A 57,671-nucleotide genomic window follows, 5' to 3' on the forward strand; every position below is an offset into this window, starting at 1 on the left:
GACTCGAGCGGAATGTCCCGCGTAATTTCATAGGCCATCAGCGTCGCCACTTCATCTACCAGTTCACGAAAATCCTTCGTGTTAGTCCGCATATCGCGGATAAAGGTCAGTTTGTGTTGAATCAAAGGGTGATCACATACCACCAGTTTTCCCATATTTCGTCGTCCCTCCGCTTTTATTGCTAAGTCTTTACTTGCTCTCTCGTTCCCATTCTTCGAACGTTCCACAAATCTTGTCTATTATATCATTCCAAGTTGGCATTTTCATCCTCGCCGGAACATGTTGCAAAGCCGTCAAAAAGATGCCTTCTCCCCCCCTTTATATATGAAGCAACAAATTGCCCCGCTCCCCGCCTCCCTCTAAACGCCTTGACAATCTGGATACCCGTTTATTATTATGGATACATCAAGTCCATAATTAACAAAGGAGGGAGCGGCCCTGCAATATTCCAAAAGCACCGATTACGCGCTGCACGCCCTCATTCACCTGGCAGGGGCGGATCGCCACCAGAACGTCGGCATCAAATCATTGTCCGCGACCCTGGGTGTTTCAGAGAGCTACCTCTCCAAAATCATGTCCAAACTGCGGCAAGACGGAATCGTCCGCGCGGTGCCGGGGGTGAACGGCGGATATGAGCTGGCTCGACCGGCAGATCAAATTACGTTCCTTGACGTGATCCAAGTCATCGAAGGCCGTCAGCACCTGTTCGAATGTTCGAATATGGAGTCGAAACAGCATCAACTGCTTACCGAAGAAGATCACAGTGACCGTTGCCAAGACGATCAGGATCAGGATACTGAGCGATGCGTATGCCTCGTCAAACAGGTCATGGACGGCGCCGAGCAGCAATTAAATCGTTACCTGCAAGAGCATACCATCCAGACGGTGGTGGAGGCAGCCGTCGCTGCCGGAAAATTCCCCGCATACAAGAAGTGATTCGATGTCGCTTCTTGCATTCCAATTATGGATATTACAGATCCACGGAGGTGTAGGTTAGATGAATGAAACTATTTATGATGCCGTGATTATCGGGGGCGGACCCGCTGGCTTAAATGCCGCCCTCATGTTAGGCAGAGCTCGAAAGAAGGCGGTGGTCATTGACGAAGGCCGCCCTCGCAACGCGGTAACTCGAGAGGCCCACGGATTTCTGACGCGTGACGGGATTCCCCCGGGGGAACTGCGGCAGATTGCAAAAGAACAAATCGCCCGCTATCCCGGCATTGCTTTTGTCGAAGAGGCTGCCCAATCGGTTGCCGGGACGGACGGTCATTTCCACGTCACAACCGCCGGAGGCTCCATTTTCCGCAGCAAGAAGCTGCTGTTTGCCGTCGGCATGAAGGATCAGCCGCTGAATGTCCCCGGCCTTTCGGACGTTTATGGCAAAAGTGCCTTCGTCTGTCCGTACTGCGACGGCTGGGAATTACGCGACGAGCCTTTGGTGATTATTTCAAAAGGGGCGGATGCCCTGCATTTCATCCCGCTGATCGCGGGCTGGACGAACCGCTTCACCTTATGCACGAATGGCCCCGACGGGCTGACCGAAGCGGATCGCGAGGAACTGCGGCAGCATGGCGTCCCACTCTTTGACGCACCCATCCGCAGCATTGAATCGGAACAAGGGATGGTGCGACAAGTTGTTCTCGAGGATGGGACTGCGATTTCGTGCAGGGGGATCTTTTTCCGGCCGGACCTGGTGCTCGGCTCCCCCCTCCCGCAAACCTTAGGCTGCCAGGTAAGTGAAGCCGGAACGATTCTCGTAGATGAGTTCGGGAGAACGACCGTGCCGGGTGTCTTTAGCGCCGGAGACGCCATAACAATGCGGCATCAGGCCATCGCCGCTGCCGCCTCGGGAGCCATGACGGCCGCGGCGCTGAACAACGAACTGAATATAGAAGCATGGCGGAATCAGGGATGAATCACGCTCAAGACAGCTTGAACCCAACCGCGCGCCCAGGTTCTCACGATCATCCGGCCGCAGGCACCCGAGCGGGCGAGGATCTGTTATCCTGGCTGCAGCCCAAGCCGGGGGAACGTATTCTTGACCTCGGCTGCGGAAACGGAGACCTAACCGCAGCCATCGCCGCTGCCGGTGCGATCCCTACGGGAATCGACGCATCGGAGGACACGATCCACCGGGCCAGGGAGAGACACCCCAGCCTGGATCTTCAAATCGCAGATGCGCGGCGGTACCGCAGCGACGTGCGTTTTGACGCTGTATTTTCCCATGCCGTCTTGCATTGGATTCCGGAGCCGCCCGCCGTTGCCGAAACGATTCATCAAGCCTTGCGAACAGGCGGACGCTTGGTGGCCGAATTTGCCGGGAAAGGCAATGTCGCCGCATTAACCGGGGCGATTGAGCAGGTGCTGAAAGCGCATGGATCTCCCTGGGAAGGGCGAAATCCGTGGTATCACCCCAGTATCGGCGAATACGCCGGCCTGCTGGAACGAACCGGCTTCCGCGTCACCTCTGCCCGGCATTTTGACCTTCCCACCCCGCTGAAGGGGGAAGAGGGCTTGCGGAAGTGGCTGGACAGCTTCGCCGGGTATTTCTTCCCTGAATTCGTCCAGTCCGACAGGGCGGCCTTGTATGACGAGGTAATAAGGCTCGCAGAACCCGCGTTATATAAGGAAGGGCAATGGATGCTGGATACCAGCCGACTGCGAGTGATGGCAATCAAACTTTAAGCAAGGCAATTCCAATACAGCTGGCCTGCAACGCCAAAAAAGCCGAGAGCATTCAGCCCCGGCTTTTTTTGGGATCAACGTCCAATGAGGAACGTCTGCGTCAATGGATTAATATTTCAGGTTCGGATACAGCGGATAACGGTCGGTCAGCGCGGATACCTGCTTGCGGCTTTGGTCCAGCAGCGCTTCGTCCTTCGGCGATTTCAGCACGACGGCGATAATGCGGCCGATTTCCTTCATCGCTTCCTCATCCATGCCACGCGAAGTAGCAGCCGGCGTACCGATCCGGATCCCGCTGGTGACGAACGGGCTGGTCGGGTCAAACGGAATCGCATTTTTGTTGACCGTGATGCCGATCGAATCCAGCACATGTTCAGCGTCCTTGCCCGTGATGTTCAGGTTGCGCGTGTCCACCAGCATCAGGTGGTTATCCGTTCCGCCCGACACGATGTTCAAGCCTTCGGAAATCAGCGTTTCCGCCAGGACCTTAGCGTTCTTCACGACATTTTCCGCATAGGTTTTAAAAGAAGGCTGAAGCGCTTCGCCCAAAGCTACCGCTTTGGAAGCGATGACGTGCATCAGCGGACCGCCTTGCGTGCCCGGGAATACCGCTTTGTCGATCGCAGCGGCCCATGGCTGTTTGCACAGAATCATCCCGCCGCGCGGACCGCGCAGCGTCTTGTGCGTTGTGGTCGTCACAAAATGAGCGTGCGGCACCGGGTTCGGATGCAGCCCTGCTGCCACGAGGCCGGCGATATGCGCCATGTCGACCATGAAGAGCGCACCCACGTCATTTGCAATGGAAGCCAGCTTCTCGAAATCGATAATCCGCGGATATGCACTTGCTCCAGCCACAATCAGGCGTGGGCGATGCTTGAACGCCGCTTTGCGCACCTCGTCGTAATCGATCAGGAACGTGTCTTCCTGTACGCCGTACGCCACGAAATTATAGAACAGACCGGAAGCGTTGACCGGGCTGCCGTGGGTCAAGTGGCCGCCGTGCGCCAGGTTCATCCCCAGCACGGTGTCGCCGGGTTTGAGGGCAGCCAGGTAAACGGCCAGGTTCGCTTGCGCACCGGAATGCGGCTGTACGTTGGCATGCTCGGCGCCGAATAATTCCTTTGCCCGATCGCGGGCGATGTTTTCCACGATATCTACGCGTTCGCAGCCGCCATAATATCGTTTGCCCGGGTAACCTTCGGCGTATTTGTTCGTGAGTACGGAGCCCATCGCCTCCATGACCGCTTCGCTGACGATGTTCTCGGAAGCGATCAGCTCAATGTTGTTGCGCTGACGCTTCAGCTCCAGATTCATGGCCTCCAGCACGGCTGGATCTTGGTTTCTCAAATTTTCCATCTTCCGTCATCCTCCTTATAATAAACTTCCCCTATGAATCGCAAAACGTGGAATCCGATTCCGGCGGAAGCACGTACACCGCCCGTTCCCCGCCGATCAGCTTCGGACGGGTTGTCGCCGCTGTCACACGGGCCTGCCCAACCTGGCGCAGCGACGGACGATACGGCACCGCCACCCGGCGCAAATGCATGCCGATCAGCGTTTCACCGATATCGATCCCGGCGTGGGCTTCAAGCATTTCGGCAAGGCACGGGTCCGACAAGCGGCGGTAGGCCGCCGCAGCCATCGATCCGCCGGCCCTCGGCACCGGCACCGCAGCCACCTCCGTCAACGAAAGACGCTCCAGCACCGCCCGTTCAATGACGAGCGCACGGTTCAGATGCTCGCAACATTGAAACGCTACGTCGAAGCCGTATTTGGCCCGAACCTGCTCCACCCCGGCCCACAGCTCGGCCGCGATGTCTTCGGCTCCGCCCGTGCCAATTCGTTTGCCTGCCACTTCGCTGGTACTGGCCCCGACGACCAGCAGCTTCCCTGGGCCCAGCTTGGCGGCAGCGGCCACTTCCTCCGCAATCGTCGCCACCTGAGTCCGAATCAATTCGAGCTCTTCCTGCTCCATCTGATGCCTGCTCCTTTCTCTGCAAACCAAGAACATACAGCCAAGTCTGTCCTTATTATAACAGAGAACCGCACACCGCAAACGGAATACCCTCCGCCTTGCCAATGACCACCCAACAAAAAAAGAGCATAACGCAACTTACGCGCGTCGTGCTCTTTGCCCAGGCGACCGGCCGTATTCTCCGATGCTCCATCGTGGTTTGATCCACTCTTGTCGCCAGTTACATCGGAACGAAACTTCTGCTCTTAGAATAAAACATCAGCGAAGCAAATGCAACAGGTTTAATGCCCTTCGCCGCGCTCCAGCTTGGCGATCAGCTTCTCCAGCGCCGCCCCGATCTCCGCCGCAGCCCGGTCATAGTCCGCCCGCGAACCGCCAAACGGATCGGAGATGTCGTAGACCGGCAACCGCCGCTGCAGCTCATCCAGCCGGCGCTGCTGCTCCGCAGACCATTCGCTGCCCAGCGCCCGGGCCAACTCCCGGTCCGCCGCGAGGCGCCAAAATTCCTCAAGATTGGCCAGAATCGCAGCGTCGTCTTCGACGTACTCTTTTAAGGTAAATATTTTATCGGCTGTCCCCGGAAACGAATGAATCACCTGGCGCTTGTGCCCTTGCGTCAACGTCAGAATCAAATCGGCCCAATCTGCCAATTCGGCATGTAAAGGGGTGGATTCAAAGGCGTCCGTAATCCCCCGGTCCCGCAGAACGGCTCCCGCATGGTGGGAGATGGAGTTGCCTTTCATGGCGGCCACACCGGCCGAACGAACCTCCACATCCAGCCCCCGGTCTCGTGCCAGCTTGCGCAGCATGCCTTCGGCCATCGGGCTGCGACAGGTATTTCCGGTACAAACAAACAAGATGCGCATGCCCTATCACCTCCAGGTTTAGCAGGAAAGCTTCTCCCGCGTATGGACCTTTATTTTATCACGAAAACAACCGCCGTATCAAAAGATAAACAACAGCCCAAACGCCAGCAGGATCGCCCCGCCGGCCGCTTCGCCGTAATCGCCTAACGATCGTCCCACGCCTTTCCCCATCGCCAACCCCACCAAGGACATCACGCCGCCAAAAAGTCCGAAAGCCAGCACCGCCAGCAGCCACTCCCCGCGGAACATGCCCAGCGATACACCCACGGAAAAAGAGTCGATGCTGACGCTTAACGAGAACAACAGCACGCCAAACCAGGTCCGGGGGTTGATCGACTGCATCCCGCTGCCCTTGATCGAGCTGAGGATCATATGCGCGCCAAGCAGGAACAGCAACCCGCCCGCAGCGTACCGCGCCAGACTCCCCAGCAAGGCGCCGACATATTGTCCCGCCGCTATCCCCAGCAGAGGCATTAACACGTGAAAGAGAGCGACCATCGTCCCGATGCGGAGCGCGTCCTTCCGCCGGACTCCTCTCATGCCGATACCGACGCCCAGCGACAAAGCGTCCATCCCCAAGGCTGCCGCCATCAGCAGGATCGTCACCATCTCTCCCAGCCGCTCATAAGCCTCCGTCATAACCGTTAGTCCCCTTTGTCCCGTCTTTTGTACAACCATATGCGGACAGGTTCCGGTTCATGACTTGGCGGAGCGGGAGAGGAGGCGTCTGCGGGCGGAGGTTAGCGGGAGATGAGGCGTCTAGTGACGGAGATTAGTTGGGGAAGAGTGTCTGGTGACAGAGATTAGCGGCAAAGTGGCAGCCGAATTAGCAGGCATTCGGTGGATAGGCGTGACTTATGGAATTTTCAGCAAATCGCTGAAAATTCGCGTTGGACAACGCCGGACATCGCCGATCATCCCCATTTTACGGTGGGGCTTGTGGGCTGTAGGGTGTGTGGTAACTGCAGTGCGTGCAGGGCTGAAGAGGGCAGGATGTGCGGCATGTATAGGGTGCGAGGAATGTGCGGGGTATGTAGGCTGTGGAGAGAGTGCGGGAGTGAGGATTGTGGAAAAGAGTACAGGGTATGCGCGGGAGTGCAAGGTGTTTAACATATATAGGGTGTGAGGCATGTGCAGAGTGACCTGTAGGATGGGTAGAGAGTGCGTGGTGTGCGGGGTGCCGGGGGTATGCGGGGTATGTAGGATGGGTAGAGAGTGCGCAGGGCGGGATGAGTAAAGAGTGCAAGGTGTGCGCGGGATTGCAAAGTGTGCAACATATGTAGGGTGCAAGGGATGTGGAGGGTGCATAGAATGCGAGGGATGTGCGGGAAATGTGAGATTACAACGGAACAGAGCGGCAGTAATGTCAGCTTAACGCTTCACGGGGCTAAGTCCCGCCTAAACTTTACTTGTCTTTGCAGCATATGTATGGTGGGAGCGTGTCCGTGCGGGATATGGCGGGCTTGCAAAAGGCGTCAACAGGACGGATCCCCTCAGTATTAGCAGGTACACAGCAGAATGTCACCTTGATCGCCGCCCACGCCGCACCAATCGCACCAATAGAGGTAAATTATGGCGTTATTTTCACTAGCTAGGCGCATTTCACAATAATAGCGGTAATTTGTGGCGCTATTTCGCTTATTTTGAGGCCATCAGCCCTAAATCAGGAGAAATAACGGTATAAAATACCGCTATTCAACCCAAATAGGGCTCGCCCCGAAAAATAGCGCCAAATTATACCGCTATTTTCAATGACCCAGCATCAAACGAGCGTCCAACACCCTCAAACGGATGAACTGGACGAACAGAACTAAGAGGACTAAGGGAACTTAGGAACTTAGGAACTTAGCAACTTAGCAACTTAGGAACTTAGCCAACTTACCGGATCAATAGCACCGTGAGGTCTAAGCGGACTGAGCGGACTGAGTGGGACTTAAAAGGAACAAGGGGGCTGAGAGAATTAAGAGGATTAAGCGTTGCGTTGCTCATCCCATTCAGCGGATTAGCAATTAATCCCATAGTTCCTCCCCGCCGCCAAACAAATCCAGCTGACGCGGCGGCAGCGCACGCGGCGATTGGCCGAGCAGGTCCATCATCTCCAAAGCGTTAACCGCTGCATCCCCGCCGGAGTTGTTGTTAAAGAGCATGCAGATCTCCTTCGTCCCTTTGTGAAGTAACTGGTCCAGCTTCTCGATCCACGACAGGAGCTCCTCACGCGAATAACGATACAACGTACGGATCTCCCGCCAGTTGGATGCGCCGGCTTGGCTCCAGCCCGCGGCGTTCCGGCCGTGCATGCGGACGATCGTCAACTCGACATCCGTTGGTTCCAGCACCGTGGGAACCGAACCTTGTCCCGCCTGGGGTTCGTCGCAGACGATATGAATCCAGCCCTCCTGGCGCATGAATTCCAGCGTGCGTTCCCGGTGGTCGGCGGTAAACCAGCTTTGGTGGCGAAACTCCAGCGCAAGCGGCAAGCCCCCCATCCACTGGCGGATCGCCCGCAGTTGCCGGACGTGATCCGGCGTGCAGTCGAACCAGGGCGGGAACTGGAACATGACGGCTTTAAGCCGGCCGGCATCCACCACCGGGCGGATCGAGTCCAGGTAAGCCTGGAACATGTCGCCCGGACCGCCAAACGGCGATTTCCCCCGGCTATGGCCGGTCATCCCTTGGTAAGCTTTGATGATAAACGTGAAATTGGGCGGCGTCTCCGCCAGCCAGCGGCGATACACCTCTTCCCCCAGCACAGCGTAAAAAGAGCTGTCGACCTCCACCACGTTAAAATACTTCGCGTACCAAGCAAGCTTGGCTTTGGCCGGCGTCCGGGCAGGGTATAAATCGTCATGATCGCCCCAGCCGGCCAGGCCGATGCGGATCATGACCTCACCCCCTGCCCTCATCCTGATCTCCGCCGGCCTCAATCACCCGATGACCGGCGGCTTTCAGCAGCCGGTTCATCACCGCCGAGCCGAGCCCCTCCTCAGGGCAGGCTTCGGCGAGGATGTAGGTGACGCCGCATTCGTCGAAGCGGCGGAGCGCGGCGTAGAGACGGTGCGCCGCCGTCTCCAGCTCGGCCTCGCGGCCGAGCGATAGCGCGCAGTCGGCGCGGTAGGACGGGAGGCGCTCGTCGAAGGCGAGCACCCCCGTCTTCTCCCCGCGCGCCGCNGCCGTCTCGTTCACTTCCGTGACGAGTCCGTCCAGCTGGCTCACCTCGGCGATGTGCACGATCAGCGGATTATCGGACGGACGGCCTTTGGCGGCGAAGATCGCCTCCACGGCCGCCGTATTCCGCGCATCCGCCCCCAACCCGTACACCGTCTCCGTCGGGAACGCCACCGTCCCGCCGGAGACCAAGACCGCGGCGGCTTCCTTCAGGGCCGCCGCCTCTTCCCCTGCGAACGAAGCTTCCGAAGCTTCGGACCGGGGTTCGACGCGCCACCAGCGAGTCCACTTTGACGCCACCTTCCCCAGCGCAGGCAGGTCTGAGGTGTCACGGGGTTTATTTTCAATAGATGCCTTCGATTCGTTTCGCTTCATTCTCGCTCATCCCAAACTGTTCAGTAGTCAATCTATTCTACTATTATACCCGAACCCATCCATGCGCATAGCCCGTCCCGGCGACGCAGGCCGCAAAAAAACCGCCCGGACCCCTCCGAACGGCAGCTTATCCTATGAATTTTTAAGCAAATAAACCTGTAATCCAGTTCCACAGTTTCACCAACATATCCCACAGGAAGAAGCGAACCTCCGCTTGCTCCGGCTCAACCTGAACCGCATCCCCTGAAGTCCCGGCAGCCGAAGCCTTCGCAACCGCAGCGGTAGCCGCACCCGCGTCATTGGCCAGCGCATCCCCGCTGCCAGCGTCGATGAAGCACAGCGGCGGAAACAATACGCACCACCAGTTCTTCCCGTTGCCTTCGCCCAGCGTTACACGCAGTGCCTCGTAATCGCCGGCCGGATAAACCGCACCGCCGTACATTTTCGTCGGAAACGGCACCGTGCCGAGCTCTACTTGGTAATCGTAGTTTTTCCCATATTTCTTGAGCGTCTGGCCGACTTGCTCCTCGATCGCAGGCAGATGGTCGCGGATCACCCGGCGAGCCTCGTCCAGGCTTTGCGGATTTTCCAACTCGGCGACCCAGCCGTTCATTTGCTCAACCACGGCATCGCGAACACGGCGTTTGACCAGCTGATCCGAAGTCCCATCCGAATTGGCCAGAATGCGCAGCCGGATGGATTCCTGCGGAATCACTCCTTGCGTTCCCGCCGCAGCGGCGGTGTCCACCATTTGTCCCTCCCAGGACATCAACAGCATCACAATAGAAAAGAAGAAAAGGGCGAGTTTCTTACGGGAATTCGTGCGTGGATTCATGATTTCTTGCTCCTAACCAAACCGGTATTTCAGCAGCTGATGTCTATCAGTATGTCCGGTTAAGAGACTTCTAAACCTCGGAATCTAGTAAATTTTCGCACACGGAAAAATAGAGTGAATCCGCCCGCGCGCGCCTCCCGTTCACCCCTGGCCTTCCGGCCGGCGTTTGGATCGCAGCAGGGAATAACGCGAGACCGCAGCCGCCGGCGCTACCGGATTGTCCTCTTCCTTCTCTTGCCCGTAGATCCGGATGCTCATCGCCACGCCGATGCTCGCCATATTAATCAGCAGCGACGTGCCGCCGTAGCTGATGAAAGGCAGCGTGATGCCTGTCAGCGGCATCAGGCCGATGAACATGCCGACATTTTCGAAGATCTGATACAGCAGCATGGCCACGATCCCCACGATTAAATACGGTCCGCTGGTCTCGCGGCTTTCGAGGGAGATCAGGATCAACCTGTGAATCAGCACAAAATACAACAGCAGCAGCGCCGAGCTTCCGATAAACCCAAACTCCTCGGCAATGACCACGAAGATGGAGTCCGAGTAGGTGAGCGGCACGCGTTCCGACTGGACCGTCTCCCCCTTCATGTAGCCCTCCCCGGTCATACCGCCGGAGGCGATCGCCAGCTTGGCGTTTTTCGTATGATAGATCGCTTTGTCCGTCGCCTTCTCCGGGATGAGCCACGGGTCAATCCGATCCGCCCAATGCTCCCGTCCGATTTCAACGAGGAAGTTGTACATCTGGTCGTGGTACGTCTTGTAGGCGGTAATGCCTCCGATCACCGAACCAACGAAGATCACGACGGCGATCAGCGCATGCCAATATTTGATGTTCCCGATCCACAGCATGCCCGCCAATATAACGAGATAGCTCAGCGCATTCCCCAAGTCGTTCTGCGCCATCACGGCGACGAACGGAATGAAGGTCAGCAGGCAGATCGGCACGACATCACGCCAGAAGGAGAGGCGGGGCTTGCGTTTGCGCAGCAGCATGAACCCGAGAAAGATAACCAGCAGCAGCTTGAAAAACTCCGCCGGCTGAAAGCTTTGATTAATGACCGGAATCGTCAGCCAACCGGTCGCGTTGTAATACGTATTGCCGATAAACATGACCACGACCAGCAGCCCGAAACCGCTCAGGTATAGATAGGGCGCGTACTTCACCAGCAGTCGGTAGTCGACAATCGAAACGCCGAAAAACACGGCGAACCCCAGCGCGTAATACGCCAGCATGCGAAGATGGTGTCCGTCATATTTGGTGCCCGACGTGGCGCTGTACAGCACCGCGATACTGATGACCATGAGCAGCAGCAGGATCACGACGATGGAGTAATCGATTTTCTTCAGTTTGCTCAGCATGAACATCCTCTTTTCTTTATCAAGAAACCCCGTACCTTTACTTTAAAAGAAACCCGCCCCAACTACAAATGAGCCCTTTGACCCAAATAACGGGTAAAGCGGCGAAAAGGTTTCCCTTTCGGGGTTATTTTCCCGGCAGCGCAAAAAAAAGACACCAACGCAAGCGTTGGTGCCCGAAAAGGGGAGTCGGGATAAGAAAGGAAAATGGGAGGGGGAGGTTAAACGGGGGTAATCAGCGTGATGAGGCCCGTAGCCGCCGTCAGCGCGAAAATACCGATGGTTTGAATGTTGCCAAGCTCAACGGAAAACGTGCTGCCTTGCGTCACGGTCTGGATAAAATCCGGCGCATTGTACCGGGTAATGCGGAGCTCGACGTTACCCAGCGTAGCCGCGACCGTAACGATCCCGGTTGGGCCCAGCGGATCGGCGGCCACGAAATAACCTTGGCCGACGCCGGCCGCTTGCGCATACGGAAACGTCAGTGTGAACGCCATGTGGAATCTCCTCCTTTCGGCTTGAGATACCACATTCTATGAAACTATCCTTCCAAAGTGAGCGGCTTTTGGTTAAGGAGATTCACCTATTTTCATAGAGTCGCGTTAAGGGGAGGGGTTATCGCCCGTGCGCGAGGCCCAGCACGTGGCGGTCAATCCCGGCGAGATCGGGGACGGTCACGATCTCGTCCCAATGGCCGGCGGCGCGCAGCAGCTCCGCGACGTCCGCGGCCTGGCCCTGGCCGAGCTCGAAGCCGATCAGGCGAGGCGGCCGCGGCAGCAGCGCGAGCTGCGCCATCATGGCCCGGTAGGGCGCAAGCCCGTCCGGGCCGCCGTCCAGCGCGCCGCGCGGCTCATAGTCCCGCACCTCCGGCTGCAGGTGCGGGATCTCCTCCGCCGGTATGTACGGCGGATTCGACACCACGATGTCCAGCGGCTCGCCGGCGAACGGTTCAAGCAGGTTCCCCTGCTTGAACGCCACCGCGAGGCCGAGCCGCCGGACATTGTCCTGCGCCACCGCCAGGGCGTCCGGCGAGATATCGCTCGCCGCGACGCGCCATGCTGGGCGCAGATGAGCCAGGGCTGCGGCGATCGCGCCGCTGCCCGTGCCGATGTCGGCGGCGTACGGCGCGCCGCCGGGCCACAGCGCATCGCCTTCCAGCGCGATGCGCTCCACGAGCAGCTCCGTTTCCGGCCGGGGGATCAGCACCGCCGGGTTGACCCGGAAGGTCAACCCGTAGAATTCCTGCTCCCCGGTGATGTACTGCGCTGGCTCGCCCGCCGCTTTGCGGCGGATCACCGCTTCCCAGGCGGCCTGCTTGTCCGCCGGGAACGGCTCGCGAAGCGCGGCCAGATACGCCGCGCCCTCAAGACCCAGCACGTGGCGGAGCAGCAGCTCCGCATTCGACTCGGGCTCCCGCACGCCCGCCGCCGCTAAAAAAGAAGAAGCCTCTTTACGGGCTTCCCATATCGTCATTGCACCGGACATCCGGTATCCTTCATTGTGCAACACGTTATTCTCCTTTTTCCATCAGTTCGGCTTGTTCGGCAATCGTCAGCGCCGATACGATCTCTTCGATCTCCCCGTTCATCACCTGATCCAGCTTGTGCAGGGTCAAGCCGATACGGTGGTCGGTTACCCGGCTTTGCGGGAAGTTATAGGTGCGGATCCGCTCGCTGCGATCCCCGGTGCCCACCTTGCTCTTCCGTTCGCCGGCGTATTTCGCTTCCTCTTCCTGACGTTTCATATCAAAGATCCGGGCGCGCAGCACCTGCAGCGCCTTCTCTTTGTTGGAGTTCTGCGATTTCCCATCTTGGCAGGTCGCCACGATGCCGGTCGGAATATGCGTTACCCGTACGGCGGATTTCGTCGTGTTGACCGATTGTCCGCCCGCCCCGCTGGAGCAGAACGTATCGACGCGAATATCCTTATCCAAAATTTCGATATCGACGTCCTCGACTTCCGGCAACACCGCTACTGTCGAAGTCGACGTGTGAATCCGTCCGCCGGACTCCGTCGCCGGAATGCGCTGCACGCGGTGCGCGCCGCTCTCGTATTTCAGCTTGCTGTAAGCGCCCCGGCCGTTAATCATAAAGATAACCTCTTTGAAACCGCCAAGGTCGCTTTCGTTCATATCCATTACGTCGACACGCCAGCCCTGAGCGTCCGCATACCGCGTATACATCCGGTACAAATCGGCGGCAAATAACGCCGCTTCATCCCCGCCGGCCGCACCGCGAATTTCCACAATTACGTTCTTATCGTCGTTCGGGTCTTTCGGCAACAGCAAAATGCGAATCTTCTCTTCCAATTCCTGCTGGCGCGCGCTCAGTTCCTCGATTTCCATCTTCACCATCTCGCGCATCTCATCATCCAGCTTCTCGGCCTGCATCGCTTTTGCCGCTTCCAGCTCTTCAACAACATTCTTATATTCGGTGTACGCCTCATAAGCCGGCTGTAAATCCGATTGTTCTTTGGAGTAATCCCGCAGTCGTTTCGAGTCGTTCGCGACGTCCGGATCGCAAAGCAGTTCGCTCAGCTTCTCGTAACGGTCAGCCAGGGATTGTAGTCGGTCCAACAAGGGATGTCACCTCTCTTCATTCAATCGCGTTCTCTTATAAAAAGCCGCTCATCCGCAGGCTTCGTAATACAGGGATAAACGACTTTTTATTATACCACAGAACGTTCGAAACGGCTAGCCTGCCCGCCCCTCTTCCGGGTTATCGGATTTTCATGTAAAATAATCTCACTCCCTCGCCAGTATCCTTTGCCAAAGGAGGCCTCGCCCATGGACATGCTGGATCTCAAGGTGTTTATTGCCGTAGCGGAAAGCGAAAGCATGAGCAAAGCCGCCGGGATCGTCGCTTTAACCCAACCCGCCGTCAGTTTCCGGATCGCCGGCCTGGAGGCGGAACTCGGCGCCCCTTTGTTTCACCGCACACGTTCAGGCGCGTTCCTGACGGAAGCCGGCCGCAAATTTTACTTCTACGCCCAATACGCCCTCAGCGCTCTGGAGGCCGGGCAGGAATCGATCCGCACGCTCACCGATCCGCATCCGCACGCGGAGGAAATACTCCGAATCGGCATCGTGGAGTCATTAACCCATGTCATGCTGCCGGCCGTTATTCAGTCCATCAAACAGCAAACGTCGGTGATCCAGTGGAAAATCAATACCGGTCAATCGCTCGATTTGGCCTTGCGAACGGCCTCCGGTGAACTCGATATCTCTTTCATCAACCAAACCTATTCCCCGCTCCCCCAATTGGGCACCGTAAAATTGTTCGAGGAGCCGCTCGTCTTTATCGGTCCGAAGCAATCCGAATTCCCCCGCTACCACAGCCTCATCACCTATCTGGAGGAAGTGCCTTTCATTTTGCTCAAGCGGTACATGCCGCTAAGGGAGCTGCTGGAACACGAGTTGTTTCGCCCGCTGCGAGTGTATCCCCGGCAGCTCATCGAGGTGGACAGCTCCCATCTGATCCGCCAGATGGTTGAGCAGGGTACCGGCTGCTCCTTTCTGCCCGTTTCTTCCCTTTGGCCAGCCGGCAGCGACGCCGAAATTGAGCGCATTTCGCTTCCGGAAATCCGTTTGCGGCAAAGCTTCTATTGCGTGTATCCCCAATCCGCGCTTGATCACATTCTCAAACTCCTTCCGGATTTGCAAGCCGGTATCCATGCGCAGGTCGTCCGCTTCCGTAATGGCGGAACCTCTTAATCTCCCTTCCCGTTCCTCGCAAGAATTTCTCAATCTATATTCGCGTTAGATTCATGATACTTTATCTTACATAAACACTTCTTATCACCCTCCTCGTGTGATGTATATTACTATAAATTTAACACAAAGGAGGTGACAAACCATGAACTCGTACAAAATGGAGCTTGAGAACGTCAGCAAAACGTATCAAGCCGCCGACGGTTCCCCCGTCCAGGCGCTTGGTCCAATCACCATGCGGATCCCCAATCACCGTTTCGTTAGCATCGTGGGTCCCAGCGGCTGCGGAAAATCAACGTTGTTCAACATCATCTCCGGGCTGCTGGGGAACTCGGAGGGGGCCATCTTTGTAAACGGCAACCGCGTGGACGGACTGACCGGCATCACCGGTTATATGCTGCAGAAGGATTTGCTGCTTCCCTGGCGGACCATCTTGGACAATGTCATTCTTGGTCTGGAAATTCAGGGAACCCCCAAGCGGGAGGCCAAAGCCAAGGCGCTGCCATTGCTTCACAAGTACGGTTTGAAGGGATTCGAGCATCACTACCCCGCCCAGCTCTCCGGAGGAATGCGGCAGCGGGCAGCGCTGCTGCGGACGATCATGTACGACCGCGACATCATCCTCTTGGACGAACCGTTTGGCGCACTGGACGCCCAGACCCGCGCCATGATGCAGGAATGGCTGCTGGATCTTTGGGACGATTTTCAGAAGACGATCCTGTTTGTCACCCATGACATGGAAGAGGCGATTTACCTCTCCGACGAGGTCTACATCATGACTTCCCGCCCGGGCACCATCAAGCGCCATCTGACCATTAACCTGCCGCGGCCCCGCAAACCGCAAATCATCACCACGCCGGAGTTTACGCAATTAAAGGAAGAAGCGCTGCGGACGTTATCCGAAGAAACGTTAAAGGCCTATCAGCAGGAAGCCGCCGTGTAAAATCCATCCCCAAAGAAAGGAGTGATGCATAATGTCAAGCGAAGCGGATGCAGTGAAAAGCGGTAGCTCTCTGGCCGGCCTCCGGTCTGCCGGTGCGCCCCGAACCCGGGCCAACGCCCTGAAGTACGAGATGGCTACGCCGAAGACGTGGCTGGTGAATACCGGACGTTTTGCCGTGTTTCTCGTTGTTTTGCTGCTATGGGAAGCCGGCGCCCGTACCGGGCTGATCAATGCCTTCTTCTGGAGCCAGCCGACGGATATCGCCCATACGTGGTGGATCGGCGTACAGACCGGCTCCGTCTGGCAGGATACGATGTATACGTTCCGCTCCACCGTTCTGGGATTTTTGCTTGGAACTGCCGGCGGCACGCTGCTGGGACTCTCCTTCTGGTGGTCCAAATATTATGCTCGCATCTTCGAACCGTTCATCATCATGTTTGAAGCGATGCCCAAGCTGGCCCTTGCCCCCATCATCGTGCTTGTGTTCGGGATCGGCATCGGCTCGAAAATCGCGATGGGGTTTGCCATCACCGTCGTCATCACCACGTTAACCACCTACAACGGCGTGCGCAGCGTCGACCGCGATCTCGTCCGGATGGTGTATTCGCTTGGCGCCTCCAGGCTGCAGGTGTTCGGCAAAGTCATCGTCCCCACGGCGATTCCGGCCATGATCTCCGCATTGCGAATTAATATCGGCCTCGCCCTCACAGGGGCGATCGTCGGCGAATACATCGGCTCCGAGCAAGGACTGGGACGCATGATCTTCTACGCCGGGCAAACCTATGAAATCAGTCTGATCTGGGCCAACATCTTTAATTTGTCGATCCTTTCCATGCTGCTGTACCTCCTGGTCGGTAAATTGGAGAAGGTATTGCTCAAGGGCTTCACTCATAAATAAAGAACTGCAAAAAACAAAGAGAACCAGGGATATCGGAGGGGGATCCAAAAATGATCAAAGCTGCGTTTGCCTCACGCCGCGTCATGTTCATCGCCGTTTTGCTTATCGCCGCGCTGTTCGCCGGCTGCAGCAGCAATGCCGCCCGGAAATCCGGAGTCGGAACGCCTGCCGCCTCCAGCGAAGCCAATGCCTCAGAGAGCCCGGACACGGGGACGGCCAAAGAGCTTGTGATCGCCGAACCGGTTCACAGCACCGGCTACCTGCCGCTGTACATCGCCATCCGCAAAGGGCTCTTCGACGGGCTGAACGTCAAGACCGTGACCCTTTCGGGCGGGAGCGCCCACACCAATGCCGTGCTGACCGATCAGGCCTTCGGTTTTATCGGCGGCCCCGAACATAACGCCTTCGCCAAAGCAAAAGGAGCGGAGCTGCGCGCCATCGTCAACATCGTGAACCGGGGCAACGTCTATCTTGTCGCCCGTTCCGACTTGGATCCCGGCACGGAGATCGCCGCCTTCATGAAGGGCAAGACGGTTGCCGTGTCCCAGTACGGCGGAACGCCGAACTCGATCATTCGTTATTTGGCCGGCGAGTGGGGCTTGGGGCTCGACAAGGACTTGAAGCTGAAAGAGGTCGATACCGGCGCAATCCCCGCGGTCTTGCAGCAAAAGCAAGGCGATGTCGCCGTCGTCACCGAACCGATGCTGACGCAAGGCATCGAAGAGGGCATTTGGGGAGAGCCGTTCTACAACGTCCCTCGGGAGCTTGGCCCCTACGCCTATTCGACCATCAATATCAAGCTCGACAACATCACCGGAGACCCTGACACCGTTCGCAAATTCGTGGAAGGCATCCATCAGGGCCTCGAGTTTATCCGCGACAACAAGGAGGAGAGCATGGAGATCGCCAAGCTGGAGTTCCCGTCCATGGCCGAGGAACTGCTCCAGGCGACCATCGACCGTTCTTACGAGGATGCCATGTGGGAGTTCTCGGGTCAAATCAGCGAAGAAGCCGTAAACACCGGGCTGGCTGTCGTACGTTCCGCCGGACTGCTGAAAGACGAATCCATCGGCTACGATGATATCGTTGATACGCAGTTCGTAAAATAAACCAAGACCTTAAGGAGGTTGTTTCAGGATGAGAATTTGGGACCGCTTTTTAACCGACCGCGATAAACAGGTATTCGGCAGCGCCGGATATGACGCCAAAGCCGGATTCGGCAAACGCCCGGCGATTCTGGTCATCGACGTCAGCTACGGCTTCTGCGGCCACAAGAAGGAGCCGATCCTCGACTCCGTCAAGCAATGGCGCAACAGCTGCGGCGAATCCGCCTGGGATGCCATCCCCTATATCCAGCAGTTGCTGCATGCCGCGAGGGAGCAGCGGGTTCCGATCTTCTACACAACCGGCGTCGATCGGCGTCCGGACGGATTTGACGCCGGCGGCTGGCGCAGAAAAAATACGCGTTCCGGGGAAATCGAAGGGGTCGCCGGCTACGGCAGCAACGAGATCGTCCGGGAGATCGGTCCGCAGCCCAGCGATATCGTGATCGAGAAGCTGAAGCCCTCGCCTTTCCACGGCACGCCACTGCTCGGCTTTCTGACCGATCTGGGGATCGACACCCTGCTGATTTGCGGCACAACCACCGGCGGTTGCGTTCGCGCCGGCGTCATCGACGCCTTCTCCTATAATTTCTACGTCGGGGTCGTCGAGGAATGCACGTTCGACCGCGGCGAAGCGTCCCACGCCATCAACCTTTTCGACATGAATGCCAAATATGCGGATGTCATCCGCACGGAAGAAGCCGTAAGCTACCTGTACCAAACCGATAAGGGCTTGCATGACGGCAAAATCGCATTCCCTGCCGTAAACTCCTGATGTCGTAGCATGATGTACCGCAACTTCATCTGGATCTCCTTATCTTGCGGGTTGTATTGGTTCGCCTTTTCCTTAACCCGGCCGATCATCGCTCTGTATGCCGCCTCGCTGGGGCTGCAGAGCGCTGCGATCGGCATGGTGCTGGCAGTTTACGCCCTGCTGCCCATGCTGGCCGCGATCCCCGGCGGCTACATCGCTGACCGGTTCGGCCGGACTACCGTTCTGCGCGCCGGTTCCGTCATGATGTTGTTCAGCGGCGTGTTGTATGGGATCTCCACCGGCCCCTGGACGCTGGCGTTCGCCCAACTGCTCGCCGGCCTCGGTCAAATGGCCGTATGGCTGGCGGTCCAGGTACTGGTTACCGAAGGGCCGGCCCAAGGGAACGAATCCCGCTTCGCGACCTTCTCTTTGTATATGGCGATTGGCCAAACGACCGCTCCCATTGTTTCAGGATACTTGGCGGATCGTTGGGGTTACCGGATGGTGTTTGCCGGATACCTGTTCACCGGCCTGCTGCTGATCTTTACCTCGTGGCGCTGCCGCGAAGATCCTGGCGTCCTTCCGAAAGCATCGAGAAATCCTGGCGAGGCGGCACCATCCGGGGCCGAATCTTCATCCACCGCTCGACCCTCCGCCGTCAGGGAGGAACGATGGTTCGAGCAATGTCTCAGGCTGCTGCAAAACCGCAAATTTGCGGTCATTCTGTTGGCCACCTTCATCTCCTTGTTTATCGTGGACGTTCGAACGGCCTATCTGCCCTTGCATCTGGAATCGCTGGGCATCTCCAACACCCGCGTCGGGCTGCTCGTTTCCATCGGCGCGGTGTCGGCGCTGTTCGTCCGCCCGATCTATCCGCGCCTGATGGCCAAGCTTGGCTTCGGGCGGACGTTGTTCCTGACCTTCGCAGTCTCGCTTCTGCTGCTGTTCATCGCGCCGTTGCTGACGAATTTTTATGCGATTGCGGCGCTGGTGTTCGTAACCGGCCTGGCGCTCGGCATCAATCAACCGATGACGCTGTCGATGATCGCCGGCTCCACAGCGCCGGAAGAACGGGGGCTTGGGGTGGGGCTGCGACTGATGTCCAACCGGGCAGCCCAGTTTATGGACCCGCTCTTGTTTAGCTTCTTCACCGCTTTTGCCAGTCTGCAGACATCCTTCGTGCTCGTAGGGCTCCTGCTCCTTGCCTGCTGCGCGTTTGCGCTTCACCTCTATCTGACGGCAGAGAAGGATCGGCTGCGATACGGCCCGAAATTAACCAAAAGCCGCGAAATTCAACAACATCGTTGAACTTCGCGGCTTTGCGGTTATCGGATGCGCCTGTTCGATCGGCATCCTTCAGGAGCCGGCAGAATCATCTGCGAGACTTGGGGCAGGATTTAGCGCTTCTGACCCGGGTGAATTACACGTTAAAGCGGAAGTGCATGACATCGCCGTCCTGAACGACGTATTCTTTGCCTTCCAGGCGCAGTTGACCGCGCTCGCGCGCCGAGTTCATCGAACCGGCGGCGACGAGGTCCTCGTAAGAGACGACCTCTGCACGGATGAATCCGCGTTCGAAATCCGTGTGAATCACGCCGGCCGCTTGCGGCGCTTTGGTCCCTTTGCGGATCGTCCAGGCGCGAACCTCCTGTACGCCGGCTGTGAAATACGTATACAAGCCAAGCAAACGGTAAGCCGCCTGAATCAAGCGATCCAGGCCGGAGGCGCTAAGACCGAGCTCCTCAAGGAACATCGCTTTGTCTTCGCCTTCCAGCTCCGCAATCTCCGCCTCGACCTTGGCGCTGATCGGCACCACTTCGGCGCCTTCGGCTGCGGCAAATTCTTTGACCTGCTGTACGAAAGGATTGCGGTCGGCTTCGGTCACGCCGTCTTCGCTGACATTGGCCGCATACAGGACCGGCTTCAACGTCAACAAGTGCAAATCGCGCACGATCAGCTTCTCCTCGTCCGACAGCTCGACGCTGCGCGCCGGTTGATCGTTATAGAGCGCCTCCTTGATCCGTTCCAGAACCTCGACTTCCTGGGCGTATTGTTTATTCCCGCCCTTCATGTTTTTCTTGGACCGCTCGATCCGTTTCTCCACGCTCTCCACGTCCGCCAGGATCAGTTCCAGATTAATCGTTTGGATGTCGCTGATCGGGTTGATTTTGCCGTCCACGTGCGTAATGTTCTCATCCTCAAAACAGCGAACAACGTGAACGATGGCATCCACTTCGCGGATATGCGCCAGGAACTTGTTGCCAAGGCCCTCGCCTTTGCTCGCCCCGCGCACCAGACCAGCGATATCGACAAATTCAAAGGCCGTCGGCACCGTACGGTTGGGCACTACCAGCTCGGTTAGCTTGTCGAGCCGCTCGTCCGGTACCTCCACCACGCCGACGTTCGGATCGATCGTACAAAACGGATAGTTGGCGGATTCAGCCCCCGCCTGGGTTATCGCGTTAAACAGTGTGGATTTCCCCACGTTCGGCAAACCCACAATGCCTGCTTTTAAAGCCATATGATTGACAACTCCTCATTCATGTAATTGCTCATCTTCCTTCAACCATAGTAACGATACGCCGGAAATATTTCAAGGATAACGATCTCGCGCCGCTTCCGGGTCCCCGAACTAACCGCGATCCTCCAGGGTTTTGCTCATCTGAAGGTCCGTTACGGTATAGCCCATTTTTTGATACAGCCGGTAAGCCCGCTGATTATGCCCGAACACATGGAGGCCGATCGTATTCAGCCCCAATTCTCGGACTTTCTCCTCAAGCGCGGTCATCGTCGCTTGCCCGTACCCCTTGCCTTGGAATTCGTCGTCGATCACGATATCGAGAATAAACGCAGCCGGGCCTTTCTCCTGTTCCATTACATTAAACCAGAGATGACCGACGGGGGTCTGTTGCTCGCTCTCCTTCACGCGGAACAGATAGGCCCCTTGGGTTTCCAGATCATCCGGGAGCAACCGTCGGAATGCTGCTTCGGAGAGCGCCTGCGCGTCCTCCGGCTTCCAGGCGCCGGCAGTCAGCTTCTCCTCTGCGTAATCGCGGACCGAACGGCTGCGAAACGCCTGATATTCCGCCTTCGTCATTGGAACCAATTGCACCATAGGTTTCCTCTCCTTGCCGGTCCTTCGCGGACCGCAGTGATTTTTCTCTACCCAAGCGGGTACCAAAAGCCTTGAAACAGCATGCGCTTCAGCCCGATTCCGGCCGCCAGCAGCACGACACACAGCAGCGCAATCCCCTTATCGCTGAGGGTCATCACCGTCCCCATATACCAGGTACGCCGCGGTTTCGTACCGAACCCGCGCAGATCCATGGCATCGGAGACCGATTCGATATGCTGCAGCGAGGATTGCAGCAGCGGCACGACCGCTTGCGTCAGATTCCGCGCCCGTTGAAGCAGCGTACCGTCGCCGCGGGAAATGCCCAGCCCCCGCATCTGGAGCGCATTGAGAATCGTGCGGAACTCCTTCGTCAAATCGGGGATATAACGAAAGGCAATGCTTACGGCATAAGCGAGCTTGTAAGGCACGCCCAGCTTGTTCAGACTAGCCGCAAAACGGCTGGGATGGGTCGTGAAAATAAATAACAGCGTAATCGGGAGCAGGGTTAAATATTTTAGTGACAACGTCAATACGTAAAAAAGCGTTTCAGCATTCACGGTGTCATAACCCAGCGGGATCAACGGCGTATCGCTTCCGGTCAGCGTCGTTCCGAAGCGGGGCGTGATGAGCAGAATAAATACGCTGTTGATGAGGGTAAAGACCGTCAGCGCCCAGAACAGCAAAGCCATTTTTCGAATCGGGATCCGGGCTTGCAGGAGCATCGCAATCCCGCCGGCCAGCATGACGGCAAACACGCGCAAATCCATAAACAGAAAGGTGACAACGGTCCAGGTCAGCAGCAGAATCAGTTTGACCGCCCCGTCCATGCGATGAAAAAAAGAGTCTCCGGCAACGTACAATCCTTTTGCCTGGCTCATGTGCGCTTCACCTTCTTTTCCGCGGCGATAAAGGCCTCGACGAACCGGGAAGGCGAAGCCAGTCCCCAAGCTTTGGCGAAACGAGCCAAGCTCGTCTCCCGCAAGTTCGCCCGAGCGGTAATCGCTCCATCGGCCAGGATCCGGGCCACCGCATCCTCCGCGATCAACCGCCCTTCCGCCATCACCGCCGCCCGGTCCGCGTATTCCAGCGCCAAATGCATGTCGTGCGTGATGAACAGGAAAGCCATGCCTTCCGCAGCCAGCCGGTCAATAAACTCCATAAATTCGGTATAATGCCGATAATCCTGGCCCGCCGTCGGCTCATCCAGGATCATCAGCTTCGGCTGCAACGCCAGGATGGCGGCGATGCTCAGCCGTTTCTTCTGCCCGAAGCTCAGCGCGGAAACCGGCCAGTTCCGGTACGGATACAGGCCGCAGATCTGCAGCGCTTCGTCCGTGCGCCGCTCCCGTTCAGGTTCAGGCACACCGCGCGCCGCCAAGCCGATGCGAATCTCGTCGCTCACCTTATGCTGGGTCAGCATGTGATGAGGATGTTGCATGACATAGCCGATCTCCTCGCCGCGGCGGCGGATCGACCACCCGTTGATCCGTTCACCGCGCAGGCAAATCTCGCCCGCACTGGGCTTCAGCAAGCCGGTGATCAATCCCGACAACGTCGATTTGCCGGCTCCATTGCTGCCAAGTAGGGCGACCGTTTCGCCCGCACGGACGGTCAGCGAGACGTCCGTTACCGCGTTCTTGCCCGGCTCGTAGGCGAAGGTCACGCCCCGCAGCTCAAGTAGCGGCTCGCCGAGGTTGTCCCGCGAGGCAGGCGGAACGGACGCCGCCCAGGCCTCCAGCCGCTCCCGCAGCTGCAATTCGCTCAGCTGCGGCTGTGTGGCGCGGTCCGAAGCGGAATTGGCGCTTTCCCGCTCGGCCCCTCCTTCAATGCTGCGGTTCGCTTCCGCAGCAGGAGCCTGGAGCTGCAGGGTCTCCGGCCCGGTTAAGCCGGTGAACTGCGACAGCGACAGCCCCGCATGGCGCAGCGCCTCCAGATACAGCGGCTGGCGCAGGCCGTACTGAGGGAGGATTCCCGCAGCCAGCAGCTCATCCGGCGTCCCGATGGCCGCAATCTCCCCTTCGTTCATAACTACGACACGGTCGATCTGCTCCAGGAGCACGTCTTCGACCCGGTGCTCGATGAGAATCACCGTCTTCCCCTGGTTCCGGTGGATCTCATCGATCAGACGCATCGTTTTGGCTCCGCTAGCCGGATCCAAATTCGCGAGCGGCTCGTCGAACAGCAAAATATCCGCTTGCGTCGACAATACCCCGGCCAGTGACACCTGCTGTTTTTGCCCGCCGGACAACTCGTGCGGCCCCTGCGCTTCATAGGCACGCATGCCGACCAGGTCCAGCGCGGAAGAGACAGCCGCTTTCATCCGGTCTTGCGGAGCGGCCTCATTTTCCAGTTGGAAAGCCACATCTTCGCCAACGGTCTGGCCGACGAACTGGGCGTCTGGATTTTGCAGAATCGTCCCGATCCGGCGGCTGCGTTCGAAGATCGTCATCTCCGAGGCGTCCCGTCCGTCCAGCAGCAGCTGGCCGGACATTTCACCCCCGTACGAAAAGGGAATTAGCCCATTGATACAATGGGCTAACGTCGATTTGCCGGAGCCGCTGGGGCCGGCGATCCATATTTTTTCCCCGCGTGCGATTTCCAAATGGATGTTCTTTAGCGTAGGTTCGCTTTGATTTCTGTAACGAAAACTGAAATGTCGGAAAGTGATGACGGCCTGCATGTTTTCAGTTAACTCCTATCTGTCCACGCTTAAATTCGAGTTGCTGCGGTTACGCTTCACGTAAGCCAGCACCGCCGGTAATCCCAGAATGAGAAACACAGCCAAGTTGGCCAGACCCGCCGAAATGACCTGAACCGCGATCTTGTCGTTGGGCTCCCCCATCACAAGGATATCGAAATACCCGGAGAACGCCAGCGAAACGAAAATTCCCACGATTCCATATACGATAAACCCGGTCACGTGTTTTTTCTTCATCCGCCCTTCCTGGGCATTGAAATCCTTGGCCAAATAAACCAGGCCCATAAAAGCTGCGGTGATACCCGAGCCAAGCGCCCAGCCCCACCACACGGTGCCGCTTGTAATCAAATCGTTGATGATATGCCCGATAAATCCGGCGATGAAACCAACAACCGGCCCGAACAGGGCACCGAAAATCGCCAGCAAGGCGATAGCCGGACGCAGCTGTGTATCCGGCGCGATCGGGATGCCGATCCAACTGGTCGCTCCGTACAGAGCCGCCCCGATCCCGATGGTCACCACCGTTCTCGTGCTCCACTTCCACAATGAAGGTTTCATATCCAAACTCCCTTTCTGCGCACATAATCCCCGCTCTAACGCGGGCCCTGCCGCCGTATATGTATCGACCGGCCGCCGTCTCCTTCTCGAATCCGGATGTCCAGGCTGCCGTCTACGCAAAGCCGGTGTTTCACCTTCAATATAATCGGGATTTTATCCGATTGCAACAAATTCTTACAAGATTAGTTGGAATTACAGGTACCGGGCAAGTAGCAGGTAGGCAGCAGGTAGCAGGTAGGCAGCTGTAGAAAGCAAGTAGCCGGCAGGTATGCAGCGGGCGGGAAGCAAGTAATAGGCAGCACGGTAGGTAGCAAGTTGACAGCAAGTAAGTAGCAAGTAAGTAGCAAGTAAGTAGCAAGTAAGTAGCATGTATGCAACTCGGGTATGCAGCAAGTAGGTATGTGTCTCCACCCGCTTTTCACCATTATCCCTCTGAGTCAGGTAAGAGGAAATCCCCCCTATCTTGGGATAGAAGCTAGGGGCTCCAGGCTCCATAAACCTAGGCACCCTACTCCTGAACAAAGGGGATAATCCTGCAAAGGGCCGAAAAATAGACTAACCCGCCGCTCCGTAGTGCCGTAGTGCCGTAGTGTCGTAGTGCCGTAGCGCCGTCCTGCCGTCCCACCGCCGTCCCGCCAGGAAGCCCCGGCTTCCTCAGCCCATCCATCCACTACTCGCGGCGCACCAGCCGCGGCGTGTCCCTCAGCGCCGGAACGCTCCCGGCGCCGATGCCGAACATGGCGGTGCGGAGCTCCAGCTCAACGCGCTCCAACAGCGCGTCCAGCCGCTCCTCCGAATGCACCGCCGGTTCGAGCAGTGCCCGGCCGAACCCGGCCAGATCCGCGCCAAGCGCCAGCGCTTTGGCGGCGTCCACGCCGGTGTTCAGGCCCCCGCTGCCGATTAGGGCGGCGTCCGGCACCGCCGCCCGCACTTCGCGGAGGCATTCGGCGGTGGGGATGCCCCAATCCGCGAATGCCTCCGCCGCTGCGCGGCGCACCGGGTCGCTGCCGCGGAACTTCTCGACCTGGCTCCACGAGGTGCCGCCGGCGCCCGCGACGTCGATGAAGGAGACGCCCGCTTCGCGAAGCCGTCTCGCCGTAGCGCCGTCGATGCCCCAGCCGACCTCCTTTACGCCAATCGGGATCGGCAGCTCGCGGCAGACCTCCTCGATCCGCCGAAGCAAGCCGCTGAAGTTGGTATCTCCTTCCGGCTGGAATACCTCCTGAAGGCTGTTCAGATGCAGCACGAGCATGTCCGCTCCGGCGATCTCCACCGCCCGCTTGCAATCCTCCGGGCCATAGCCGTAGTTGAGCTGTACCGCTCCCAGGTTCGCGATGATCGGGATCGATGGCGCGAAGCGCCGCACGGCGAACGTAGGCGCCAGCTCGTCCCGCTCGACGGCAGCCCGGACCGAGCCGACCCCCATCGACCAACCGCGCCGCTCCGCCGCTTCGGCCAGGCGCGTGTTGATCTCGCCGGCCAGCCGGCTTCCGCCGGTCATCGAGCTAATCAGCAGCGGCGTGCGCAGGGACGCGCCAAGAAACGCCGTCTTCAGGCTGATTTCGGCGAAATCCAGCTCCGGGAGGGCGTTGTGGCGAAAGCGGTATTTTTCGAATCCGTTGCGAATTCCCTCTGCATTCACTTGCTCCTCCAGACAGAGGCGGATATGCTCGGTTTTGCGTTCCGATGTCGGTTCCATGCCGTAGTCCTCCTTGACTGCGAAATACGCCGGTGTGCACGCACCGCCCTGCCCCCTGTCTCCCCCACCAAGCTACAGCAGCGGGGATAACAGACGGGCCGCGGATTCCGCCAGGCGCACCGGGATTTTCTTATTCATAAATTCATGCTTGTCGATCAGCTTTGCCGACAGCAGATCACGTTCGAAGTTGTTTACAACCTTGGCAACGCTGTCGCTTTGCACCAGGAGCGCATTTACTTCAAAATTCAAATGGAAGCTGCGCATATCCATATTAGCCGTTCCGACCGTGGCTACTTCCCCGTCTACGATCAGCAGCTTGGAATGCAGGAAACCTTTTTCATATTCGAAAATCTTCACCCCAACTTCCAGGAGCGAAGGAAAATACGAATGGGAGGCCAGAAACGGCAGCCATTTGTCCGGTTTGGCCGGGAACAGGATGCGCACGTCAATCCCCGATAATCCGGCTACGCGCAGCGCGGTCAGTATATCCTCGTCCGGGATAAAATACGGCGTCGCCAGCCATACCGATTTCTTCGCCGAGGTGATCATCGCAAAGAAGATATTTTTGAGCGTGCGGCTCTCGTTGTCCGGCCCGCTTGGCACAATCTGAACCGCACCGCTGCAGCCCTGCTCCAGTTCAGGGGAGAGGTAGGCGAGATCCATGATTTTCTCCCCGGTTACATACTGCCAGTCCTGCAGAAAAATAATCTGCAGCGACCGCACCGCCTCCCCTTTAACCAGCATATGCGTGTCGCGCCAGAAGCCGTAGGTCTTGCTGCGGCTCAAATATTCGTCACCTACGTTGAGGCCGCCGATAAAACCAGTATTGCCGTCGACGACAACAATTTTGCGGTGGTTGCGGTAATTTACCCGGCTCGACAGGGCGAGGAACCGCATCTGCCCGTAGATGCCAACCTTCACCCCCGCCTCCCGCAGCTCGGCGATAAACGACTTCGGCAGGCCGATGCTGCCGACCGCGTCGAACATAAACCTGACCTCAACACCGGCCCGCGCCTTCTCCATCAACGTCTTCTGGATTTCGCGCCCGATGTCGTCGGCACGATAGATATAGTATTCCATATGAATATGGTGCTCGGCCTTCTTAAGCTCGCGCAGCAGGTTGGTAAACGTCTCTTCCCCGTTGGTCAGCACCTGGGTGCGCGTTGCCATTGAATACGGCGTGCGCGCCAGCCGCTGGGACAGATGCAGCAGCCGCTGCTGGCCGGGGCTGAACTGCGACAAGTCGCGCGGCAGCAGATGCCCGCTGTGGTCGATCCGCTCATAGCTGAGGCGGTCCTGCTCCGCCTTCTTATCGAATTTGCGCCGTTTGAAATAGTTTTGTCCCAGCAGAAAGTAGAGCACGAGCCCAACGACCGGCAGCAAGGCAAGCACAATAATCCAGGCCACGGTACTGGACGGATTGCGGTTCTCCATAAAAATGGCGAGGCCGATTGTAATGACGGTCAGCGTTTGGAAAATACTAACGAGCGTACCCCCGAATTTACCGAAGACGCCAAATCCGAAATAATAGAAAGCAAATAAAATCGCGGCGATTAAAATGATTTGTAGTCCCCGTCTCATCGCTGTACCCCTTCTTTTTCTAATGATGCATGCTTATATTCTACATGAACGTTTGAATTCTTCCTACTGGGAGGGGGAAAATTGTACTGCGTGCCGAGGGATGGAGGTTCCAACGCTGATGAGCCACTCTATTCCAAGTAATACAGCGGATTACGGCCGCTAAACTTCCAACAACGGATACCAAAAAGGACCTCGTGCGCATGATTGCGGACAAGAGGTCCTATTTCCTATTACTTCGTATCGATTAGATCGCCGGCTGTTGACTGTCCCGCCAGGCGCGGAGCTGCTGTAAATCGGCGGCGAGGAATTCTTCCATCATTTCAGCGAGTCCGGTAAAGAGCGGGCTGCTTGTTGCTTGCATCAGCTCCTGGGCAAACGGCTGCGCCCACTTCAGCAAATGGGACTCCAGGAAGTGAATCTGTGCGTCCGCCAGCGCGAGACAGCTTTGCTGCAGGCTGGCCTTGGCCAGCATCCCTTCGGCCAGCACCGCCATAAATTCCAGCTCCAGTGCGATATGGTCGTCGCATTCCCCGTTCAACTTGTTGAACACGATCGCATTCTCCATGTATACTTTGCGAACCTCGGCGCTGCATGCCATAGCGGCGGTCCCTTCCCGGCGGCTGCGGAACGAGCTCTCGCAGGCAGGGATGAGCGCGTCTCGGCCTGAGAACAGACGCTCATATTCCTTCGCTTCCTGATGGCAAACGCTGCGAAAATCCGCCTCAGGGAGACTCTCCAGATAGGCCATCAGCCTCCGGCCACCTCTGCTGATCGCTGTCCTCGAACCCGATTCCACCTTGCGTCGCCACTGGGCGATCAAGGACATTCGCGGCGGACGGCCAAGAAAATCCATCAACAACTGATACACCATCCCGCGGGTTTCCAGCCACCGAACCTGCTCTTGTGTGTAGACCAAAGGTTTGAACAGCATCGCCATCCGAATTCATCTCCCTGTAGGTGTAGTTTGAAGCGTCAACTTCCCTTCCCGGAGCTCCAAACTTGAGATAATTGAAAAAAAAGATGACTTCCTTAAACATGTCGGAAATCATCTCGAAAACATATACCGACACATGATTAAGGGGGATCACGTATCGCTTACCTGAATTATAACTCAGTTGTAAGCGCTTCAATGTGATCTTTCTTACACCTTGCCTACTTTCATTGTATCATCGACCGCCACAGAATATACTTGAACAGTGTGTGTCAACGCATTGACGCCCCGTCTGAATATAGATAAAATTTGAAGCACCTGGAGAGAAAGGAGGCGTTCACATGGAGCAGTTGCTTGACCCTTTTGGGCGTAAGCACGACTACCTGCGCATTTCGGTCACCGACCGGTGCAACTTGCGCTGCGTCTACTGCATGCCCGCCGAGGGAATGGTCTTTCAACCGCAGGAGGAAATCATGAGCTACGAGGAAATTGCCGAGACGGTCTCGGCTCTTGCTCCAATGGGCCTCCGCAAAATCCGGCTTACCGGCGGGGAGCCGCTGGTGCGCAAGGATTTGGAACAACTTGTCGCTATGCTCTCGGCCATTCCGGGCATTGAAGATATCGCTTTAACCACCAACGGCATGTTTTTGGGGAAGAAGGCGGAACTGCTGAAGCAAGCAGGCTTGAAGCGGGTGAACATCAGCCTCGATTCGCTGCGTCAGGACCGCTTTGCCATGATCACCCGCGGCGGTGAGGTGGGGAAAGTGCTGGAAGGAATTCAGGCCGCCGTCGAGGTTGGCTTCGAGCCGATCAAGCTGAACGTGGTCCTGATGAAAGGCATCAACGAGGACGAAATTCGCGACTTTCTCGCTTTAACTTTGGATCGCCCGCTGCATGTGCGTTTTATTGAATATATGCCCATTGGGAGTGCCAGCGACTCCTGGCGCCAAACCTACCTGCCCTTAACGGCCGTCGAAGACGTATGCCGGGAATCGGGGTGGGAGGTGGCGGACGATGAAGGCCCGCGCGGCAATGGTCCTGCAGAAAGCCGCCGGATCGCCGGGGCAGCCGGGACGTTTGGGTTGATTCATCCAGTCAGCGATCATTTCTGCGACAATTGCAACCGGCTTCGCCTGACCGCCGACGGATATATCAAAGCTTGCTTGTATTGGTCGGACGAGCTGCATGTACGGCCCTTTGCCGCAGCCGGCGACCATGAAAGCATTCGCTCCTTATTCCTGAAGGCGCTGGGAGCCAAGCCGAAGAACCACGAAATGGCGTTGGCGCTGGAGCATAAACAGCAAAGCCATACACCGACAGCCCGCCGGATGTCGCAAATCGGCGGCTAATCCGTCAAGCGGCCCGACTCCAACCAGGTTCGGGCCTGCTCGTAATCCTCCGGCTTGTTCATATTAAACGCGCACCACTCCGAGGGGAGGCCCGATGCTAATGCGAGGGCCTCCCCTTCGATATATTCGGTGCGCAGCGTGTCCGTCCAAGCCGTCATCTTGAGGCGGCCTTCCCGCAGCCGGGCTTCCAGGCCGGGAAGCACGCTGCGCCGGTAGGCCGCCAGCAGCGGATGCGCCCGCCCCTCCGTGCGGGCGAGGATNTCGCGGCCCATCCGGCTGGATTTCCCCCCGGCCAAAATGATGGCGGTTGTATTCATCCGCTCGCCTCCGATGCATAAAATATGGTAAATAAAATAAAACTTGGTTTGTATCCCCTTTCACCTGTGTGTTACATTGGGATCATAGTCACAAGCTTCCTTTGTGACCACTTGGACCCGGACAGAAAGGAATGGCGCGTTTGCAGGACATAAGACGACATTCGTCCTTTTCGTTGTTGCCGCTAGGGCTGCTTAACTTTTTTATTTACGGAACCATGGTCATTTTTGCTGCCTTTTTTCAATTATATTTGCAGGACATCGGGATGGACAAGCTGGAGATTGGCAGTTTGATGGCCATTGGGCCGTTGATTTCCTTGCTGGCTCACCCGTTCTGGAGATACCTTGGAGATCAGAAGCAAAATCCACGCGCTGTTCTGTTAGTGATGATGTTGGGGTTGCTCATCATGGGACATCTTGTGTTTAAGGTCAACACCTTTTCGATGCTGTACCTGACGATGATTCTGCTCTACTTCTTCCTAAGTCCGCTGCTCTCGCACAGCAACACCTTGATTCTTGGCTATACGGCGGGAACAGAGAACCGATTCGGAACCTACCGCATTTGGGGCTCGATCGGGTGGACGCTCATCGCGCTGGCAGCCGGACCGATTATCGACTCGATTGGCCATAACGGGATTTCCCTGCTCTTTAGCGTCACATTGATGCTGGCGATCGGCGCCACCCTCTTGCTGCCCTCCATTCGGCAGTCGTCTCAGACGCCTTGGCTGAGAGGACGGGAGCTGAGCCGGGCGCTGCAGAACAAATACTTGCTTGCCTTCGTTGGGCTTAGCATGTTGGTCGCGGTCCCCAACGCAATGAACAGCATTTTTATGCCGCTATTCATGACCGACCTTGGCGGGTCGCGGCTCGCGGTCGGCGGCGCCGTCTTCCTATCCACAGCGTTTGAACTGTTGGCGTTTATTTTACTGGATCGTTATTTAAAGCGGAAAATGTCCTATTTACTCGCTTGTATCACCATCGTTAGCCTGCTGTTTGCCATCCGCTGGGATCTGATGTCGGAGGCGGCGCATCCGGTGCAAATCCTGCTCATCCAGCTCCTGCATTCCGTAACGTTTGGCGGGTTCTTCTACGTTGGTACCAAGCTGGTCGCCCTTCTGCTGCCTCGCCCGCTGAGATCGGCAGGACAAGCCGTGTATACGTTCGCCGCCAGCGGTCTTGCCGGAGTGATCGCCGGCTTTTGGGGCGGCTGGATGTTTCAGAACTTCGGTTCGGTGGTCATGTACCGGTCCGGAGTCGCTCTAACGTTGATTGGCGCGCTGGGCTTCGCTGTCATTTGGTATCAGGTCCGTCATCATGGATATACTCCAATGATCGGACATGAAGAGGAATGAGCCCCGCCGCGTTCTCGATAGGACGAAAGAAAACAATGCCTGATCCCGTAACGCCCTCGTTGTCTTCCGAGGTGACGCCGGTGGAGGGCATTGTTTTCTTTACTGCAGCTCCAGTGTAAAATATGAAATGCATTCCATAGCAAGATATTTCTTTGACCTTTTTTCGGGGAAGGAGCGGTTTGCCTTGCCGAACATCAAACAGATCGCGGAAGCTGCGGGGGTCTCGGTCACCACGGTATCCCGCGTATTGAACGGCCACCCGTACGTCAGCGCAGCCAAACGGGCCGCAGTGGAAGACGCCGTGAGCCGGCTTAACTATTCGCGGAATATGAACGCTGTCCATTTGATCAAGGGCATCACGCAAACGGTGGGCGTCGTTCTGCCGAACATCAACCACTATTATTTTGCCCGAATTATGGAGGGGATGGCCCAGGCAGCGTTGAAGCGCAATTACCAACTGATGTTGTGCCAAACCGACTATAACCCAAATGAGGAGCGCAAGGTGCTGGAGATGCTGCGCAATAAGCAAATGGACGGGCTGGTCATCTGTTCGCGGGCGCTTTCGCTCCGCGAGATTGAACCGTATGCCGCATATGGCCCAATCGCGTTATGCGAGCGGGTCAGCGGGCTCAATCTCTCCTCGGTTTATATCGATCATTACGCCAGCTTTCAAACCGCAATCCGCTATCTCTGGGAGCAAGGGCGGCGGCGTATCGCCTTTACGATCAGCCGGCGCAACAGCCCCAGCAGCCGCAGCCGCCTGCAAGCCTACTCCGATACCCTTGCAGCCTTGGGCGGACAAGCCCGGGAGGATTGGGTGCTGGACGGCTGCTTCGATTGGGAGGACGGCGCCGCGCTGGTGCAACGGCTGCTCGCGATGCCCGAGCGACCGGACGCTCTGCTCATTACCGGCGACCAGGTGGCCGCCGGATTTATCCTCACCGCGCGGCTTCAAGGGCTGGAGGTGCCGGACGACTTCGCCGTCATCGGCTTCGATAACCAGCCGATCGCCGGCTTGCTCGGCATCACCACCATCGACAACCGGTTGTCGGAGATCGGGGAGCGCGCTTTTTCCATCGTTCATGAACAGATTCACACTGGCGGAGGTGCCCCTGTCTCCGAGGAGCTGGGATTCCGTTTCATCGAGCGAAGCTCCGTGTGAAACAAAGAAAGGAGCCTGCAGAGATTCTGCAAGGCTCCTTGGATTTAGCAAGACTGGGGTTCCGGCGATTACGCCTTCGGCAGCTGGAACGAGCTTTTCAGCGAAACGATGCGGTTAAATACCGGTTGTCCCGGCTGCGAATACTTCGTATCCACGTTGAAATACCCGTGCCGGAAAAATTGGAATTTATCCTGCGGCTTCGCGTCCTTCATATTCGGCTCCACGTAGCCGTGGGCGATCGTCAGCGAGTTCGGATTGATGAGATCGAGGAACGTTTTCTCCTCGGCCACTTCCGAAGCCGTGTCGCTCGCCTCGACGGTTACATCGTCTTCCAGCCCCTCTACCGTTTCTTCCAACGACACGTTAGCCGTTTCCTCCGCTTCCTCTTCCAGGATCAGCGGCTCGTACAGCCGGAATTCGGCAGGCACCGCTTGAGTCGCTTCCACCCAGTGAATCGTGCCTTTGACTTTGCGGCCGGTAAAGCCGGAACCGCTCTTCGTCTCCGGATCGTACGTGCAGTGAATTTCCACGACATTGCCTTCCGCGTCCTTGATCACATCGTTGCATTTCACGAAGTAGGCGTTTTTCAAACGGACTTCGTTGCCCGGGAATAACCGGAAATATTTGCTTGGCGGATTCTCCATGAAATCGTCGCGCTCGATGTAGATTTCCCGCGAGAACGGAATTTGACGGCTGCCCATTTCCGGATTCTCACTGTTATTCTCCGCTTCCAGCCATTCGATCTGCCCTTCCGGATAGTTGGTGATCACAACCTTCAGCGGATCCAGCACGGCCATCGTGCGCGGAGCTTTCATTTTCAAATCCTCACGGATGAAGTGTTCGAGCATCTTCGGATCGATGCTGCCGAAGTTCTTCGAAATTCCCGTTTCGTAGATAAAAGCCTTGATTGCCTCCGGCGTATAACCACGGCGGCGCAGCCCGGAGATCGTCGGCATGCGCGGATCGTCCCAACCGTCAACGATGCCTTCTTCAACGAGCTTTTTCAGCTTCCGTTTGCTGGTCACCGTCTGCGTCAGATTCAAGCGTCCGAATTCATATTGGTGGGATACGTTCGGCATTTCCGTCTCGGCGATCGTCCAGTCGTAGAACGGCCGTTGATCCTCGAACTCCGTCGAGCACAGCGAATGGGTCACGCCCTCGATCGCGTCCTCCAGCGGATGGGCGAACGTGTACATTGGATAGATGCACCATTTGTCGCCGGTGTTGTGGTGGGACGCATGGACGATCCGGTAAATGACCGGGTCGCGCAGATTGATATTCGGCGAGGCCATGTCAATTTTGGCGCGCAGCACCTTCTCCCCGTCCTTGAATTCGCCGGCGCGCATCCGAGCGAACAGGTCGAGGTTCTCCTCGATTGAACGGTCGCGGTACGGGCTGTTTTTGCCCGGCTCGGTCAACGTCCCGCGCAGCTCGCGGATTTGGTCGGCGCTGAGATCATCGACGTAGGCTTTGCCCTTCTGGATCAGCCGCACCGCGCGGTTGTACATCTCCTCAAAATAATCCGACGCAAAATGCAGTTCTTCCCAATCAAAGCCCAGCCATTTCACATCTTCCTTAATCGAATTAACGTATTCTACATCTTCCTTAACCGGGTTGGTGTCATCGAACCGCAGGTTCGTCCGTCCGCCAAACTCGTCCGCCAGCGCGAAGTTGATCCAGATTGCTTTGGCGTGTCCGATATGTAGGTAACCGTTCGGCTCGGGCGGGAACCGCGTAATGACGGCCTTCACTTTACCGGATTTCAAATCTTCCGAAATAATGTTTTTAATAAAATTGGGAGGGGTTAAGTTGTTCTCCACGGGTATCAGCCTTTCCATTCGAGTTCTTCCCCGATTTTTCTTCTTCTAAATATACCGATATCTGCCGAATAGTTCAATGCCGGAACGTTCACTTGCTAAACCTTTCGCCACATTAAAATATCGTCGACAAACGCTCCGTTTATCCAAAACTCCTCCACCAGCCGGCCCTGCTCCATAAATCCGCAGCTTTGGTAGAACGCAATCGCCCCGGGGTTGCTGGCCAGCACCCGCAGCGACAGCTTGCGAACGCCGCGCTCGGCGGCCAGCTGCAAGAGGGCGTCCATCAACACGCGCCCCATGCCTTGTCGCTGGTACGCCGGATGGATGGCGATGTTCAGTTCAAGCACATGGGCGTTGCTCGGCAGCGGCGTCGGTGGTTTAAAGCCGATGTAGCCGCAGATGGCCTCGCCGATACCGGCCACGATTTGGCTGCCCGGGGGACAGCTCTGCAGGTACTTCTCCCGCGAATCCCACTCCATTTTTTCCGCCGGGGTATTGTCGTGTCCCCAGGTTAACTTATCAATTTCCATCAAAGCGGCCGCATCGCGCATCTCCGATAACCGCGTCCAAATGTTACGTTGACTCATGGGATCATCCCTTCGCAAGATTCATGGTTCAAGATTCGAGACTCCAGCTGCCCCACAGGCCGTCTCAGGCTGCCTCAGGTTGGCAAACCCGATGGCTGCGGGCGGTCGTCCCGGTTCATCGCGGCATGCACCAGGAAGGAGGCGACGGACAGCACCGCGATGCCTACGGCCAGCCAGGCGACCGGAACCAGCCCGTTCCAGTCGAACAGCAGGCCCATGGCATACGGGCCCACCACACGCCCCGCTGCGCCCATCCCGCCGACCAAGCCGAGATAAAACGGCGCCGCCTTGCCCGTCCGGTCGGAGATAAACGACGGGATCGCCGGCGAGATCAGCATCTCCCCGAAGGTAGTCAGCACCATCGCCACAACCATGCTCGGATACGTATGGAAGCTCAGGATCGTGACGTAACCCAGCATATAGAAGAGGGCGCTAGCCGTCATTTGCGCTTGCGGAGAGCCGGCGAACGTACGCCTTACCCACAAAATAAACGGTTGCCCCACAAAAATCAACAACCCGTTCAGCGTCCACAAAATACTGTAATTCCACTCCGGCATCCCCTGGGAAATCGTATACGGGGATACGCCGTTATTCCAAATGCAATTGCCGAGCCAGAGAAAAAACGATCCCACGCCCATAAACAGGTAAACGGGATACCAGCGCAGCAACCTCCAAGCACTTTGCCCATCCACCGCTTTTTTGCGCTTCTGTACCTGCAGCTCGCCTTGGCTTTTTTGAACCCTGTTCAAATAAAACCAAAAAAACAACGCAAACGCAGCCGAAGTCAGTCCATTCAATATGAAACTCAGGTCATACGAAATCTGCGCCAAAAACCCGCTGATCGCCGTCCCCAAAGCCACGCCGATATTGTTGGCCACATAGATAACATTAAACAGCTCCCCGCGCCGCTCAGCGAAACGAAAGCCAATAAAAGCCTGGATCGCCGGCATCGACGTCGCATTAAAGAAACCGACAAGCAGCATCAGCAGCATAAAGAGATGCCAGTTCCCGCTCCCGTAGGGCAGCAGCAGCAAAAATAACGCGTTCAGAGCCAGTCCACCCACGATCAGCCGTTTGACGCCCAAACGGTGATACAACGCCCCGCCCAGCAGTTGACCGGCGATCCCGCCGACAGACATGACCAGAATGACCAGACCGGCATCCGTCACCGTCCGCCCCAGCACCTTAAACACGAACATCGTGACCAAAGGCCACATTAACGAGCCGCCGGCCGAGCTGATCAAGCTTGCCACCAAAAACACTTTCACTTCCCGCGGATAGGACTGCAGCCATCTCATTATTTTTCCCCCTCTGCTGCAAGACAATCGCATATGTACAAAAAAGGAGAGCCAACAGGGGCTCTCCCACTACCGCTTCCGTACGGTAAATTTCGCATGTACAACGCCCAGATTACAATAGTATCGCCTAAAAGTGCAGCTCAGGCAAGTACATCTATCGCCGCTTTACATCAACAACGGTCGAAAAGAATACCGCTCCGCCGCCCATATCAGCCAACCGGGCGGGCGTTAAGGCATTCGCGCGCGTGCGCTTCCCGTCCTCCTGCTGCCACCAGAGCCCTTGGCTGACGACCGTGCCCGGCAGCATTTTGTCGGTGACGGACGCCTTGACGTCGTAACGACCGCGATCGTTCCACACGGTGACTTCGTCGCCGTCCGCAATCCCGCGCGCGGCAGCGTCATCGGGGTGAATCTGCAGCAGCGGGCCTTTTTCCAGCGCTGTCAGCTTCTCCACGTTGCCAAACGTGGAATTGAGGAAGCTGTGGTTCGGCGGCGACACGAACATCAACGGGTAGGGCGTATCCTGGCCGGGACGGCGTTCACCGTCATAGCCTTCCACCAGCGGCACATAAGTCGGCAGCGGCGGCAGTCCGGCCCGTTCCAGCGTAGCGGAATATAGCTCGATCTTCCGCGACGGCGTTGGCAGACGGTCGAGCCAGGTTTGCTGCGGCTCCATGTTCAGCTTCACCGCCCGCTGCTCCTTCAGCTTCTCCAGCGTGACCCCTTCGAGATAAGGGTTGTGCCGGAATTCCAGCGCCTGCCGGATCATGTCTTCTTCCGTGTCGCGGAAAGCCTCTTCCTCGAAGCCCATCGCCTCCGCCAGCAGCTTGAATGTTTCGACATTGCTTTTGCTTTCGCCGCGAGGCGCGATGACCGGCTCCTGGAGCTGAATATAATGATGCCAATAGGAACTGTATAAGTCCGTATTTTCAAAAGTGGACGTCGCCGGCAGCACGAGATCGGCGTACTTCGCCGTGTCCGTCAGGAACAGATCATGAACGACGGTAAACAGGTCCTCCCGCAGGAGCCCCTGCTCCACCTTGCTCGTATCCGGAGCCACAACGGCGGGATTCGAGCAGTAGACGTATAACGCATGGATCGGCGGATCCAGCGTGAGCAGCACCTCGCCCAGCTGGTTCATGCTCACCGTGCGTGCGTCCGGATTCGGCCGCAGATCGGGCCGTTCCAGCGCGGTTGCGTTCATCTTCCCGTAAGCGCCGTTGGACTTGAACGCGCCGCCGCCCGGCACGAGCCATTGCCCGGTGATCGCCGGCAGACAGCAGATCGTGCGGACTGTCATGCCGCCGTTATCATGATGCTGCAGCCCGTTGCCGATATGGATGTAGGCGGGCGAGGTTTCGCCGTACAGGACCGCCAGCTTCTCAATGGTTTCAGCCGGCACGCCGGTGATCGCCGCCACACGCTGCGGTGTGTACTGCTTCACATGCTCGCGGAGCTCGGCATGACCTACCGTATAGCGTTCGAGGAACGCTTCGTTAACGAGCCCTCGCTCAAACAGCACGTGCATCATCCCGAGCGCCAGCGCCGCGTCCGTGCCGGGATACAGCGGGATGAACCAGTCCGCCCGCTGTCCCGTCCGGTTGCGGTGCACGTCGATGACGACGAGCTGCGCGCCTTGTTTGCGGGCTTTTTCAATCAGCGCGATCTGGTGCATGTTCGTGCTGACGAGATTGCCTCCCCACACCATGATCAGCTTTGCCTTGACCGTCTCTTCCGGACTCGTCCCGCCGCCGAATCCCATCGTATATCTCCACCCTGCGGTGCCCGCGGAGTTGCAAATGCCTTGCTGCAGCCGCGTTGCGCCCAAGCGGTTGAAGAACCGCCGGTCCATGCCGTCGACGCTCAAGATCCCCATATTACCGTAAAAGCTATACGGCAAGATCGACTCCGACCCATGTTCGCGAATCAGCGCTTTATAACGTCCGGCAATCTCTTGAATCGCCTCGTCCCAACTGATGCGCTCGAATTTACCCTCCCCCTTGGCGCCGACACGCTTCAAGGGATACAGCACCCGTTCGGGATGGTAGACTCGTTCCGCCATATTACGAACCTTGTTGCAAATCGCACCTTGCGTAATCGGATGATCGGGATTGCCGGTCACTTTAACGATCTTCCCGTCCTCTTTATGGAGCAGCAAGCTGCATGTATCGGGACAATCCAGCGGGCATACCGCAGGAAACACCCCGTTTGGTTCATGAATCATGTTCCACCCCTCCTCCTGTATGTAGCTTATTGTAAGAAAAAAAGATCCCCGGCGTAAACCCCCGACGGTAACTTCCTCAAGCCCTAGCAGGCGAAGGTGGAGCGCGCGGTGCTGAGCAACGCCTAACGATGGATGCCTAGCGATGCCAGCGGTCGATTGGCAATGCTTGACCGTGATGTGTTCGGCAGTGACGTTCTGTAGCGGTATTCTGCGATGGCATTCATCGCATCATGCTGTGCCGGCATTCTGCAGCGATGTTCTGCGGCGGCATTCTATGCTTGAGCCCCCTTTTCACGATTATCCCCTTCGTTCAGGAGGCTAGCGCTGGAGTTATTTTTTTAATAGTTCAATGTGGAAAAATTAGGCTTGTACAGAACATTTGTTTGGTATATAATGGAGAAAAGGGAACACACATTCTTATCTTGGGAGGCGACTGGCATGGAGACCACTGCGGAAATGATTCATCACCCCATAGGCCAACGTTATACGAGCGAGCAGGATTGCATGAATGCGCTGATCGCTATGAAGTGGCCAACGGGCTTCGTCTGCCCGCGATGTGCTCACACCCGGTGCAGCCATTTGAGTTCTCGCCGTGTTCCTTTGTTCGAGTGCGCAAGCTGCGGGCATCAGACTTCACCTATGGTCGGGACGATGTTTGAAGGCACGCATCTGCCTTTGATGAAGTGGTTTCAAGCGCTGGAGTTATTTTTGCTCCCGGACGGGATCTCAGCGACGCGGTTGAGCAAAGAAATTCAGGTGACTTACAAGACCGCTTGGTTGATGCTGCACAAAATACGCCATTCTGTCGGGGAATTCGATGCGAAGGAACTATTAAGCGGGGAAGTTAAGGTGAACTGCGATCAGTATGGGGCCAATCCAGCCCGGCCCCAGTTTCCGAATCCGTATGCAACAGCAGTCGTAGCCGGCTGCACAGTGACGGAGTCAGGTGAGCTTGAACATATCAAACTCCGCCTTCTTCCACATAAACGAGGCAACGGGGAGAGGGGGAACCAACGAGATCTCGTGACATTCATTAACAGGAATGTGGAAGTCCGTACGTCGATGGTGCAGTCGTTCCCTCTGGCTTTTCGACTGTATTTGCCCTTGCGCAAAGTGGTAAGAGAGGCTTGGGGATCGCTGACGAGAACATATGTGAGCTTAGGTCTGAAGTATCTGCAAGCGTATCTGAACGAGTACACGGTACGACGGAAGTTGAGCGTCCGACCGGGTACAGACCTTGCGATGCGGCAGGAATTGCTGCGCATATGCATGGCCATTCCGGCAATCCCTTATCGCCAGCTAATCGCTCGCCAACCGAATCCGCAACTCCCAGTTGCTGCCTGATCGAGTGTCCGAAGAGTAAGACACCCATGGGTTAGGACTGCGTAGGTACGGGGAAACATAAGTGACAGTGACACATTATATTACAGAAGTGCGCGGGTAAGCGAGTGAAGAATTACATTGGTGAGAAAGTTACATGAGAAGTTGTATTGAGAAGTTACATAGAAGAGTTTTATTGGGAAGTTTCGTAGGAGTCACATAGAAGAGTCACATTGAGAAGTCCGCATTGAGAGTAGCATTGGGGAATTTCATTGAGAAGTTACATAGGGATTCACTTTGAGAAGTTACATTCAGAAGTCACATTGAAAGTTGCACAGAGAGTTGTATTGGGAAATTTCATTGAGACGTTACATTGAGAAGTTACATTGAGAAGCTACATTGGGTAGTTACATTGGGTAGTTACATTGGGTAGTTACATTGAGATTCACATTGAAAAGTCATATTGAGAAGTACATTGAAGAGTCGCATTAGGAAGTTTCATTGAGAAGTTTCATTGAGAAGTTTCATTGAGAAGTCACATAGCGAGTCACATCGAAGGGGCAGATCGAGGAGTTACAATTAGTGGAGATACGTAACCGAGAGTTTACGTAGGTGAGGAGTTAAGTTGGCGAGAAGTTAAGTGGTGAGAAGTTAAGATGGTGAGGAGAAGTGGTGAGAAGTTAAGTGGTGAGGAGCTAAGTGGTGAGAAGTTGGCGGGTGAGGGGCAGGATCAGTCAACCAACTGATCAAAAGGGATAATCGTGCAAAGAGCCTGGAAGACACATACGCATCGCCAGGCTCTTTCCCCTCATCCCTAAATTCTCTCTTTAGATGGCTTTTCCGGCCGAAGCGGATGAAGCCGCAGCCGACTCGGAAGCCGGAGCTGGAGCCGCCGCGGTCGCCGCATGCTCATGCCCCTGCCCTTTGTCCTTCAAATAAGCGGTCCAATAGGCTGCGGCCACGAAGATAGCACCGCCGGTCAAATTCCCCAGCCATACCGGCACGAAGTTCTTCAGATACTCTCCCCAGGAGTAATATCCCTCAAAAATCGCCGCCGGAATTAGAAACATATTGGCGACCACGTGCTGGAACCCGATGGCAACGAAGGCCATCGTCGGGAACCAAATGCCGAGAATTTTACCGCTCATATTGTCCGCACCGTAAGAGAGCCACACCGCCAAAGCAACCAGCCAATTACAGCCGATACCAGACACGAACGCTTGCAGGAAGCTGTCGTCCAGCTTGTGGCCGGCCATATCAACCAATTTATCGAGATAGGGTCCGCTGGCCGTCAAACCAACCACATGCCCGAAAAAGTAAGCCACAAACAAAGCGCCCACAAAGTTGCTCAAGGTAATAAGGACCAGGTTCTTGCACATGTCCCCGGTGGAAATTCGCCCTGCCATTCGTGCCAGCGGCACGGCCATCATATTTCCGGTCAAGAGCTCCCCGCCGGCCAACAGTACGAGTATCAACCCGATCGGGAACACGGCGGCCCCAATGAAATTGGCGATACTACCCCATTCCGCCGGAGCACTGCTGATGACACGAATGTCAAGCAGAAAGCCAAGGGCAATAAACGCCCCGCCCAGAAATCCGAGGATGAGTACGGTCAGCAATGGATTATGCGCTTTTTTGATGCCATTCTCCACGGTGACATCGGCAATTTGCGCTGGTTTATAGTAAGCCATGATCCAGTCTCCTTTTAAGTTCGCTTGACTTGTTGAGTGTTGTTCTTCCTATCTTTTTTGCTTATGATTCGTGTCTATTGTAGCGTTTTGATTCAACCCGGATAAGTAACATAGATCACGATAACGTTTTCAATGAGTGAAACTTTTCACATCGAAATTCATACTAAAAGCCGGTCAGCAAGGCACTTCCCTCGTTGACCGGCTGATAAATTGTTTTTTTACGCTATATCGTTGCGGTTAAACTTGTACGGTCTCCCGCTTCGGCACCTCCGGTAACGCCCCCAAACCTGCGCTGTTCAGGAAATTCCACGGCTTGTTGTAATGGGGCTGGAAGAAGAAATCAACGAAGGCGAGCTCTTCCATCTTCATTCCGTTTTGGATACATACCGAAATCGTGTTGATCGACTGGGTCAGGTCCACCTTCGACATGATTTGTGCGCCCAGGATCCGGCGAGTGTTCTTCTCATAGACTACCTTCAGCATCACCGATTCGTGAGTCGGCATAAATTCCGGCCGATAGTTGTCGTTGATCAGTACGGCTTCAGCTTCCAGCCCGGCATCTTTCGCCGCCGCTTCCGTCAACCCGGTCCCTGCAATATGATCCTCATAAATTTTTATTCCCGATGTGCCTTGGGTCCCCATGTATTTGACGGTTGGGGCTACCAGGTTACGTGCTACCAGCGTACCCATGCGAACCGCATTCGTAGCCAGCGGGATATACGCATGCTTGCCTGTTGGGTTATAGAATACTGCGCAGCTGTCGCCAGCCGCGTAGACGTCCGGCTTGCTGGTACGCATATATTCATCCACGATAATGGCACCGTTCCCCAGCATGTCGACCTGCCCTTGCAACAGTTCCGTATTGGGGCGGAACCCGATGCACATAATCACGAGGTCCGCGGCATAGGTTCCTTTGTCGGTGACCACTCTAGCCACTTTGCCGTCTTTGCCTTCAAAGCGGGTAACTTTTTGGCCCAAGGCCAGCTCGATCCCCTGCTCCGTTAACGATTGTTCGATCTTATCCGTGTATTCCGGATCAAGGTATTTGCTCAAAATGCGGTCCTCCGCATCAATCAATGTGACTTGCTTGCCGTTTAATTCAAAGGCTTCAACGAGTTCAACACCGATATATCCAGCCCCAACCACGACGATATGCTCGGCTTGCTTCGCTTTTTCGATGATTGTATTGGAGTGGTTGAAGTTTTTCGATAACAAGATATTCTCTAGGTCGCTGCCCTCAAACTTAGGTACGATTGGCCACGACCCGGTAGTAACGATCAGCTTGTCAAACGTATCCACAAACATTTCACCGGTCTCCAGGTTCCGCGCTTGAAGTGTTTTGGCATCCGTATCGACCGATACTACCTCGTGCCGCATTTTCGTATTCACCCCAAGATCGGCTAACTGCTGCGGCGAGGAATAAAACAGTCCCTGCGGATCCTTAACCATTCCCCCAACGTATAATGCGATGCCACACGACAAGAAGGAAATGTTGTCATTTCGTTCATAAACCGTAATTTCCGCGTCCGGGTATAATTGGGCCGTATTAACGATTGCCGCCGTTCCTGCATGGGTACATCCAATAACTGCTACTTTCATGATTTCTTCCTCCTCCAAGGTCATTCCTTGTTTATCATTTGTTTATCAAAATCTCTGCAATTGTGAAAATAGTCACTTATTAAATCACAATCTTGTGAAATGTTTCACCTCATGCCCTTATTATAGTGTGACTTTTTTCACATTGCAAGTGGTAATTGCATTTTTTTAAAAAATCATAATTTTAGATATCAAATTTTTCTCGCGTTCGCAGCTAACCGTCAGGCTATATCAGGTTTCCCGTCGATGATGGATGTTAAGCTGGAAGGTTCAGGAGACTCATCTTAAAGAAAAAAGCACTTGGTTCATCCCGATTCCTGCTTTCGGGACTGCCAAGTGCAATTATGTAATCACCGATTTCGTATTTACTCCGCTTGGACCGCAGTGAGCTGCGCTCGGATCTCGGCGTATTTCGCCTCCCGCTCCGACTTGGAGAGCTTCGGACATCCATAACAGTATCCATGTCCCGTCTCCGTCCGGTAAGCCAAGCAGCAGGTCGGTTTCATCTGCGATTTCTCGCCTGGTCGATAAGGATCATCCAGCCAAATTTTCTTGATTTGATAAGGATTACGCTTCAAGCCAAACTCCTCTGGAGCCATTTGGTTGACAAGCTCGCAGTCCTCCAGAAGCTGAGAGCGTGCGGATTCATCCTCCAGATGTCCGGCGATGGAGCGGACGTAAAACTGAACGCCCAGCGGTAATTGCGCCCACAACTGGTTCACCGGAAGTCCCGAGACCGCGGAGATTCTCTCCATGACCGGGCGCAGCACTTCCCCATAGAAACGGCCAAGTTCTTTTCTCCGCGAAGAAGAACCATCCCCGACCGGCCAAGGCTGTTCCCGCTTATCGTTCAGCACAAAATAAACCCAAGGAAACCCGTTCACCATCACGAGTTGGATCGTTAGATTTTCAAGCGAAAAATGCAGCTTCCCCGGCGTCACGGACACCATATACTGCAGGGCTGCACACACCACCCGCCAACTTGTGGCGAAATAGGACGCTGACACCTGAAGGTCAAGCCCCTTGATCTTCTCCTGATAAAACTCCAAAAAAGAAATCAGCTGCGCCTGATCCAACAGCATAACGGCCGGCATTGTAAACAACGCATCCGTCCGCTTCTGCGTGACGATTCCCAATTGCTGCTCCAGCAGCTGATAATCAATGCTCATGTTAGGTTCCTCCGCTACAGGAACGAGACCACTTTGGGTGAAGCCTCTTCCGAGCCATCCTTTTTGCCTTTGCGTACCTTGCCTTCGGATGCAGCCCGGTACAGCTCATACGGAAGGCACAGCGGCACGCCGCTCCGCGGATCGGTTACAATGTCCGCCTCGATACCGAACACATCGCGCAGCACAGGGGAGGTCACGACCTCTTCCGGCGTGCCGGAAGCAACCGCCTGGCCTTGCTTGATCGCGATCATATAATGCGCATAACGAGCGGCATGGTTTAGATCATGAACAACCATCACGATAGTCCGTTTTGAAGTGTCGTTAAGCTCCTCTAGCAGTTGAAGCACCTCTAACTGGTGCGCCATGTCCAGAAACGTTGTGGGTTCGTCTAGAAACAGGATATCCGTCTCCTGAGCCAGCGCCATCGCAATCCAGGCCCGTTGTCGTTGACCGCCGGACAGCTGCTCGAGGGCGCGATCGCTGAACTCGCTCATGCGGGTCGCTTCAATCGCCCACTCCACGATGCTCCGATCTTCGGCTTTCAGACCGCCGAACCCTTTTTGATGCGGAAAACGCCCGTAGGACACGAGCTCATAAACCGTCAGCCCCTCCGGGGCGGTCGGGTTTTGCGGTAAAATGGCCAGTTGTTTGGCCACCTCCCGCGTTGACTGCTTGTGGATCGACTTGCCGTTCAGCAGCACGCTGCCGGACTTCGGCTGAAGGATCCGGGCCATCGTTTTCAGAACCGTTGATTTCCCGGAACCGTTCGCTCCGACTAACGCTGTGATTTTCCCCTCGGGAATCGAAATATTCAAGTCTTCAACAATCAGACGATCCTCGTAAGCAATGTCCAGATGCGAAGTTTTTAAGGAGGCCATGGCACTCTTCCTTTCCGTGTCCAACTGAATAAGCCCGTCAAATGTATGGTCTAAAAAAGCGTCCGGATAACGGCTTCATCTTAATTTCATTTAAATTTCATCATCTTAAAGATACTGATAATCATTATCATATGTCAACTGTTAATTTAAGTTGGTTCGTTCGCCTGTCGGAACAATGAAAAAAAGGCGCCCGCGGGCGCCCTTCCTTCCTAAAGCTCAAGACGATGGTCATCTTAAGAAACCTTACTGGCCTGAAACCGGCACAGCATCGTAGTATTCTTCCAGCGTGATGTTCCGCTCGCCGATATCGGCAGAGATTTCTTTCCCTACATAACGCAAGTGCCATGGTTCATATTTATAACCGGTAATCTCTTCTTTGCCTTCCGGATAACGAATGATAAATCCGTATTCGGTCGCATGGTCGGCCAGCCAGGCCGCTTCCTTCGTATCCCCGAAGCAGCTCTCCGCCGCGCATTTGCCGTCGCTGCCCGAGACGTCAATAGCCAGCCCTGTCTCATGCTCGCTATGACCCGGTACCGCACTGTAGGTCTTGGCCACTTCCTCGCCGTCCTTCTCTACGTAACGGTTAAACAGCGCGGTCTGCGTACGATGCGAACGGTATGCCGACACTCCGGCCAGATAGATGCCGTCTTTCTCCGCCCCTTCGAACAGCTCCTCAAGAGCCGCAGCGGCTTCTTTGCGCATCATGCGTTTCTCAATCTTCTCCTTGAATGTGAACCGAACGTCCGGATACACCAAATCCTTCGGCTCATACTCATCCGGCAGTGCAAATTGCTTGTTGATCAGCACTGCCACGCTCTGCGGGTCGGCCATGGCCGCTTGGTCTCCTCCGCTGCTGCGATCCGAGCCATCCGGGTTCTGCGCCGGATTAGCGGAGTTCCCGTCCCCAGCATCGCTGTCGTTTGCTCCGTTGTTGCCTTCCGTCGCCTGATTGTCTTTGGCGCCTCCATCGTCTACGGCGTTATTCCCCGAATTAGCGTTCGAATCGGCAACGTTCGTGCCGTCCTGACCCGACGTCTGCGGTGCGTCTGCCGCTTGATTCCCGCAGCCCGCAAAAACAACTGCTGCCATCATCAGTGCCACCGCCGCGGTTACCGCGCCTTTCTTGCTGTACATCCTGGTTCCTCCCCTGTGGCGGGTGCCCTGCTATGAACGTACAAGAGGCACCTCTGTATGTTGTAGCTTAATCCTGTCCTTCTAGACGCACCTNCGCAGCGCCTCCATATCCTTCGGCGCGGCGAACGTGATGGCCACGCCTTTCTCCCCGGCGCGGCCAGTCCGCCCGATGCGATGGATGTAGCTGTCCACATCGTGCGGAATGTCGTAGTTGAAGACGTGGGTGACGCCTTCCACGTCAATCCCGCGCGCCGCGACGTCCGTCGCGACGAGGAGCTCCAGCTTCGCGTCGCGGAACGCTCGCATGACCTGCTCGCGCTTCGCCTGCGACAGGTCGCCATGCAGCTCGTCCGACTGGAAGCCCGCGGCCTGCAGCGCCTCGTTCAGCGTGCTCGCCCGGCGCTTCGTGCGGCAGAAGATCACGGCCAAATACGGGCGCTGGCTGCGGATCGTCTCGATCAACGCGCTCTGCTTGGTCCGGTCCGTGCACTCCACGAGGATTTGCCGGATGCTGTCCAGCGTGACGCGAGAGGTCTCCGCAATCCGGATATCGCGCGGCTTGTCCATGTATGTCTTGGCCAAGCGCTTCACATTGTCCGGCATCGTCGCCGAGAACAACATCGTCTGGCGGCTGCGCGGAACGAGCGAGATGATCTCCTCCACCTCCGCCAAGAAGCCCATATGCAGCATCTGGTCCGCCTCATCCAGCACCAGCATGCGGACCGCGCCCAGCGTCAGGGAACCCCGACGCAGGTGATCCAGCAGCCGGCCCGGCGTGCCGATAACCAGTTGGGCACCGTTCTTCAGCTTGCGCAATTGCCGCTCCACGTCCTGGCCGCCGTAGGCGGCCAACACGGATAATCCTTCGCGGGCTTCCGCCAGCTTGCGGGCCTCCGCGGTAATTTGAATCGCCAGCTCCCGCGTTGGGGTAATAATCAACGCCTGCGCCTCGGGGCGATCCGGCCGGATTCGCTCCAGGATCGGCAGCAGGAACGCCAGCGTCTTCCCCGTGCCGGTCTGCGCCTGCACGATGGCGTCCTCGCCCGATTGCAGCACGGGAATCGCCGCCTCCTGCACCGGCGTCGGATTCACGATCCCTTGTCCCTGCAGCTTGCGGAGCAGAACAGGCGATACATTTAAACTTTCAAAAGTCGTCAACAGGTTTCACCTCATCTTCTTCAGCTTCCTTATTGTAACACATCCTTAGAACCTTCCCGACCGGAAGATGGAGAACAGCAACCATAGGAACATCAGCGTAGCGACGATGAAGCCGATCTCAATCGCCGGAATGTCCCAGAGCAGGGTCGGCATCCGGGAGAGGGAAGAGCCAATGATGAGTCCCACCATAATGATGCTGAAGGCCAGCAGCACAATGCTGAAGGATAAACGATTGCTGATTTGATCCAGCTTGCGGAGGAACTGCTCCATCTCCGGCACGTTCATATCCATTTTCAGCTTGCCGCGCGCCAGCGTACTCGACAGCTTGCGTACCTGCTGCGGCAGATCAATCAGGGAATCCGTCAGCTCGGCAGCTTCGTCGATCAGTTTCTTGCCAAGCCTGCGCGCGGCGTATTTCTCGCGCAGTAGCTTGCGCCCGAAGGGCTCGGCCAGATCAAGGATGCGCAGGTCGGAGTCCAGCGCAAGCGCTACCCCCTCGACGGTCAGCAGCGCCTTGCCAAGCAGCAGAAGGTCGGCAGGCAGCACCACCTGATGCTTCTGGGCCGTGGCGAACAGATCCTGCAAAGCCTGCCCGATCTGGATCTCCGCAAACGGGAGGTCGTAATAACGCTCACGGAGCCGTTCCAGATCCATGCGCAACCCGGCTGTATCGGCCTCCTCGCCAACGAGACCCATGCGCAGGATCGCCCGCACCATCCCTTCGGTGCTTCGCCGCATTAAGGCGATCACCAGGGAAGACAAGTGATCCTTCATCTCGCCGCTAAGGCGCCCAACCATCCCGAAGTCGATGAAGGCCAGCTCGCCGGTGCGAGTCACCAGCAAATTGCCGGGATGGGGATCGGCATGGAAGAAGCCGCCTTCGAAAATTTGCCGCAGCAGCGCGTTTACCAGCCGCTCTGCCAGTTCCTTGCGGTCGATTCCCATCGCTTCGATCGCCAACAGGCGGTTCAGGTGCTCGCCCTCCACGAAATCCATGGTCAGCACGCGGGAGGTCGTTAAAGGCCAGTGCACCTCGGGAATGTAAATCCCCTCTCCGTCCTTAAATTGCCGGCGAATCTTCTCCATGTTCCGGCCTTCGAAGCTGTAATCCAGCTCCGCACGGATCGACCGGGCAAATTCCTCAACCATCTGCGGAATCTGATACCGGGATACCCAGGACCACCGCTTATTCGCCAGCGTTGTCAAATGCTGCAGAATGTCGAGATCCAGCTCAATGGTCGGCGCGATGCCGGGCCGCTGAACCTTAATGGCGACCGGCTCTCCCGTGATGAGCCGGGCTCGGTGCACCTGGCCAATCGAAGCGGCGGCGAGAGGCGTCTCCTCGAAGCTCTGGAACAGCTCCGCCAACGGCTGGCGCAACTCCGTCTCCAGGATGCCGCGCGCCTCCTCGGCCGGAAACGGCGGCACCTGGTCCTGCAGCTTAACGAGCTCTTGGATGATCGCCTCCGGCAACAAATCCGAGCGCGTGCTGGCCAGCTGGCCGACCTTGACGAACGTCGGCCCCAGCTCCTCCAGAACGAGCCGGATCCGCTCGGCCAAGGTACGGGATTCCGGCTCAGACTTTCGCAGCCCCCGCAGCGGCAATCGAATCAGCCGGGTCAGACCGATCTCCTCGGCCAAATAGCCAAAGCCATGGCGCCCAAGCGCCATGGCGATTTCACGATAACGGCCGGTATGTCTGACAAAGCCGCTCATCGCTTACGGCTGCTGCATCTCGGCGAGCTTAATCTCCAGCTCTGCGACCCGCCGCGTCAATTCCTCCACCTCTTTGGCGGAGGCCAGGCCCATGCCTTGCAGCGCAGACCGGACTTGCTCGTTCACCAGCTCCTTGAACTTGCTCTGTTCTTCAGCACCGCGGTCGATCAGCTTCTCCACCAGTTGCTTCGACTCGGAAGGAGCCAGCTCGCCGCGTTTCACCAAATCCTCAACGATACTTTCCACTTTCTCCTTGCTCGTGATCGTCAAACCCCATCCCAGGGAAATCGCTTTTTTCAGTAAATCGCTCATTGCCCATCATCCTTTCCATTCGAGGTTTCGTATGGCTTCTACTTCATCTTTACCCATTCAGGCGCGTTGTCCATCGCCGCCGGGCTGAACGGCATAAAGCGGTTCCGCTTCCCCCGCATAATAGCGGGCCAGCTCCACCATCATGCTGCCCATGCGCTCCTCCTTGGGCGCCAGCACCCGAGGAACGCCGGCTTCGTATAAACCGGCTGCCGTTACCTTGCCGACGGCTACCGCCAGTACGGGCCCCGCCAGCGACTCCATCAAAGCCGCCAGCCGCCCCTGACGCGCGGCGTGCTCCATCAGAAACCGCACCTGCGGTCCGCTGGTGAATGTCACCGCATCAACCTCCCCGGCCAGGAGGTCGCCGAGGAGACGCTCCAGATCCGCTTCCGGCGGAGCAATATGCCGGTACGGCAGAAGCTGCCGGCAGTTCGCCCCCTGCTCCTCCAGCCAGGCCACCAGACGCGGGGCCGGATCCCCGTGCAGTTGCAACAACACGCTGGCTCCGCGCAATTCATGCTCCGCCAGCCCGCGAATGAGCCCCTCCGTGCTGCCGTCGTCATCGCGCACGATCGGCGTCAACTCCCGCTTTTTCAAAGCATTCGCCGTCTTGTAGCCGCGCGCGGCGATCTTTCCCGCCCGGAGGTGATCCCAGAGCGGCTGGGCGACCCCCATGTCCCCGGCCATGTCGAACAACGCTTCCAGACCCATCCCGGTCGTGAAAATGGACCAGTCCGGCGGATGCGCCACCCAATCGACAATCCCGTTCCGCAAGGCTTGATCGTCCAGCAGCACGGTACCCTGCGCCGGACGGTACAGCGGAATGCCTCCCATATTCTCCACCAGCTTGCCCAGCTCCTCGGCCCGACGTGGGCCCGTCAGCGCAACTCTTTTCCCTTCCAGTCTCCGTGCCATCGTATCCCTCCCAGGATTAACCTATTTTCACTATCTTCAGCTTATACGAGGGAGAGGGCGAAGTAAAATGTCTATTGTGATCCACCCTTTCGGCCGGGTTATCCCGCCTTTGGCTCCGGTCGGCTCCGGCGCGGCCACAGCAGCGCGAAGCACAGAATCGGAAAGACAAGGTTAAAGACGATGGCGATCGCCGGCCAGACGAAGTTGAAGTCATACTGCTGCAGGGTATTTTTGAAGAACCAGCTGGAACAGGCGAAGCAGAAAGCCCCTACGGGGGCCGTCATCAAACGGCCGGACAGCTTGGGCACGACCATTTGCAGCGTATAGCTTAGGGCGTAGAGATCAAAGGCGATCTTCCCTAACGCCGTCGGATACCAAAGGGCCATCAGCAACAGGTCGAAGCGGTCGATGAAGTCGGTGATCTGGATGTGACGAATCATCTCGTAGCCCGGATGAATCAGCTTGCCGGTCAACGGGACACCGAGAACCATTTGGGTCACGAGCAGCAATACGATCAGCACGCCTGTGCCTACCGCCAAACTGACATAACCCGCCGACGCTTTATAGTATTTTCCGGAGATCACAAGCGGGAGCATAAGGATTTCAGCTTGATAAGGGAAGATGCACCAGACGCCTTTCAGAATGCCCAGCCAATCCAGTGAGAAATAAGGGACCAGATAGCGGGGGTTCAAATCTCTGGCCAGGACCAGGAGGATGAACGCCACTGCGGCCATGAAAATAGGGATGTAAATCTCGCTCAGCCCCAAAAAGGCCCGGATCCCTCCTTGGCAGATATAAACGGCCGTTGCGGTAATCATCAGCCCGAGAATCGGGATCGGTGTCCGGTTGAGCAGCACTGTATTCGTAAAGTCGGCAACGCCGCGAATGTCTCTTGCACTGACAAACAGCAGAAACAGAGCATACAGCGCTAACAGCACCCGTCCCATTGCGGGGGAACGAACCGTCAGGGCCTGCAGCAAATTGCGGTCAGAGAATCGCTTCAACGTCAACGATACGAGCCACAACACCAAGAGACTGACCAGTCCGCCGATGATGTAAGAAATGAACGCATGCTGGTGTGCGGTCTGGCTGACCAGGGAAAAGGTCTCCATACACGAAATCGACCCGATGCACAAAATGCCCAGCAGAAAAATTTGCCGTTTGGTAATTTTCACAAGCCTTCACTCCTCAAGGTTTCATGCGGTTGGATTAGGTTCTGGAGAATCGGACGAGCGGTTCGAGCAGCCTGCCTAACCAATCCGCGGGATGAAAGGAGTCGGATACCCCGAAATTATAGAGCAGGATGAGGAAGGAGGCCGCCATTACCGTATAGAACGCAAAGCGGTTTACTGCTCCTCCCCCCCGAAGCGCTTCCCTGTCTCGCCAAATGCTTAGAGCGATCAGCAGCAACAGGGTAAGATGGGTACTATTCATTTTCGAGACGTTCCTCCTTGATCCCCAACGAATTGATGACTTCCCCGTTGCTTTCCAGCCTAATCTCCGAGTGAACACGCACCTCAACTTCCGGCAGCTTCTCATGCCAGCGGTCATGAATTTTCTTCCACTCGGCAGGATACTTGTTATTAAAAGCGACGCCTAAACCGAAAATATCGGCCCGATGCTTCCGTACCGCTTCTTGAACAACCTCCTGAATCGCCTCGGTAATATACTCATTGCAGCGCTTCTCCAAATCGGCCATCATCGTGAATTGAAGATTCTGGTGGGTCGTATCCTCCAGAACCAATCCCCGCGCCTTCACCTCAATATCAAATGAGATGTCCGAGCCTTGGAGATGAGGGCGAAGCTTCGCTCGGTTCTGGGTTAATACGACGGTAACGGATTCCTCCGGATACTTCTCATCCAGCTTGAGCGTCACTTTAGGATTCAGCGCTTGTCCCATGGCCATCAAAGCCATCTGACCTTGTTCCGAATTCAGATAACCTACCAGCCGGTTGTTGCGAAATACCCCTAGACCGCTGAGCTTGACCAGGCTTTGCCCTTCCCCAACCCTCTTTGGAGCACTCTCCTTGGTTTCCATGACCGGGATAGCCAAGTCTATGCCTTCGGTCAGCAACGTGTTGACCAGGCTTTGGACGCACACCGGGTCCTTCATCGCCGACTTGGTCAACTCCCGGATCATCTCCGAAGGCGATTGCTCAATAGGAGCATCGACTCCCAGCAGTTTATACCCCGGGCCGCGGCTCAGGACGATATATGTCGTTAATCGATTCTGCGGATACCGCCCAAAGATGTCAAGAAACTGGCCGATACCCGCTTTAGCGAAATCCTCCCCGAGAATCGTTACCCGCCGGTGGGAGAAGTTGAGCGTCCGCGATAGCGTGCTTTGCATCAATTGATTGGCCTGATAGGGCGTAGGCGCTGTCTCAGAAAGCATCAGGTAGGTCTTGTTGCCGGATGTCCCGCCGCCCCCGCCTTCGCTGCCTGCGCCGCCCAGGGAGCTGGGCAATGCGATCTGTACGGTCGCGCGAATTTTTCCCTGTTCCAAATCCGTCGCAGTTGCCAGAACGAAAGCGACATCGTTCACTTCGAGCCGATCCCAGCAGCCGGTCAGGACAAGCGGAGGAAGCAGCAGGGCCGGGAGAAACCTCAGCCGGAGCACAGCTTTATGAAAGCTCCCTTTACCACCCCTCATTGGAATCACTCCCCAAAGGCCTGGATTTCCCGATCCGCCGGGCATTGCCTCCGTTCGCATCGGAAGGCCGCTTCTTCATTTTCCACATGGGTACCCGGCTGAAAATGTCCTTTGTATCTTCCGGTTTGTAAGGAGCAATGCCGCTCATATACGGAACGCCAAACGATTTAAGCTGCGTCAGATGAACGATGATCCAAATCGCTCCGATGACGATGCCGAATAGGCCAAATGCACTGGCGAGCAGCATGATCGGAAAGCGCAGCATGCGTACCGTCACGGCAAGACTAAACCGGGGAACCGTAAAAGAGGCGATCCCGGTCAACGAAACGACGATAACCATCGGCGCCGAGACGATGCCGGCCTGCACTGCAGCTTGTCCAATGACCAGGGCGCCCAGAATGCTGACCGCTTGCCCTACGGTTTTGGGCAGCCGGATCCCCGCTTCCCGCAGCGCTTCAAAGGAGATCTCCATGATGAAGGCCTCCACCAGAGCCGGGAAAGGAATCGCCTCCCTGGAGGCCGCAATGCTCAGGATCAACGTGGAAGGCAGCATATCCTGGTGAAATGTAGTGACCGCGATATACAGGCTGGGAAGAAACAAGGCCAAGAACAAGAAGAAGATCCGGATCCAGCGGATCATGTTGCTGATGAAGAACCGCTCGTAATAATCCTCGCTGGCCTGCAGCATCTGCCATAACGTTACCGGAGCTATCAGCACAAACGGCGTACCATCGACAAAGATGGCGACCCTTCCCTCCAGCAGTTGGGCGGCTACCGAATCGGGACGTTCGGAATATTGCATCTGCGGAAATGGGGAAGACGGATTATCCTCAATCCATTCCTCGATGTATCCCGTCTCCAGAATCCCGTCCATATCAATACTTGACAGCCGATCCTTCACGTCGGTGATCAGTTGCTCTTCAGCCAAGCCTTCGATATAAGCCAGCGCCACATCCGTCTTGGTGACCTTTCCGATCACCATATCGATCAGCTTTAGCTTCTCCGTTTTGATCTTGAACCGGATCAAGGCGGTATTGATCCGCAGGGACTCTGTAAACCCTTCGCGCGGGCCGCGGATCACCGCCTCGGTCTGCGGCTCCTGAACGCTCCGCCGCGAGCCGCCTTTGACGCTGAACAGCAGCACCTCATCCATGTTCTCTATGAAGATGGCGACGTTCGCCGTCAGAACTCCGTTAATCACAGTCGGCCAATCCTTGGCGGCCTGTGATTGACTCAGAGAAACCCGGGTGAACGACAGCGGGTAGATTTCCCCCTCCGCCTGCGGATGCTGGGCCATCCCTTCGATTAGGGGACGAAGAATATGCTGCTGAACGTCCTCAACCTTGGTGATCCCTTCGATATAGACCAGCAATCCACGGGTATGCTCGGTCAATTGGAGTTCGCGGTAAACGACGTCGGAGCAATCCTGGAATACGTCTTTCACTTGCTTGATATTCTCCGCCAAATCTCGGCTGATTTGGTTCTCTTGCTTGCGTTCCTTGGTCTTCATGGGATCACACTCCTTGCCCATTGCCGATTCAACGTTAACATGATGTAGAATGTACCATTTGGGGAAATCTATGTAGACAAAAAAAAGCCCCCGGCTGTCAGCCGGAGAGCTTTGCAGGAAATGAATTATTTCCGGTCCACCTTGAACTTGTCCATCATCGCCTTTAATTGCTCCGCCATTTGAGTCAACTGGGCCGCGGAGGAAGCGATAGCCTCGACGGAAGCGAGCTGATCTTCGGCAACCGCGGTAATCGTCTGCGACTTGCTGGCAAGCTCCTCGGATACCTGCCGGCTTCCCTGAATGGAATCCTTGGCGATTTCCGTCCCGGCGACCATCCCTTGGGCGCCGCCGACGATGCCTTCCATCTTCTCGGCGGCGCTGCGAACCGCTTTGCGAATTCGCGAGAAGGAACGGCCGGAGGTATCGACGGCGAGGATTCCCTCTTGAACGCCTTGCTTCGCATCCTCCATCGAAAGAACCGCCCGTTCGACCTCAGCCTGGACGCTGCCGATCAATTCCTCAATCTGCTTCGCGGATTGCTCGGAGCCCTCCGCCAGCTTGCGCACCTCCGAAGCTACCACCGCAAACCCCCGGCCTTCCTCGCCGGCCCGCGCGGCTTCGATCGAGGCGTTCAACGCCAGCAGGTTGGTCTGCTGAGCGATGCCCGTAATCACCTCGACGATGCCCCCAATATTTGCCGTATGCTCGCCTAAGGTTTGGATAACCTCTCCCAGTTCATCCACCGTTTGCTGGATACGTTCCATTTTCTCCACAACGCTCAGGACGGAGGAATTGCCTTCTTCTGCAGCTGCCGTCGTCTTCTCCATCGTTGCACTGACGGACAGAATTTGTTCCGACATGAGGCTCGCCTGTCGGGACATCTCTCCCATCCCCAGAGCCTCGGTGTCAAGCTCCGACAGCTGCCGCTCGCTGCTGGCTGCAATCTCCTGGATGGATGAACTGACCTGCTCGATCCATTTCGTGGTTTGACTCGCACCGGCCGACAACTGTTCGGACGAGGTTACGACCTGATTCGTCGTCTCCCGAACGCCGAGGATCATCCCCCGCAGCTGATCCACCATCCCTTGAATTTGTTGGGCCAAGCCGCCAATCTCATCCGTCCGGTTCAAGTAGTTTACGCGTTGGGTCAAATCCCCTTCGCCGATTTGTTTGGCGGTTTGCGTTAAACGATCCAGCGGGAGGGCGATCAAGCGAATCAACAGCCAGGCTGCCAACACGGCCAATCCGACGGAGATCCCTGCAATCAGAACTCCGGTTGATCCGATTTCACCGTTCAACACCACGTTTAGAAGACTTGGGATAATAGCCACGAAGAGGGTTGTTAGCCATAAGGACAGCCTTACGCGTTTTTTCATAGCGGATCCTTCCTTCACTAGATTAATAGCTTATACCCAAATTATACTAGTTCCTCCGACACTTGAATATAGATGCAAAAAAACCGTTTGTCCTATAAACAAACGGTTCGTCTAAGATGAGATGCGGTTAGTCGGCCAATCGATAACCGACCCCGCGGACGGTGGTGATGTAAGTTGGATTCGCCGCGTTGTCGCCCAGCTTCTTGCGCAGACTCTTGATATGGACATCAACAACGTTGCTCCCGCCAAGAAACGATGTTCCCCACACCTTCGCCAGCAGTTCTTCACGGGATAACACCGTGCCTTCCTGCTCCAGCAATTGGATCAGCAGCTCATATTCCGTTTTGGTCAGCTCAATTGGGGTGCCGCTCCGGTAAACGGCCATCTTCTTGCGGTCGATCCACAGGTCCTTGAAGATCGCCGGTGAGGTGCCGGCAAGCAGCCGCGACGACAACGGCCGGGGGCCGCTATTGCGGATGATTCGCTGGGCATGGTAGACGATCTCCATCGGTCGTGCCGGCCAAACCAGGAACTCTTGATTCATGAATCCCGGGTCCAATTGACCCAGAATCGATTCCTTAACGAGCAGCAGCGAAGGGGTTCCGCCGGTCTCCTGTCCCATCAGGGATCGGATGGCCGCCGTCTCTCCGTTCTCCCGGTAGGAGGTCAGATCGAAGATCAACAGGTCGGCAGCCAACGCATTGCGAATGCCCTGCTCCCAGTGGTGGAACACCAGGACATCGAAGCAATTCTCTGACAACTCCCGCACCAATTCATGAACATCACTGGGGAACGGACTAATCAAAATGACGCGCTGGGTAACCGGGCAAGCCACCCGTCCCAGTTCTACTCCTTCTTGTTCAAGCTCGGCAACCTCAACGCCGG

The 57,671-nt window shown here is 56.5% G+C and carries 52 protein-coding genes and 1 riboswitch (2 of these 53 running past the window's edge); of the genes, 13 read left to right on the top strand and 39 right to left on the bottom strand.

Annotated features, from left to right (window positions below; genetic code table 11):
* Positions 1-155, bottom strand: the 5' end (the start) of a protein-coding gene (gene upp, locus BN3795_RS06270; protein ID WP_068783848.1) for a uracil phosphoribosyltransferase. It extends 475 nt beyond the left edge of the window; only the first 155 of its 630 coding nucleotides appear in the window; its start codon is at positions 153-155; the stop codon falls past the left edge of the window.
* Between the two features lie 283 nt (positions 156-438).
* Between upp and BN3795_RS06275 the strand changes: the two genes are divergently transcribed.
* The 3 genes from BN3795_RS06275 (at position 439) to BN3795_RS06285 (ending at position 2,685) form a co-directional block, all read left to right on the top strand.
* On the top strand, positions 439-936 hold the full coding sequence (locus tag BN3795_RS06275) for an RrF2 family transcriptional regulator (protein WP_068783849.1): 498 nt from the start codon (positions 439-441) through the stop codon (positions 934-936).
* A 61-nt stretch (positions 937-997) separates the two neighbouring features.
* Positions 998-1,915, top strand: a complete 918-nt coding sequence (locus tag BN3795_RS06280) for an NAD(P)/FAD-dependent oxidoreductase (protein WP_068783850.1) — start codon at positions 998-1,000, stop codon at positions 1,913-1,915.
* On the top strand, positions 1,912-2,685 hold the full coding sequence (locus tag BN3795_RS06285) for a class I SAM-dependent methyltransferase (protein WP_068783851.1): 774 nt from the start codon (positions 1,912-1,914) through the stop codon (positions 2,683-2,685). The genes BN3795_RS06280 and BN3795_RS06285 overlap by 4 nt, the downstream gene beginning before the upstream one ends.
* A 108-nt stretch (positions 2,686-2,793) precedes the next feature.
* Here the strand turns inward: BN3795_RS06285 and glyA are convergent, their stop codons facing one another.
* From glyA to prfA, 11 genes are all read right to left on the bottom strand, one after another.
* Positions 2,794-4,041: a serine hydroxymethyltransferase gene (glyA, locus tag BN3795_RS06290; RefSeq protein WP_068783852.1), complete on the bottom strand. Its 1,248-nt coding sequence runs from the start codon at positions 4,039-4,041 to the stop codon at positions 2,794-2,796.
* 31 nt (positions 4,042-4,072) lie between these two features.
* Positions 4,073-4,660 carry a TIGR01440 family protein gene (locus BN3795_RS06295; protein WP_068783853.1) on the bottom strand — a complete coding sequence of 196 codons (588 nt, stop codon included), beginning with the start codon at positions 4,658-4,660 and terminating at the stop codon, positions 4,073-4,075.
* A 151-nt stretch (positions 4,661-4,811) separates the two neighbouring features.
* Positions 4,812-4,894: riboswitch (ZMP/ZTP riboswitch) on the bottom strand.
* 47 nt (positions 4,895-4,941) lie between these two features.
* Positions 4,942-5,526, bottom strand: coding sequence for a low molecular weight protein arginine phosphatase (locus tag BN3795_RS06300; protein WP_068783854.1), 585 nt, complete (start codon positions 5,524-5,526; stop codon positions 4,942-4,944).
* Between the two features lie 78 nt (positions 5,527-5,604).
* Positions 5,605-6,165, bottom strand: a complete 561-nt coding sequence (locus BN3795_RS06305; RefSeq protein WP_068783855.1) for a manganese efflux pump MntP — start codon at positions 6,163-6,165, stop codon at positions 5,605-5,607.
* Between the two features lie 1,370 nt (positions 6,166-7,535).
* Entirely contained in the window at positions 7,536-8,408 is an 873-nt protein-coding gene (locus tag BN3795_RS06310) for a DUF72 domain-containing protein (RefSeq protein WP_068783856.1), read from the bottom strand.
* 4 nt (positions 8,409-8,412) lie between these two features.
* Entirely contained in the window at positions 8,413-9,066 is a 654-nt protein-coding gene (locus BN3795_RS06315; RefSeq protein ID WP_068783857.1) for an L-threonylcarbamoyladenylate synthase, read from the bottom strand.
* Positions 9,067-9,208: 142 nt separating this feature from the next.
* Positions 9,209-9,901: a stage II sporulation protein R gene (gene spoIIR / locus BN3795_RS06320; protein ID WP_068783858.1), complete on the bottom strand. Its 693-nt coding sequence runs from the start codon at positions 9,899-9,901 to the stop codon at positions 9,209-9,211.
* A 141-nt stretch (positions 9,902-10,042) separates the two neighbouring features.
* Positions 10,043-11,263, bottom strand: coding sequence for an FtsW/RodA/SpoVE family cell cycle protein (locus tag BN3795_RS06325; RefSeq protein WP_068783859.1), 1,221 nt, complete (start codon positions 11,261-11,263; stop codon positions 10,043-10,045).
* A 218-nt stretch (positions 11,264-11,481) separates the two neighbouring features.
* Entirely contained in the window at positions 11,482-11,757 is a 276-nt protein-coding gene (locus BN3795_RS06330; protein WP_068783860.1) for a hypothetical protein, read from the bottom strand.
* Positions 11,758-11,875: 118 nt separating this feature from the next.
* Positions 11,876-12,745, bottom strand: coding sequence for a peptide chain release factor N(5)-glutamine methyltransferase (gene prmC / locus BN3795_RS06335; protein WP_068784056.1), 870 nt, complete (start codon positions 12,743-12,745; stop codon positions 11,876-11,878).
* Positions 12,746-12,770: 25 nt separating this feature from the next.
* Positions 12,771-13,838: a peptide chain release factor 1 gene (prfA, locus tag BN3795_RS06340; RefSeq protein ID WP_068783861.1), complete on the bottom strand. Its 1,068-nt coding sequence runs from the start codon at positions 13,836-13,838 to the stop codon at positions 12,771-12,773.
* A gap of 207 nt (positions 13,839-14,045) precedes the next feature.
* On the opposite strand from prfA, the gene BN3795_RS06345 reads away from it, so the two are divergent.
* The 6 genes from BN3795_RS06345 to BN3795_RS06370 all read left to right on the top strand — a co-directional run bounded on the left by BN3795_RS06345 (position 14,046) and on the right by BN3795_RS06370 (position 19,975).
* Positions 14,046-14,972: a LysR family transcriptional regulator gene (locus tag BN3795_RS06345; protein WP_068783862.1), complete on the top strand. Its 927-nt coding sequence runs from the start codon at positions 14,046-14,048 to the stop codon at positions 14,970-14,972.
* Between the two features lie 142 nt (positions 14,973-15,114).
* A complete protein-coding gene (locus BN3795_RS06350; RefSeq protein ID WP_068783863.1) occupies positions 15,115-15,912 on the top strand; it encodes an ABC transporter ATP-binding protein in 798 nt (265 codons plus the stop codon).
* Between the two features lie 31 nt (positions 15,913-15,943).
* Entirely contained in the window at positions 15,944-16,810 is an 867-nt protein-coding gene (locus BN3795_RS06355) for an ABC transporter permease (RefSeq protein ID WP_068783864.1), read from the top strand.
* Positions 16,811-16,860: 50 nt separating this feature from the next.
* Positions 16,861-17,919, top strand: a complete 1,059-nt coding sequence (locus BN3795_RS06360; RefSeq protein ID WP_068783865.1) for an ABC transporter substrate-binding protein — start codon at positions 16,861-16,863, stop codon at positions 17,917-17,919.
* Positions 17,920-17,947: 28 nt separating this feature from the next.
* Positions 17,948-18,688, top strand: coding sequence for an isochorismatase family protein (locus tag BN3795_RS06365; protein ID WP_068783866.1), 741 nt, complete (start codon positions 17,948-17,950; stop codon positions 18,686-18,688).
* Positions 18,689-18,697: 9 nt separating this feature from the next.
* Positions 18,698-19,975 (top strand): MFS transporter, encoded by a 1,278-nt coding sequence (locus BN3795_RS06370; protein WP_110945050.1) that lies wholly within the window; start codon positions 18,698-18,700, stop codon positions 19,973-19,975.
* Between the two features lie 112 nt (positions 19,976-20,087).
* Here BN3795_RS06370 and ychF read toward each other — a convergent pair whose 3' ends face one another.
* The 8 genes from ychF to BN3795_RS06410 all read right to left on the bottom strand — a co-directional run bounded on the left by ychF (position 20,088) and on the right by BN3795_RS06410 (position 29,255).
* Positions 20,088-21,188: a redox-regulated ATPase YchF gene (ychF, locus tag BN3795_RS06375; RefSeq protein ID WP_068783868.1), complete on the bottom strand. Its 1,101-nt coding sequence runs from the start codon at positions 21,186-21,188 to the stop codon at positions 20,088-20,090.
* A 111-nt stretch (positions 21,189-21,299) separates the two neighbouring features.
* Complete coding sequence (locus tag BN3795_RS06380; RefSeq protein WP_068783869.1) at positions 21,300-21,782, bottom strand: GNAT family N-acetyltransferase; 483 nt, start codon at positions 21,780-21,782, stop codon at positions 21,300-21,302.
* Positions 21,783-21,829: 47 nt separating this feature from the next.
* Positions 21,830-22,660 (bottom strand): energy-coupling factor transporter transmembrane component T family protein, encoded by an 831-nt coding sequence (locus BN3795_RS06385; protein ID WP_068783870.1) that lies wholly within the window; start codon positions 22,658-22,660, stop codon positions 21,830-21,832.
* Positions 22,657-24,462 carry a DUF3744 domain-containing protein gene (locus tag BN3795_RS06390; protein ID WP_068783871.1) on the bottom strand — a complete coding sequence of 602 codons (1,806 nt, stop codon included), beginning with the start codon at positions 24,460-24,462 and terminating at the stop codon, positions 22,657-22,659. The genes BN3795_RS06385 and BN3795_RS06390 overlap by 4 nt, the downstream gene beginning before the upstream one ends.
* A 15-nt stretch (positions 24,463-24,477) precedes the next feature.
* Positions 24,478-25,038 (bottom strand): ECF-type riboflavin transporter substrate-binding protein, encoded by a 561-nt coding sequence (locus tag BN3795_RS06395; RefSeq protein WP_068783872.1) that lies wholly within the window; start codon positions 25,036-25,038, stop codon positions 24,478-24,480.
* Between the two features lie 670 nt (positions 25,039-25,708).
* On the bottom strand, positions 25,709-26,737 hold the full coding sequence (fni, locus tag BN3795_RS06400) for a type 2 isopentenyl-diphosphate Delta-isomerase (protein WP_068783873.1): 1,029 nt from the start codon (positions 26,735-26,737) through the stop codon (positions 25,709-25,711).
* 72 nt (positions 26,738-26,809) lie between these two features.
* Positions 26,810-28,318, bottom strand: a complete 1,509-nt coding sequence (gene cls, locus BN3795_RS06405) for a cardiolipin synthase (RefSeq protein WP_068783874.1) — start codon at positions 28,316-28,318, stop codon at positions 26,810-26,812.
* Positions 28,319-28,562: 244 nt separating this feature from the next.
* Positions 28,563-29,255, bottom strand: coding sequence for a TorD/DmsD family molecular chaperone (locus BN3795_RS06410; RefSeq protein ID WP_068783875.1), 693 nt, complete (start codon positions 29,253-29,255; stop codon positions 28,563-28,565).
* 335 nt (positions 29,256-29,590) lie between these two features.
* On the opposite strand from BN3795_RS06410, the gene moaA reads away from it, so the two are divergent.
* The 3 genes from moaA (at position 29,591) to BN3795_RS06430 (ending at position 33,426) form a co-directional block, all read left to right on the top strand.
* Positions 29,591-30,598 carry a GTP 3',8-cyclase MoaA gene (gene moaA, locus BN3795_RS06415; protein WP_068783876.1) on the top strand — a complete coding sequence of 336 codons (1,008 nt, stop codon included), beginning with the start codon at positions 29,591-29,593 and terminating at the stop codon, positions 30,596-30,598.
* Positions 30,599-31,046: 448 nt separating this feature from the next.
* On the top strand, positions 31,047-32,264 hold the full coding sequence (locus BN3795_RS06425) for an MFS transporter (protein WP_068783878.1): 1,218 nt from the start codon (positions 31,047-31,049) through the stop codon (positions 32,262-32,264).
* Between the two features lie 184 nt (positions 32,265-32,448).
* On the top strand, positions 32,449-33,426 hold the full coding sequence (locus BN3795_RS06430; RefSeq protein WP_068783879.1) for a LacI family DNA-binding transcriptional regulator: 978 nt from the start codon (positions 32,449-32,451) through the stop codon (positions 33,424-33,426).
* 68 nt (positions 33,427-33,494) lie between these two features.
* Here BN3795_RS06430 and BN3795_RS06435 read toward each other — a convergent pair whose 3' ends face one another.
* From BN3795_RS06435 to BN3795_RS06450, 4 genes are all read right to left on the bottom strand, one after another.
* Entirely contained in the window at positions 33,495-35,264 is a 1,770-nt protein-coding gene (locus BN3795_RS06435; RefSeq protein WP_068783880.1) for a glutamine--tRNA ligase/YqeY domain fusion protein, read from the bottom strand.
* A gap of 77 nt (positions 35,265-35,341) precedes the next feature.
* Positions 35,342-35,833 carry a GNAT family N-acetyltransferase gene (locus BN3795_RS06440; protein WP_068783881.1) on the bottom strand — a complete coding sequence of 164 codons (492 nt, stop codon included), beginning with the start codon at positions 35,831-35,833 and terminating at the stop codon, positions 35,342-35,344.
* 74 nt (positions 35,834-35,907) lie between these two features.
* On the bottom strand, positions 35,908-37,131 hold the full coding sequence (locus tag BN3795_RS06445) for an MFS transporter (protein WP_068783882.1): 1,224 nt from the start codon (positions 37,129-37,131) through the stop codon (positions 35,908-35,910).
* 154 nt (positions 37,132-37,285) lie between these two features.
* The gene (locus BN3795_RS06450) at positions 37,286-39,355 is read right to left on the bottom strand and encodes a molybdopterin-containing oxidoreductase family protein (RefSeq protein ID WP_110945051.1); all 2,070 of its coding nucleotides are present in this window, start codon (positions 39,353-39,355) and stop codon (positions 37,286-37,288) included.
* 438 nt (positions 39,356-39,793) lie between these two features.
* Here BN3795_RS06450 and BN3795_RS06455 point away from each other — a divergent pair, with 438 nt between their 5' ends.
* Positions 39,794-40,699 carry a transposase gene (locus BN3795_RS06455; RefSeq protein WP_068783884.1) on the top strand — a complete coding sequence of 302 codons (906 nt, stop codon included), beginning with the start codon at positions 39,794-39,796 and terminating at the stop codon, positions 40,697-40,699.
* 803 nt (positions 40,700-41,502) lie between these two features.
* Here BN3795_RS06455 and BN3795_RS06460 read toward each other — a convergent pair.
* The 15 genes from BN3795_RS06460 to BN3795_RS06530 form a co-directional block, all read right to left on the bottom strand.
* On the bottom strand, positions 41,503-42,366 hold the full coding sequence (locus BN3795_RS06460) for a formate/nitrite transporter family protein (protein ID WP_068783885.1): 864 nt from the start codon (positions 42,364-42,366) through the stop codon (positions 41,503-41,505).
* 237 nt (positions 42,367-42,603) lie between these two features.
* On the bottom strand, positions 42,604-43,965 hold the full coding sequence (locus tag BN3795_RS06465; RefSeq protein WP_068783886.1) for an FAD-dependent oxidoreductase: 1,362 nt from the start codon (positions 43,963-43,965) through the stop codon (positions 42,604-42,606).
* Between the two features lie 362 nt (positions 43,966-44,327).
* Complete coding sequence (locus BN3795_RS06470; RefSeq protein ID WP_068783887.1) at positions 44,328-45,131, bottom strand: (2Fe-2S)-binding protein; 804 nt, start codon at positions 45,129-45,131, stop codon at positions 44,328-44,330.
* A 14-nt stretch (positions 45,132-45,145) separates the two neighbouring features.
* Complete coding sequence (locus tag BN3795_RS06475) at positions 45,146-46,009, bottom strand: ABC transporter ATP-binding protein (protein WP_068783888.1); 864 nt, start codon at positions 46,007-46,009, stop codon at positions 45,146-45,148.
* Between the two features lie 243 nt (positions 46,010-46,252).
* Positions 46,253-47,146 carry a M15 family metallopeptidase gene (locus tag BN3795_RS06480; protein ID WP_068783889.1) on the bottom strand — a complete coding sequence of 298 codons (894 nt, stop codon included), beginning with the start codon at positions 47,144-47,146 and terminating at the stop codon, positions 46,253-46,255.
* A gap of 81 nt (positions 47,147-47,227) precedes the next feature.
* A complete protein-coding gene (locus BN3795_RS06485) occupies positions 47,228-48,238 on the bottom strand; it encodes a DEAD/DEAH box helicase (protein ID WP_456319965.1) in 1,011 nt (336 codons plus the stop codon).
* Between the two features lie 111 nt (positions 48,239-48,349).
* Positions 48,350-50,020, bottom strand: a complete 1,671-nt coding sequence (locus tag BN3795_RS06490) for an ABC1 kinase family protein (protein WP_068783890.1) — start codon at positions 50,018-50,020, stop codon at positions 48,350-48,352.
* Between the two features lie 3 nt (positions 50,021-50,023).
* Positions 50,024-50,332, bottom strand: coding sequence for a phasin family protein (locus BN3795_RS06495; protein ID WP_068783891.1), 309 nt, complete (start codon positions 50,330-50,332; stop codon positions 50,024-50,026).
* Between the two features lie 57 nt (positions 50,333-50,389).
* A complete protein-coding gene (locus BN3795_RS06500) occupies positions 50,390-51,247 on the bottom strand; it encodes a uroporphyrinogen-III synthase (protein ID WP_068783892.1) in 858 nt (285 codons plus the stop codon).
* 98 nt (positions 51,248-51,345) lie between these two features.
* Positions 51,346-52,422: a GerAB/ArcD/ProY family transporter gene (locus tag BN3795_RS06505; RefSeq protein WP_068783893.1), complete on the bottom strand. Its 1,077-nt coding sequence runs from the start codon at positions 52,420-52,422 to the stop codon at positions 51,346-51,348.
* 34 nt (positions 52,423-52,456) lie between these two features.
* On the bottom strand, positions 52,457-52,681 hold the full coding sequence (locus tag BN3795_RS06510) for a hypothetical protein (protein WP_068783894.1): 225 nt from the start codon (positions 52,679-52,681) through the stop codon (positions 52,457-52,459).
* Positions 52,674-53,900, bottom strand: a complete 1,227-nt coding sequence (locus tag BN3795_RS06515) for a Ger(x)C family spore germination protein (protein ID WP_068783895.1) — start codon at positions 53,898-53,900, stop codon at positions 52,674-52,676. Before BN3795_RS06515 ends, BN3795_RS06510 begins: the two co-directional genes overlap by 8 nt.
* Complete coding sequence (locus BN3795_RS06520) at positions 53,887-55,410, bottom strand: spore germination protein (RefSeq protein ID WP_068783896.1); 1,524 nt, start codon at positions 55,408-55,410, stop codon at positions 53,887-53,889. Before BN3795_RS06520 ends, BN3795_RS06515 begins: the two co-directional genes overlap by 14 nt.
* Before the next feature lie 125 nt (positions 55,411-55,535).
* A complete protein-coding gene (locus tag BN3795_RS06525) occupies positions 55,536-56,786 on the bottom strand; it encodes a methyl-accepting chemotaxis protein (RefSeq protein WP_068783897.1) in 1,251 nt (416 codons plus the stop codon).
* A gap of 127 nt (positions 56,787-56,913) precedes the next feature.
* Positions 56,914-57,671 carry the 3' portion of a winged helix-turn-helix transcriptional regulator gene (locus tag BN3795_RS06530; RefSeq protein WP_232729860.1) on the bottom strand. Its footprint extends 64 nt past the window's final position, so the window shows 758 of its 822 coding nt (coding positions 65-822); its start codon lies beyond the right edge, outside the window; its stop codon occupies positions 56,914-56,916.

It is taken from the genome of Paenibacillus phocaeensis (assembly GCF_900021165.1).
Taxonomy (GTDB): domain Bacteria; phylum Bacillota; class Bacilli; order Paenibacillales; family Paenibacillaceae; genus Fontibacillus; species Fontibacillus phocaensis.

Excerpts from the sequence above, each read along its gene's own strand:
- BN3795_RS06360 (WP_068783865.1), top strand. The coding sequence starts at position 16,861 with ATGATCAAAGCTGCGTTTGCCTCACGCCGCGTCATGTTCATCGCCGTT.
- BN3795_RS06390 (WP_068783871.1), bottom strand. The coding sequence starts at position 24,462 with ATGCAGGCCGTCATCACTTTCCGACATTTCAGTTTTCGTTACAGAAAT.
- BN3795_RS06520 (WP_068783896.1), bottom strand. The coding sequence starts at position 55,410 with ATGAAGACCAAGGAACGCAAGCAAGAGAACCAAATCAGCCGAGATTTG.
- BN3795_RS06450 (WP_110945051.1), bottom strand. The coding sequence starts at position 39,355 with ATGATTCATGAACCAAACGGGGTGTTTCCTGCGGTATGCCCGCTGGAT.
- BN3795_RS06355 (WP_068783864.1), top strand. The coding sequence starts at position 15,944 with ATGTCAAGCGAAGCGGATGCAGTGAAAAGCGGTAGCTCTCTGGCCGGC.
- BN3795_RS06490 (WP_068783890.1), bottom strand. The coding sequence starts at position 50,020 with ATGAGCGGCTTTGTCAGACATACCGGCCGTTATCGTGAAATCGCCATG.
- BN3795_RS06365 (WP_068783866.1), top strand. The coding sequence starts at position 17,948 with ATGAGAATTTGGGACCGCTTTTTAACCGACCGCGATAAACAGGTATTC.
- BN3795_RS06435 (WP_068783880.1), bottom strand. The coding sequence starts at position 35,264 with ATGGAAAGGCTGATACCCGTGGAGAACAACTTAACCCCTCCCAATTTT.
- BN3795_RS06475 (WP_068783888.1), bottom strand. The coding sequence starts at position 46,009 with ATGGCCTCCTTAAAAACTTCGCATCTGGACATTGCTTACGAGGATCGT.
- BN3795_RS06380 (WP_068783869.1), bottom strand. The coding sequence starts at position 21,782 with ATGGTGCAATTGGTTCCAATGACGAAGGCGGAATATCAGGCGTTTCGC.
- BN3795_RS06470 (WP_068783887.1), bottom strand. The coding sequence starts at position 45,131 with ATGAGCATTGATTATCAGCTGCTGGAGCAGCAATTGGGAATCGTCACG.
- BN3795_RS06350 (WP_068783863.1), top strand. The coding sequence starts at position 15,115 with ATGAACTCGTACAAAATGGAGCTTGAGAACGTCAGCAAAACGTATCAA.
- BN3795_RS06300 (WP_068783854.1), bottom strand. The coding sequence starts at position 5,526 with ATGCGCATCTTGTTTGTTTGTACCGGAAATACCTGTCGCAGCCCGATG.
- BN3795_RS06480 (WP_068783889.1), bottom strand. The coding sequence starts at position 47,146 with ATGTACAGCAAGAAAGGCGCGGTAACCGCGGCGGTGGCACTGATGATG.
- glyA (WP_068783852.1), bottom strand. The coding sequence starts at position 4,041 with ATGGAAAATTTGAGAAACCAAGATCCAGCCGTGCTGGAGGCCATGAAT.
- BN3795_RS06495 (WP_068783891.1), bottom strand. The coding sequence starts at position 50,332 with ATGAGCGATTTACTGAAAAAAGCGATTTCCCTGGGATGGGGTTTGACG.
- BN3795_RS06410 (WP_068783875.1), bottom strand. The coding sequence starts at position 29,255 with ATGGCGATGCTGTTCAAACCTTTGGTCTACACACAAGAGCAGGTTCGG.
- BN3795_RS06425 (WP_068783878.1), top strand. The coding sequence starts at position 31,047 with ATGGCGCGTTTGCAGGACATAAGACGACATTCGTCCTTTTCGTTGTTG.
- BN3795_RS06525 (WP_068783897.1), bottom strand. The coding sequence starts at position 56,786 with ATGAAAAAACGCGTAAGGCTGTCCTTATGGCTAACAACCCTCTTCGTG.
- prmC (WP_068784056.1), bottom strand. The coding sequence starts at position 12,745 with ATGTCCGGTGCAATGACGATATGGGAAGCCCGTAAAGAGGCTTCTTCT.
- BN3795_RS06460 (WP_068783885.1), bottom strand. The coding sequence starts at position 42,366 with ATGGCTTACTATAAACCAGCGCAAATTGCCGATGTCACCGTGGAGAAT.
- BN3795_RS06280 (WP_068783850.1), top strand. The coding sequence starts at position 998 with ATGAATGAAACTATTTATGATGCCGTGATTATCGGGGGCGGACCCGCT.
- fni (WP_068783873.1), bottom strand. The coding sequence starts at position 26,737 with ATGGAACCGACATCGGAACGCAAAACCGAGCATATCCGCCTCTGTCTG.
- BN3795_RS06330 (WP_068783860.1), bottom strand. The coding sequence starts at position 11,757 with ATGGCGTTCACACTGACGTTTCCGTATGCGCAAGCGGCCGGCGTCGGC.
- BN3795_RS06395 (WP_068783872.1), bottom strand. The coding sequence starts at position 25,038 with ATGAAACCTTCATTGTGGAAGTGGAGCACGAGAACGGTGGTGACCATC.
- BN3795_RS06310 (WP_068783856.1), bottom strand. The coding sequence starts at position 8,408 with ATGATCCGCATCGGCCTGGCCGGCTGGGGCGATCATGACGATTTATAC.
- BN3795_RS06370 (WP_110945050.1), top strand. The coding sequence starts at position 18,698 with ATGATGTACCGCAACTTCATCTGGATCTCCTTATCTTGCGGGTTGTAT.
- spoIIR (WP_068783858.1), bottom strand. The coding sequence starts at position 9,901 with ATGAATCCACGCACGAATTCCCGTAAGAAACTCGCCCTTTTCTTCTTT.
- BN3795_RS06295 (WP_068783853.1), bottom strand. The coding sequence starts at position 4,660 with ATGGAGCAGGAAGAGCTCGAATTGATTCGGACTCAGGTGGCGACGATT.
- BN3795_RS06305 (WP_068783855.1), bottom strand. The coding sequence starts at position 6,165 with ATGACGGAGGCTTATGAGCGGCTGGGAGAGATGGTGACGATCCTGCTG.
- BN3795_RS06500 (WP_068783892.1), bottom strand. The coding sequence starts at position 51,247 with ATGGCACGGAGACTGGAAGGGAAAAGAGTTGCGCTGACGGGCCCACGT.
- BN3795_RS06325 (WP_068783859.1), bottom strand. The coding sequence starts at position 11,263 with ATGCTGAGCAAACTGAAGAAAATCGATTACTCCATCGTCGTGATCCTG.
- BN3795_RS06510 (WP_068783894.1), bottom strand. The coding sequence starts at position 52,681 with ATGAATAGTACCCATCTTACCCTGTTGCTGCTGATCGCTCTAAGCATT.
- BN3795_RS06515 (WP_068783895.1), bottom strand. The coding sequence starts at position 53,900 with ATGAGGGGTGGTAAAGGGAGCTTTCATAAAGCTGTGCTCCGGCTGAGG.
- cls (WP_068783874.1), bottom strand. The coding sequence starts at position 28,318 with ATGAGACGGGGACTACAAATCATTTTAATCGCCGCGATTTTATTTGCT.
- BN3795_RS06385 (WP_068783870.1), bottom strand. The coding sequence starts at position 22,660 with ATGAGCCAGGCAAAAGGATTGTACGTTGCCGGAGACTCTTTTTTTCAT.
- BN3795_RS06455 (WP_068783884.1), top strand. The coding sequence starts at position 39,794 with ATGGAGACCACTGCGGAAATGATTCATCACCCCATAGGCCAACGTTAT.
- BN3795_RS06440 (WP_068783881.1), bottom strand. The coding sequence starts at position 35,833 with ATGAGTCAACGTAACATTTGGACGCGGTTATCGGAGATGCGCGATGCG.
- BN3795_RS06445 (WP_068783882.1), bottom strand. The coding sequence starts at position 37,131 with ATGAGATGGCTGCAGTCCTATCCGCGGGAAGTGAAAGTGTTTTTGGTG.
- BN3795_RS06465 (WP_068783886.1), bottom strand. The coding sequence starts at position 43,965 with ATGAAAGTAGCAGTTATTGGATGTACCCATGCAGGAACGGCGGCAATC.
- moaA (WP_068783876.1), top strand. The coding sequence starts at position 29,591 with ATGGAGCAGTTGCTTGACCCTTTTGGGCGTAAGCACGACTACCTGCGC.
- BN3795_RS06285 (WP_068783851.1), top strand. The coding sequence starts at position 1,912 with ATGAATCACGCTCAAGACAGCTTGAACCCAACCGCGCGCCCAGGTTCT.
- ychF (WP_068783868.1), bottom strand. The coding sequence starts at position 21,188 with ATGGCTTTAAAAGCAGGCATTGTGGGTTTGCCGAACGTGGGGAAATCC.
- BN3795_RS06345 (WP_068783862.1), top strand. The coding sequence starts at position 14,046 with ATGGACATGCTGGATCTCAAGGTGTTTATTGCCGTAGCGGAAAGCGAA.